The 57,671-nt window shown below is 68.9% G+C and carries 44 protein-coding genes (2 of these 44 only partly in view); 20 read left to right on the top strand and 24 right to left on the bottom strand.

Going from position 1 to position 57,671, the window contains the following annotated elements; all coding sequences use genetic code 11:
* Together ACWPKK_RS28305 and ACWPKK_RS28300 are read left to right on the top strand one after the other, a co-directional pair.
* A protein-coding gene (locus ACWPKK_RS28305; protein ID WP_452011171.1) for an amino acid ABC transporter substrate-binding protein crosses the window boundary here: on the top strand, positions 1-564 show its 3' portion. 516 nt of this gene lie to the left of the window's left edge; the window shows 564 of its 1,080 coding nt (coding positions 517-1,080); the start codon falls outside the window, past its left edge; it ends in the stop codon at positions 562-564.
* A 231-nt stretch (positions 565-795) separates the two neighbouring features.
* Positions 796-2,511 (top strand): MFS transporter, encoded by a 1,716-nt coding sequence (locus tag ACWPKK_RS28300; protein ID WP_452011169.1) that lies wholly within the window; start codon positions 796-798, stop codon positions 2,509-2,511.
* 106 nt (positions 2,512-2,617) lie between these two features.
* On the opposite strand, the gene ACWPKK_RS28295 is transcribed toward ACWPKK_RS28300, so the two are convergent.
* Positions 2,618-3,799: a calcium-binding protein gene (locus ACWPKK_RS28295; RefSeq protein ID WP_452011167.1), complete on the bottom strand. Its 1,182-nt coding sequence runs from the start codon at positions 3,797-3,799 to the stop codon at positions 2,618-2,620.
* Positions 3,800-4,053: 254 nt separating this feature from the next.
* Between ACWPKK_RS28295 and ACWPKK_RS28290 the strand changes: the two genes are divergently transcribed.
* Complete coding sequence (locus tag ACWPKK_RS28290) at positions 4,054-7,548, top strand: hybrid sensor histidine kinase/response regulator (RefSeq protein WP_452011165.1); 3,495 nt, start codon at positions 4,054-4,056, stop codon at positions 7,546-7,548.
* 162 nt (positions 7,549-7,710) lie between these two features.
* Here the strand turns inward: ACWPKK_RS28290 and ACWPKK_RS28285 are convergent, their stop codons facing one another.
* From ACWPKK_RS28285 to gltA, 3 genes are all read right to left on the bottom strand, one after another.
* Complete coding sequence (locus tag ACWPKK_RS28285; protein WP_149222643.1) at positions 7,711-8,361, bottom strand: response regulator; 651 nt, start codon at positions 8,359-8,361, stop codon at positions 7,711-7,713.
* Positions 8,362-8,488: 127 nt separating this feature from the next.
* Positions 8,489-9,502: an NUDIX hydrolase gene (locus ACWPKK_RS28280; protein WP_452011162.1), complete on the bottom strand. Its 1,014-nt coding sequence runs from the start codon at positions 9,500-9,502 to the stop codon at positions 8,489-8,491.
* Between the two features lie 46 nt (positions 9,503-9,548).
* Positions 9,549-10,880 (bottom strand): citrate synthase, encoded by a 1,332-nt coding sequence (gltA, locus tag ACWPKK_RS28275; protein ID WP_452011160.1) that lies wholly within the window; start codon positions 10,878-10,880, stop codon positions 9,549-9,551.
* Positions 10,881-11,083: 203 nt separating this feature from the next.
* Here gltA and ACWPKK_RS28270 point away from each other — a divergent pair, with 203 nt between their 5' ends.
* A complete protein-coding gene (locus tag ACWPKK_RS28270) occupies positions 11,084-11,362 on the top strand; it encodes a hypothetical protein (protein WP_452011157.1) in 279 nt (92 codons plus the stop codon).
* A gap of 34 nt (positions 11,363-11,396) precedes the next feature.
* Here the strand turns inward: ACWPKK_RS28270 and ACWPKK_RS28265 are convergent, their stop codons facing one another.
* The 3 genes from ACWPKK_RS28265 to ACWPKK_RS28255 all read right to left on the bottom strand — a co-directional run bounded on the left by ACWPKK_RS28265 (position 11,397) and on the right by ACWPKK_RS28255 (position 17,589).
* Positions 11,397-15,188, bottom strand: coding sequence for a response regulator (locus ACWPKK_RS28265; RefSeq protein ID WP_452011154.1), 3,792 nt, complete (start codon positions 15,186-15,188; stop codon positions 11,397-11,399).
* Positions 15,185-16,639 carry a sigma-54-dependent transcriptional regulator gene (locus ACWPKK_RS28260; RefSeq protein ID WP_452011151.1) on the bottom strand — a complete coding sequence of 485 codons (1,455 nt, stop codon included), beginning with the start codon at positions 16,637-16,639 and terminating at the stop codon, positions 15,185-15,187. Before ACWPKK_RS28260 ends, ACWPKK_RS28265 begins: the two co-directional genes overlap by 4 nt.
* A 179-nt stretch (positions 16,640-16,818) precedes the next feature.
* On the bottom strand, positions 16,819-17,589 hold the full coding sequence (locus ACWPKK_RS28255) for an FCD domain-containing protein (protein ID WP_324869786.1): 771 nt from the start codon (positions 17,587-17,589) through the stop codon (positions 16,819-16,821).
* Between the two features lie 479 nt (positions 17,590-18,068).
* Here ACWPKK_RS28255 and ACWPKK_RS28250 point away from each other — a divergent pair, with 479 nt between their 5' ends.
* The 6 genes from ACWPKK_RS28250 (at position 18,069) to ACWPKK_RS28225 (ending at position 25,999) form a co-directional block, all read left to right on the top strand.
* Complete coding sequence (locus ACWPKK_RS28250; RefSeq protein WP_452011147.1) at positions 18,069-19,745, top strand: L-lactate permease; 1,677 nt, start codon at positions 18,069-18,071, stop codon at positions 19,743-19,745.
* A 35-nt stretch (positions 19,746-19,780) separates the two neighbouring features.
* Complete coding sequence (locus ACWPKK_RS28245; RefSeq protein WP_452011145.1) at positions 19,781-22,642, top strand: FAD-binding and (Fe-S)-binding domain-containing protein; 2,862 nt, start codon at positions 19,781-19,783, stop codon at positions 22,640-22,642.
* A 173-nt stretch (positions 22,643-22,815) separates the two neighbouring features.
* Positions 22,816-23,565: a (Fe-S)-binding protein gene (locus ACWPKK_RS28240; RefSeq protein WP_452011142.1), complete on the top strand. Its 750-nt coding sequence runs from the start codon at positions 22,816-22,818 to the stop codon at positions 23,563-23,565.
* Complete coding sequence (locus tag ACWPKK_RS28235; protein ID WP_452011139.1) at positions 23,555-24,979, top strand: LutB/LldF family L-lactate oxidation iron-sulfur protein; 1,425 nt, start codon at positions 23,555-23,557, stop codon at positions 24,977-24,979. The genes ACWPKK_RS28240 and ACWPKK_RS28235 overlap by 11 nt, the downstream gene beginning before the upstream one ends.
* Positions 24,972-25,784: a LutC/YkgG family protein gene (locus tag ACWPKK_RS28230; RefSeq protein WP_452011136.1), complete on the top strand. Its 813-nt coding sequence runs from the start codon at positions 24,972-24,974 to the stop codon at positions 25,782-25,784. The genes ACWPKK_RS28235 and ACWPKK_RS28230 overlap by 8 nt, the downstream gene beginning before the upstream one ends.
* Positions 25,781-25,999 (top strand): hypothetical protein, encoded by a 219-nt coding sequence (locus ACWPKK_RS28225; RefSeq protein WP_452011133.1) that lies wholly within the window; start codon positions 25,781-25,783, stop codon positions 25,997-25,999. Before ACWPKK_RS28230 ends, ACWPKK_RS28225 begins: the two co-directional genes overlap by 4 nt.
* Here the strand turns inward: ACWPKK_RS28225 and ACWPKK_RS28220 are convergent.
* Positions 25,996-27,297 (bottom strand): D-amino acid dehydrogenase, encoded by a 1,302-nt coding sequence (locus ACWPKK_RS28220; protein WP_452011130.1) that lies wholly within the window; start codon positions 27,295-27,297, stop codon positions 25,996-25,998. The two genes, ACWPKK_RS28225 and ACWPKK_RS28220, sit on opposite strands and share 4 nt — an antisense overlap.
* Positions 27,298-27,667: 370 nt before the next feature.
* Between ACWPKK_RS28220 and ACWPKK_RS28215 the strand changes: the two genes are divergently transcribed.
* Complete coding sequence (locus ACWPKK_RS28215) at positions 27,668-29,209, top strand: sigma 54-interacting transcriptional regulator (RefSeq protein ID WP_452011127.1); 1,542 nt, start codon at positions 27,668-27,670, stop codon at positions 29,207-29,209.
* Between the two features lie 21 nt (positions 29,210-29,230).
* Here ACWPKK_RS28215 and ACWPKK_RS28210 read toward each other — a convergent pair whose 3' ends face one another.
* Both ACWPKK_RS28210 and ACWPKK_RS28205 read right to left on the bottom strand, forming a co-directional pair.
* Complete coding sequence (locus ACWPKK_RS28210) at positions 29,231-30,025, bottom strand: MJ0042-type zinc finger domain-containing protein (RefSeq protein WP_452011124.1); 795 nt, start codon at positions 30,023-30,025, stop codon at positions 29,231-29,233.
* A gap of 288 nt (positions 30,026-30,313) precedes the next feature.
* Positions 30,314-31,963, bottom strand: a complete 1,650-nt coding sequence (locus ACWPKK_RS28205; RefSeq protein ID WP_452011121.1) for an electron transfer flavoprotein-ubiquinone oxidoreductase — start codon at positions 31,961-31,963, stop codon at positions 30,314-30,316.
* A 151-nt stretch (positions 31,964-32,114) separates the two neighbouring features.
* Here ACWPKK_RS28205 and ACWPKK_RS28200 point away from each other — a divergent pair, with 151 nt between their 5' ends.
* The 5 genes from ACWPKK_RS28200 to ACWPKK_RS28180 all read left to right on the top strand — a co-directional run bounded on the left by ACWPKK_RS28200 (position 32,115) and on the right by ACWPKK_RS28180 (position 39,006).
* A complete protein-coding gene (locus ACWPKK_RS28200) occupies positions 32,115-32,996 on the top strand; it encodes a uracil-DNA glycosylase (RefSeq protein ID WP_452011118.1) in 882 nt (293 codons plus the stop codon).
* Between the two features lie 420 nt (positions 32,997-33,416).
* Positions 33,417-35,489 carry a lytic transglycosylase domain-containing protein gene (locus ACWPKK_RS28195; RefSeq protein WP_452011116.1) on the top strand — a complete coding sequence of 691 codons (2,073 nt, stop codon included), beginning with the start codon at positions 33,417-33,419 and terminating at the stop codon, positions 35,487-35,489.
* Between the two features lie 54 nt (positions 35,490-35,543).
* The gene (gene moaB / locus ACWPKK_RS28190) at positions 35,544-36,080 is read left to right on the top strand and encodes a molybdenum cofactor biosynthesis protein B (RefSeq protein ID WP_149222624.1); all 537 of its coding nucleotides are present in this window, start codon (positions 35,544-35,546) and stop codon (positions 36,078-36,080) included.
* Positions 36,081-36,091: 11 nt separating this feature from the next.
* The gene (locus ACWPKK_RS28185) at positions 36,092-37,132 is read left to right on the top strand and encodes a phosphotransferase (protein ID WP_452011113.1); all 1,041 of its coding nucleotides are present in this window, start codon (positions 36,092-36,094) and stop codon (positions 37,130-37,132) included.
* 158 nt (positions 37,133-37,290) lie between these two features.
* A complete protein-coding gene (locus tag ACWPKK_RS28180; protein WP_452011111.1) occupies positions 37,291-39,006 on the top strand; it encodes a tetratricopeptide repeat protein in 1,716 nt (571 codons plus the stop codon).
* 47 nt (positions 39,007-39,053) lie between these two features.
* Here the strand turns inward: ACWPKK_RS28180 and ACWPKK_RS28175 are convergent, their stop codons facing one another.
* Positions 39,054-39,458 carry a bacteriohemerythrin gene (locus tag ACWPKK_RS28175; protein WP_452011109.1) on the bottom strand — a complete coding sequence of 135 codons (405 nt, stop codon included), beginning with the start codon at positions 39,456-39,458 and terminating at the stop codon, positions 39,054-39,056.
* Between the two features lie 216 nt (positions 39,459-39,674).
* Between ACWPKK_RS28175 and ACWPKK_RS28170 the strand changes: the two genes are divergently transcribed.
* Entirely contained in the window at positions 39,675-40,433 is a 759-nt protein-coding gene (locus tag ACWPKK_RS28170; RefSeq protein ID WP_452011107.1) for a Fic family protein, read from the top strand.
* A gap of 18 nt (positions 40,434-40,451) precedes the next feature.
* Here ACWPKK_RS28170 and ACWPKK_RS28165 read toward each other — a convergent pair whose 3' ends face one another.
* From ACWPKK_RS28165 to ACWPKK_RS28125, 9 genes are all read right to left on the bottom strand, one after another.
* Positions 40,452-42,095 (bottom strand): CocE/NonD family hydrolase, encoded by a 1,644-nt coding sequence (locus tag ACWPKK_RS28165; protein ID WP_452011105.1) that lies wholly within the window; start codon positions 42,093-42,095, stop codon positions 40,452-40,454.
* A gap of 325 nt (positions 42,096-42,420) precedes the next feature.
* Positions 42,421-44,130, bottom strand: coding sequence for an adenine deaminase (gene ade, locus ACWPKK_RS28160; protein ID WP_452011103.1), 1,710 nt, complete (start codon positions 44,128-44,130; stop codon positions 42,421-42,423).
* A gap of 85 nt (positions 44,131-44,215) precedes the next feature.
* On the bottom strand, positions 44,216-45,523 hold the full coding sequence (locus ACWPKK_RS28155; RefSeq protein WP_452011100.1) for a PAS domain-containing sensor histidine kinase: 1,308 nt from the start codon (positions 45,521-45,523) through the stop codon (positions 44,216-44,218).
* 17 nt (positions 45,524-45,540) lie between these two features.
* Positions 45,541-46,677 (bottom strand): DUF2336 domain-containing protein, encoded by a 1,137-nt coding sequence (locus ACWPKK_RS28150; protein ID WP_452011097.1) that lies wholly within the window; start codon positions 46,675-46,677, stop codon positions 45,541-45,543.
* A 156-nt stretch (positions 46,678-46,833) separates the two neighbouring features.
* Positions 46,834-47,598: a DUF6969 family protein gene (locus tag ACWPKK_RS28145; protein WP_452011094.1), complete on the bottom strand. Its 765-nt coding sequence runs from the start codon at positions 47,596-47,598 to the stop codon at positions 46,834-46,836.
* 112 nt (positions 47,599-47,710) lie between these two features.
* Positions 47,711-48,361: an ABC-type transport auxiliary lipoprotein family protein gene (locus ACWPKK_RS28140; RefSeq protein WP_452011091.1), complete on the bottom strand. Its 651-nt coding sequence runs from the start codon at positions 48,359-48,361 to the stop codon at positions 47,711-47,713.
* A gap of 14 nt (positions 48,362-48,375) precedes the next feature.
* The gene (locus ACWPKK_RS28135) at positions 48,376-49,335 is read right to left on the bottom strand and encodes an MlaD family protein (RefSeq protein WP_452011089.1); all 960 of its coding nucleotides are present in this window, start codon (positions 49,333-49,335) and stop codon (positions 48,376-48,378) included.
* A gap of 9 nt (positions 49,336-49,344) precedes the next feature.
* The gene (locus ACWPKK_RS28130; protein ID WP_452011086.1) at positions 49,345-50,142 is read right to left on the bottom strand and encodes an ABC transporter ATP-binding protein; all 798 of its coding nucleotides are present in this window, start codon (positions 50,140-50,142) and stop codon (positions 49,345-49,347) included.
* Complete coding sequence (locus ACWPKK_RS28125) at positions 50,142-51,326, bottom strand: ABC transporter permease (RefSeq protein WP_452011084.1); 1,185 nt, start codon at positions 51,324-51,326, stop codon at positions 50,142-50,144. Before ACWPKK_RS28125 ends, ACWPKK_RS28130 begins: the two co-directional genes overlap by 1 nt.
* A 226-nt stretch (positions 51,327-51,552) precedes the next feature.
* Between ACWPKK_RS28125 and ACWPKK_RS28120 the strand changes: the two genes are divergently transcribed.
* A complete protein-coding gene (locus ACWPKK_RS28120) occupies positions 51,553-52,068 on the top strand; it encodes an adenine phosphoribosyltransferase (protein WP_324869812.1) in 516 nt (171 codons plus the stop codon).
* 15 nt (positions 52,069-52,083) lie between these two features.
* On the opposite strand, the gene ACWPKK_RS28115 is transcribed toward ACWPKK_RS28120, so the two are convergent.
* From ACWPKK_RS28115 to ACWPKK_RS28105, 3 genes are all read right to left on the bottom strand, one after another.
* On the bottom strand, positions 52,084-52,545 hold the full coding sequence (locus tag ACWPKK_RS28115) for a DoxX family protein (protein ID WP_452011081.1): 462 nt from the start codon (positions 52,543-52,545) through the stop codon (positions 52,084-52,086).
* A gap of 86 nt (positions 52,546-52,631) precedes the next feature.
* Positions 52,632-53,594 (bottom strand): DMT family transporter, encoded by a 963-nt coding sequence (locus ACWPKK_RS28110; RefSeq protein ID WP_452011079.1) that lies wholly within the window; start codon positions 53,592-53,594, stop codon positions 52,632-52,634.
* Between the two features lie 144 nt (positions 53,595-53,738).
* Entirely contained in the window at positions 53,739-54,578 is an 840-nt protein-coding gene (locus ACWPKK_RS28105) for a 2-keto-4-pentenoate hydratase (RefSeq protein ID WP_452011076.1), read from the bottom strand.
* Positions 54,579-54,728: 150 nt separating this feature from the next.
* Between ACWPKK_RS28105 and ACWPKK_RS28100 the strand changes: the two genes are divergently transcribed.
* Together ACWPKK_RS28100 and ACWPKK_RS28095 are read left to right on the top strand one after the other, a co-directional pair.
* Complete coding sequence (locus ACWPKK_RS28100; protein ID WP_452011074.1) at positions 54,729-56,033, top strand: acetylornithine deacetylase/succinyl-diaminopimelate desuccinylase family protein; 1,305 nt, start codon at positions 54,729-54,731, stop codon at positions 56,031-56,033.
* A 575-nt stretch (positions 56,034-56,608) separates the two neighbouring features.
* Positions 56,609-57,007 carry a response regulator gene (locus tag ACWPKK_RS28095; RefSeq protein WP_452011072.1) on the top strand — a complete coding sequence of 133 codons (399 nt, stop codon included), beginning with the start codon at positions 56,609-56,611 and terminating at the stop codon, positions 57,005-57,007.
* Between the two features lie 40 nt (positions 57,008-57,047).
* Here ACWPKK_RS28095 and ACWPKK_RS28090 read toward each other — a convergent pair whose 3' ends face one another.
* Positions 57,048-57,671: the 3' end of a bifunctional diguanylate cyclase/phosphodiesterase gene (locus tag ACWPKK_RS28090; protein WP_452011070.1), read on the bottom strand. Its footprint extends 2,181 nt past the window's final position; 624 of the gene's 2,805 nt are visible here — the last part of the coding sequence; its start codon lies beyond the right edge, outside the window; its stop codon occupies positions 57,048-57,050.

Here is a 57,671-nt window from a genome sequence, read left to right as displayed (position 1 = left end):
TTGGAGGCGCTCGTTGCCGGCGGAAAGCGGCCCTGGAAGCTGCGGAGCTTCCCCGGCTGGCCCGATGCGCTGGAGGCCTTCCTCAGCCGCGACTGCGCGGCGCTCAGCGCCGACCGGGCCCTGCTGACCACCGCGCTGCATATGCTGGAGTCGCCCAGGGAAGCGTCGCCCAGGGAAGCGCTGGAGATCGCCGACGCCCCTCTCCCGTCACGCGAGCCGTTGGCGCCGCTGACGCCGAACGCCGATCGCATGTGGATGGCGGCGGTGCGCTGGACCATCTATGCGCTGTTCCTCGCCGAGGATGCCGGCGTGACCGGCGCCAACGCCAATTTCCAGCGGATCACCGGCGGCAGCGAGATGCGGCGCCTGCTGTCCGGTCTGCCGGAGGTCGCGGCGAAGGCGGGCCTGCGTCCAGACTGGGCCTATCAGGCGGTGGTGCAGGTGGGAAATTACGGCGAGATCTTCGAACGCAATCTGGGCGCCCGTTCTCCCTTCAAGCTGGACCGCGGACCGAACCGGCCCTGGACCCAGGGCGGACTGCTCTACGCACCCGTATTCCAGTAGGTGTCACCGTTCGGGCGGAGGCGTCGCACCTGTCCAAAAGTTCACTGTAGCCCAATACCGCAACGTCTGATACCCCCGACCATGGTAGGGGGTGACGCGGATAATTCGGTAAGCACACTATCGGTTAGAAAACCAACGGGCGGGCTTGGTCATCAGTTCATATGACCGTAATGCACCGCTCACTAATAACCAACCGGTATGCATGACTATTCACTTGGGAGGGTGAAGACCATGGCCTATGCGGCTTCGTCGGGCGATGCCGTCCGACCGATGACGGGCGAGGAGAAGAAAGTCATCTTCGCGTCCTCGCTCGGGACCGTTTTCGAGTGGTACGACTTCTATCTCTACGGTTCGCTCAGCGCGGTCATCGCCGCGCAGTTCTTTTCCGGGGTCAACCCGACCGCGGGCTTCATCTTCGCGCTGATGGCCTTTGCCGCCGGCTTCGCCGTCCGTCCCTTCGGCGCCCTGGTCTTCGGCCGTCTCGGCGACATGATCGGCCGCAAATACACCTTCCTGGTCACCATCCTGATCATGGGCGTGTCGACCTTCATCGTCGGCATCCTGCCCAATTATGCCACCATCGGCATCGCCGCCCCGATCATCCTGATCGTCCTGCGCCTGCTGCAGGGCCTGGCGCTGGGTGGTGAATATGGCGGCGCCGCGACCTATGTGGCCGAACATGCGCCGCACGGCCGCCGCGGCAACTACACCTCCTGGATCCAGACCACCGCGACTCTCGGCCTGTTCCTGTCGCTGCTGGTCATCCTGGGCTGCCGCGTGTCGATGACGGCGGAGGATTTCAACGCCTGGGGCTGGCGCATCCCGTTCCTGATCTCCATCGTTCTGCTCGGCATCTCGGTGTGGATCCGCCTGATGCTGAACGAATCGCCCGCCTTCAAGAAGATGAAGGAGGAGGGCAAGCACTCCAAGGCGCCGCTGACCGAATCCTTCGGTGAATGGAAGAACCTGAAGATCGTGCTGCTCGCCCTGTTCGGCCTCGTCGCCGGCCAGGCGGTGGTGTGGTACACGGGCCAATTCTACGCCCTGTTCTTCCTGACCCAGACGCTGAAGGTCGACGCCCAGGCGGCCAACCTGATGATCGCGGCGGCCCTGCTGATCGGCACGCCCTTCTTCGTGATCTTCGGCACGCTGGCCGACAAGATCGGCCGCAAGCCGATCATCATGGCCGGTCTGCTGCTCGCCTGCCTGACCTACTTCCCGCTGTTCAAGGCCATCACCCACTACGCCAACCCGGCGCTGGAGGAAGCCATCGCGACCTCGCCGGTCGTCGTGGTCGCCGATCCGAACGAATGCTCGTTCCAGTTCAACCCGGTCGGCACCAGCCAGTTCACCAGCTCCTGCGACATCGCCAAGAGCGCACTGGTCCGGCGCGGCATCCCCTACACCAACGAAGCGGCCCCGGCCGGCACCGTCGCGTCGATCAAGGTCGGCAGCACGGTCATCCCCAGCTACACCGCAACCCCGCAGGCCAGCACGACCGTGTCGCTCAGCCACGGCCCGACCGCCTCGCATGCGCCGACCGACACCAAGGCTGCCGGCGCCGCCTTCGACAAGGGCCTGGGCGATGCGCTGAAGACCGCCAACTATCCGCCGAAGGCCGATCCGGCCCGCATCGACACGGTGATGGTCGTCGCCCTGCTGACCGTCCTGGTCATCTACGTGACGATGGTCTACGGCCCGATCGCCGCGATGCTGGTGGAGATGTTCCCGACCCGCATCCGCTACACCTCGATGTCGCTGCCCTACCACATCGGCAACGGCTGGTTCGGCGGCTTCCTGCCGACCACCTCCTTCGCCATCGTGGCGGCGACCGGCGACATCTACTCCGGCCTCTGGTACCCGATCATCATCGCCGCCGCGACCCTGGTGATCGGCCTGCTGTTCGTCCGCGAAACCAAGGACGTGGACATCTACCAGCATGATTGAACAGGGTTCCGCCTGAGCAGATCATAATCCGGCAAAAGGAAACGGGCGGAGGGGATGACCCTCCGCCCGTTTGCCGTTCGGACCGTGGCTGAAGCCGGCAGACCCGTCAGGCGATCGACAGCGTCGCCTGCTGCTGCAGGGCATCGGCCGATGCGAAGGCGGTGCCGGTGCTGGTGCCGAGCGGTGCGGCGCTGCGGCCCTCCTCATAGCCCTGGGCGACGTAATGGGCGGTCGCCGCCTGCAGGTCGCCGCCGAAGGCCGCCTGCAGGTCCGGATAGCGCGCCAGATAGGCGGAGGCGTCGAAGTCCAGGCTCCGCCCCTCGTTCCGACCATAGGTCGCGTAATGCAGCGCCGCCGCCGTCGGATCGCTGCCGAAGGCCTGGATCAGGTCCGGGTTGGCCGCCAGATAGCTGGTGGCGTCGAAGTCGGCCTGCCGGTTCTCGTTGCGGCCGACCTCGATGTAGTGGCGGGTCGCCTCCGCCGTGTCGGTGCCGAAGGCCGTGGCAAGGTCGGGGTTGTCGGCCAGATAGCCGGCGGCGTTGAAGGTCAGAGCGCGCCCTTCGCTCCAGCCGAAGGACCGATAGTGGTCGAAGGCGTCGTCGCTTTCGGTGTTGTAGACGGCGGCGAGATCCGGATTGGCCGCGAGGTAGGACAGCGCGTCGAACACCGGGGCGGTGGCGCTGGCGACCGTCTGGTCGGTGTACTGGATGAACTCGACGTTGGTCAGCCGGTCGTAGCCGCCGGCGTCGATCACATAGATCTCGCCGTTGTGCTTGACGGCGCCGCTGTCTGCGAGCGATGCGCTGCGGGCGACCGTGTCGATCCCGTCGCTGCCGTCGATGATGTTCACGCCGCTGCCGCCATCCAGCAGATCGTCGCCCATGCCGCCGTTGATGGTGTCGTCGCCGGCATAGGCGCGGATCGTGTCGTTGACGTCCGACCCGGTAAGGCTGTCGTTGCCGCCCAGCAGCGCGGCGCGGATCTCCGCGGGATCGGTGCCGGCGGCCTCCCAGCCCAGCGCCGTCGCGACCGGCAGGTTCAACTGCGACACCGACAGGCCGGGGACGCCGTTCGTCGAGTTGGTGACGCTGGAGATGGTGCCTCCGGTCAGGGTCTGGCCGGCGGCGTCATAGGTGAAATTGCCGCGGAAATCGGTGGACCGGCCGTCGGCATAGTTGATGACGAGCTGGTTGGCTGTCGCCAAGGCAACCGTGCCGCCCCGAATGCCCGTAACCCCGAGATCGTCGGTGTTGATGCTGGTCTGGGAACCGGCGCTGACCGATACCATTCGGACTCTCCTTAACCTTGCGTGTTCGATCAAAGGCCTCAAAGCCCGGCAGAAAGAACAACGGAGGACCGAATGTGTCCCGGTATCTCCGGACGTGCGGTCGGACGGCCCCCTTTGCCCTCCTCGGTGGCGGGACCATTCTTTTGCGCGGGGTCGAAGGTGGGAGCCGAACGGCGGCGCGGCGCCGGCGCGCGCTCTGTGATAGGCTGACGCCCGCAGGGAGAGAAAATCAAAAGCGGGATGCGAAAAGCCCCATGGAAAGCTGGTTCATCCTGGCCGCATCGATGGCCTATCTGCTGTCGCTGTTCGCCATCGCGTGGTACGGCGACCGGACCGGCGACCAGGGCGCCGAGCGGCGCACGCCCTGGCTCTATGCGCTGAGTTTCGGGGTCTACTGCACCTCCTGGACCTTCTACGGCGCGGTGGGACGGGCGGCCACCGGGGGCTTTTACTTCCTGCCGATCTATATCGGGCCGATCCTGATGATCGGTTTGGGCTGGCCGGTGCTGGCCCGCATCGTGCGGGTGGCGAAGTCGGAGAACGTCGTCTCCATCTCCGACTTCCTGTCGGCCCGCTACGGCAAGAGCCGCAGCCTGGCCGCTCTCGTCACCGTCGCCGCGGTGATCGGGCTGCTGCCCTACATCGCCCTGCAGCTGAAGGCGATCAGCGTCAGTTTCGAGATTCTGGCCGGGGCGTCGCTGGGGACCGACCTGAACCAGATGCCGGGCGGGACCGCGCTGATGGCGGCATTGCTGATGGCGGCCTTCGCCATCCTGTTCGGCGTGCGCAGCGTGTCGGCCAACGAACACCACCGCGGCCTGATGATGGCCATCGCCGCGGAATCGGTGGTGAAGCTGGCGGCGGCGCTGGCCGTGGGCGGCGCCATCGCCTATTCGGTCTTCGGCGATCCGGCCACCTTCTTCGAAGCGGCGGCGAACCATCCCGGCTTCCTCGACCTGATCCGGCTGGACAGCATCGGTGCGGACTGGTGGGTGGCCTGCCTCTTGTCGGCGCTGGCGATCCTGTGCCTGCCGCGCCAGTTCCACGTCGCGGTGGTGGAGAACACCCATAACGGCGACGTGCGGTCGTCGGCCAAGCTGTTTCCCGCCTATCTGGTCGCCATCAACCTGTTCGTGCTGCCGGTGGCGCTGGCCGGGCTGATGCTGTTCCCGGACGGCACGACCAATGCCGACACCTTCATGGTCTCCATCCCCTTGAGCCAGGGCTGGCCGTGGCTGGCGCTGGCCGCCTTCATCGGCGGCCTGTCGGCGGCCACCAGCATGATCCTGGTGGAGATGGTGGCGCTCAGCACCATGATCTGCAACGACGTCGCCGTGCCGCTGCTGATGGCGTTGCGCCCTGACGACCGGCGGCTGCGCGACGACCCGGCGGGGATCCTGCTGTTGATCCGCCGGTCGGCGGTGATCGTGCTGGTGCTGCTCTCCTACGGCTGCTACCGGCTGATCGGCCCAGCCTTTCCGCTGGCGACCATCGGCATGATGAGCTTCACCGCGGTGGCCCAGTTCGCCCCCGCCCTGCTCGGCGGCCTGATCTGGAGCCGCGCCAGCCGCAGCGGCGCCTTCGCCGGCATCTGCGCCGGCTTCCTCGGCTGGGCCTACACCATGCTGCTGCCATCCTTCGCCGATGCTGGATGGCTGGCTTCCAGCGCCTTGCGCGAGGGGCCGTTCGGCCTGACCGGCCTCAGTCCGGTGGCGCTGGCCGGCATCGCCGGCATCGATCCGCTGACCAATGCCGCGCTTTGGAGCCTGGGGCCGAACATCCTGCTGTTCGTGCTGGTTTCGCTGCTGACCCGGCCGTCGACGCTGGAGCGCCAGCAGGCCGCGCGCTTCATCAGCCTGCGCCGCTCTGCCGACGGAGAGGCCACCGGGCCGCGCGGCGCCACGTTGGCCGACCTGCACGACCTTGCGGTGCGCTATGTCGGGCAGGCGCGCGCCGACGCCGCCTTCTGCCGCTTCACCGGGGTGGAGGACGGCGATCTGCGCACCGCGCTGCTGACCCGCACCGATGGTGAGGCGATCCAGCTGACCGAGCGGCTGCTCGCCGGCGCCGTCGGCTCCGCCTCGGCCCGCGTGGTGGTCGCCGGCCTCCTGTCCGACCGCCGGCTGTCGCGCACCGATGCGCGCTCCATCATCGACGAGGCGTCGCGCGCCATCCTGAAGCAGCATGAGTTGCTGCGCGCCACTGTGGAGAACGTGCCGCAGGGCATCGCCGTGTTCGACGAGGATTGGCGCGTCGCCACCTGGAACAACCAGTTCCTGGTGCTGCTGGACCTGCCCGACGGCTTCGTCCAGGTCGGCACCTCGCTGCAGGAGATCGTCGGGCTGATCGCGCGGCGCGGCGAATATGGCCGCAACGGCGAGATCGAAACCCTGCTGGAGCGCCGTTCCGACCCGCGGCGACGCAACAAGCCCGACGTCTACGAGCGGGTGCGGCCCGACGGCACGGTGCTGGAAATCGCCACCAACCCGATGCCGGGTTCGAAGCCCGGAGGGGGCGGGTTCGTCGCCGTCTACACCGACGTCACCGAACGCCACCGCGCCGCCGCCGCCCTGCGCGAAGCCAACGAAACGCTGGAACGCCGCATCGAGGAGCGCACCCACGCCCTGTCGGAAGCGAAGGCGGAGGCCGAGCGCGCCAATCGCGGCAAGACCCGCTTCCTTGCCGCCGCCAGCCACGACCTGCTGCAGCCGCTGCACGCCGCCCGCCTGTTCCTGTCCGCCCTGGCCGAACGCAACGGCGACAGCGCCATCCGCCAGATCGACGCCTCGCTGCGGTCGGTGGAGCAGATTCTGGGCGACCTGCTGGACGTGTCAAAGATCGACAGCGGCGTGGTGAAGCCGAACCTGGTGCCAATGCGGATCGAGGAACTGCTGAAGCCGCTGGGCGAGGAGTTCACCGTTCTCGCCAGCCGCCATGGTCTGGGGCTGCGGGTGGTCGACTGCTCCGCCATCGTGCACAGCGACCCGACGCTGCTGCGGCGCATCCTGCAGAACTACCTCGCCAACGCCGTGCGCTACACCCGCACCGGCCGCATCCTGCTGGGCTGCCGCCGCCGTGGGAATTTCCTGTCGATCGAGGTGTGGGACACCGGCCCCGGCATCCCCGAGCACAAGGTGCCGGAAATCTTCATGGAGTTCCGCCAACTCGACAACGATGCCGACGACCGCGGCAAGGGGCTGGGCCTCGGCCTCGCCATCGTCGAGCGTCTGGCCGGCATCCTCGGCCACACGGTGCAGGTGCGCTCCAGGGTCGGGCGGGGCAGCGCCTTCTCCGTCCTGGTGCCGCTGACCGACGAGCCGGTCGCCGCCCGCGCCGTGGTGGCCCGACCGCGCGGCCGCGACCTGAGCGGCGTGCTGGTGCTCTGCCTGGAAAACGAGCCCGCCATCGCCCGCGCCACCGAGGATCTGCTGTCGAGCTGGTCCTGCCGCGTCGTCACCGCGGCGTCCCCCGATCTCGCCCTGGCGAAGCTGGGCGGGCGCATGCCCGACGTGATCCTGACCGACTACCACCTCGACCGCAGCCTGACCGGGGTGGAGGCCTTGGCAACCCTGCGCGCCGCACTGGGCAGCGACCTCCCCGCCGCCGTCGTCACCGCCGACCGCGACGCCGCCGTCCGCGAGGACATCGAAGCGGCGGGCTGCCGCCTGCTCTACAAGCCGGTGCGTCCGGGCGCGTTGCGGGCACTGCTGGGGCAGTTGCTGGCGGAGGGGCAGCGGATGGCGGGATAACTCTCCCTCTCCCGCCCCGGGAGAGGGAAGGGGCCCGCCGCATTGCGGTGGGAAGGGTGAGGGGTGGTTCAAGGAACCATGCGGTTCGGGATCCTTGGGATTCCCCTCACCCTCCCCACTTCGTGGGTCCCCTCCCTCTCCCGGGACGGGAGAGGGCAAAACTCACTCCACCGGCGGCGGAGGTGCCGAGGACAGCGCCAGCTGGCTCGCCAGCACCGCGGCCTGGGTGCGGGTCAGCACGCCCAGCTTGCGCAGGATCGTCGTGACGTGGGCCTTCACCGTCGTCTCGGCAACGTTCATCTCGTAGGCGATCTGCTTGTTCAGCTTGCCCTCCGCGATGCCGGCCAGGACGCGGAGCTGCTGGGGGGTCAGGGTGGCTGCGCGCTGGGCTGGATCGGGGGCGTCGGTCTCGGGGCCGCCGTTGATCTCCGGCAGCCATAGTTCACCATCGAGAACGGCGTGAATCGCCTCGACGATCTGGGTGTTGGGGGCGGATTTCGGCACGAAGCCGGAGGCGCCATAGTCGATGGCGCGCTGGATCGTCACCGGATCCTCCGACGCCGACACCACGATCACCGGGATCGCCGGATGTTCGGAGCGCAGCATCATCAGCCCGATCAGGCCGCTCATGCCGGGCATGTGCAGGTCGAGCAGGATAATGTCCGGCGGCTCCCCGGTGTCCAGCAGCGGCTTGATCTGCTCGAATCGCGACGCCTCCAGGATCACGGCGCCGGGGATCGCCTGCCCGATGGTCTGGGTCAGCGCGGTTCGCATCAGCGGGTGGTCGTCGGCGATCAGAATGCGGTGCGACATCGGCCTTCTTGGACTTTCCGGGTATGGACATTCCGGGTTTAAAACCGTTCCAGCAGTATCCGCTTGCAGCCGCCCGTTGACAACTGCGCCCAATGCCGCGCGTCGACGTTTCCGAGAGATTTTACCCTTATCCGTCCGCGGACGGAATGGCCCCGGCGCTGGTGCGTTCGTGGATGGCCTGTCGCCGGAAGCGGTACAACTCCGCCGGCCGGCCGCCGGTCTGGCTTTCATAGCGCCCGGTGGGCTCGACGAACCCGCCGGAGATCATCAGGCGCCGGAAATTCTGCTTGTGCACCCGCTCGCCCGACAGCGCCTCCACCACCAGCTGCAGCTGGTGCAGGGTGAAGGTCGGCGGCAGCAGTTCGAAGACGATGGGGCGGTAGCGCAGCTTGCCGCGCAGCCGTTCCAGCGCGGTGGCCAGGATGCGCCGGCCGTCGCGCGCCATCGGCCGGCCGAGCGCCCGCGGCATCGGTCCGCCGGTCTGCACCGACGCATCCACCCGCGCAGCGAGGTCGCGGTCGCGGAAGGCCTCCACCACCAGCCCGGCCTCGTAGAGCAGTTCGAAGCGCTCCAGCACCCGTTCCATGTCCCAGTCGGCGCCGTCCAGCCCGAAGGCCATCTGGGCACGCTCGGCCCGGCGCAGCCGGGTTTCCTCGTCGGGGGCCGAGGCGATCCAGCCGCCGAGCGCCGGGGCGATCACGCCGTCCAGCAGCGCCGGGCGCTGGTCGCGCCAGTCCTCCCACGGGAAATGGTCATAGAGGTCGCGCCACTCGGCCGAGGCGTCGCCGCCCAGCGGTCCGTCGCGGACCAGGGCCAGATAGCCGACCACGACCGAGCGCGGGCCGCCGAACAGCTCATGCGGGTCGCGGTGGCGGTCGCCGAAGGTGTAGAGCTGCTCGACATAGCGCAGCGCAAGGCCCGACAGCCCCTCCGCCACCGCGCGCACGCCCTCCTGCAGGGTGCGGAACCGGTCGGGCTCGAAGGGCGCGCCCGGCAAGGCATCGCGATGCGGCAACGGCTCGTCGCCGCGCCGGTGGTCTTCCGGCACGGCAAAGCCGCTGCGCACCGTCACCACGCGCGGCGTCCCGCCGGTCACCGCCACGATGGCGACCGACAAGCCGAGTTGGAGGGGCTGGGTCACGGCGCGCCCCTCTCCTTGCGGAGAGGGGGCGGCCGATGGTCTGGTTTCAACGCTTGTCCAGCGGCACGAAGGGGCGGGCGGGGTTGCCGGTGAAGAGCTGGCGGGGGCGGCCGATCTTCTGGGCCGGATCCTCGATCATCTCCTTCCACTGGCTGATCCAGCCGACGGTGCGGGCCAGCGCGAACAGCACGGTGAACATGCTGGTCGGGAAGCCCATCGCCTTCAGGATGATGCCCGAATAGAAATCGACGTTCGGATAGAGCTTCTTCTCGATGAAATACTCGTCCGACAGGGCGATCCTCTCCAGTTCCATGGCGATGGCCAGATGCGGCTCGTCATGGATGCCCAGGCGGTCGAGAACCTGATAGCAGGTCTCACGCATGATCTTGGCGCGCGGGTCGTAGTTCTTGTAGACCCGGTGGCCGAAGCCCATCAGGCGGAAGCTATCGTTCTTGTCCTTGGCGCGGCGCACGAATTCCGGGATGCGGTCGACCGAGCCGATCTCCTCCAGCATCTTCAGAACGGCCTCGTTGGCGCCGCCATGGGCCGGGCCCCAGAGTGCCGCGATGCCCGACGCGATGCAGGCGAACGGATTGGCGTGGGACGAGCCGGCCAGACGGACGGTGGAGGTCGAGGCGTTCTGCTCGTGGTCGGCATGCAGGATGAAGATCTTGTCCATCGCCTTGGACAGGACCGGATCGACGGTCCATTCCTCGCACGGCGTGCCGAAGGTCATGTAGAGGAAGTTTTCCGCGTAGGACAAGTCGTTGCGCGGATACATGAACGGTTCGCCGACCGTGTATTTGTGGGCCATGGCGGCCATGGTCGGCATCTTGGCGATCAGGCGGTGCGCGGCGATCTTGCGCTGCACCGGATCGAAGATGTCCGTCGAATCATGGTAGAAGGCCGACAGGGCGCCGACGACGCCGCACATGATCGCCATCGGATGGGCGTCACGGCGGAAGCCGCTGTAGAACTTGGTCAGCTGTTCGTGCACCATCGTGTGGTAGGTGATGGTGCGCTCGAAATCGGCCTTCTGCTGCGGGTTCGGCAGTTCGCCGTTCAGCAGCAGGTGGCAGACCTCCAGGAAATCGCAGTTCTCGGCCAGATCGGCGATGGCATAGCCGCGGTGCAGCAGGACGCCCTCGTCGCCGTCGATGTAGGTGATGGCCGAATCGCAGGCGGCGGTGGAGGTGAAGCCGGGATCGTAGGTGAAATAGCCGGTCTCGGCATAGAGCTTGCGGATGTCGATCACGTGGGGACCGGTGGACCCGCCCAGCAGCGGCAGCTTCAGCGTCTTGCCGGTGGCGTCGTCGGTCAGCGTGACGGTGCCGACCTGGGTCACATCGCCGTGCGGCGTATGCTTGCTCGATTCCATGACCTTATCACACTCCTTGCTGGCCGGCCGGGCGGCGCCTGTCGGTCTCCGCTGCCGGACCTTGGTGGTTGGCCCGTTCTTCGCGCGCTTTGGCACCCTATCGGCACCGCGCCGTCTTCTCCCGGTCTCCGAAGGATCGGTCAGGATCGGAACCCGCACCCGTCCACTGTCGTTGACTCCTCCGGAAGATAGCAGAGGACATCATGACCGACACGCCTCAAACGCGCATCCCCTCCGAAGGAATGCCCCGCCCTGACAAATCCCAATCGGACAAACCCGCACCGGACAAATCCGACTCGGGCAAATCCGGTTCCGATACCCAAGACCAGACGCCGGCGGGCGAACGCTCCCCGCGCGAGGACATGACCAAGACGCCCGGCGACGGCACCCTGCAGGACGCCACCCCGGCCGGCATGTCGTCGAAGGAACTGCGGGAACGGGCCGAGGACACGGACGGCTCGACCCAGCCCGGCACCGGCTGACGCTCTTCCGGCCGGAAGAGTTCCGGGGGAAGGCTCAGGCCGCCGGCCGCTCCACGCCGGTGCGCTCGCGCAAAAGACGCTCCAGACGGGCGGCCTCGCGCAGCAGCACCGGCAGAAGCTGGGCGGCCTGCGCCGTGTCGCCGTTGCGGCAGATCACTTCCATCCGCCAGGCGAGATGCATGACCGCCATCCCGCCGAAACTGCCGGCGAGGCTGGACAGGTCGTGCGCCTCCCCCGCCAGCGCCCGCATGTCCAGGGCGCCGGCCGGGGCTGACTGCGCCATCGCCGACAGCCTTTCCAGCCGTCGGGACACATCGTCGAGGAAGCTGTCGACGATCAGGGCGAGATTGTCGGCACCCACCGTCTCGACCAGATCGGCCAGCACCGCTTCGTCCAGAACCTCGCCATCATCGCCGTCGCCGCCGCCATTTCCGCCGTCGACACCGGTTTCCGCCGCCGCATGCGCGGCCGCCCCGGCCTCCGCCATCCATCGGTCCAGCGCGGCCAGCAGTCCGGCGCGGCTGATCGGCTTGGTCAGGTAATCGCTCATGCCCGCACGCAGGCACAGCTCGCGCGTGCCCGGCATGGCGTCCGCGGTCAGTGCGATGATCGGAAGGTTGGCGAGCCGCCCGCTGCGCGCGCGGATCGCCTGCGCAGCCTCCAGCCCATCCATGCCCGGCATCTGCACGTCCATCAGCACCAGATCGATGCCGCCGCGGCAAGCCGCCGCCACCGCCTGTTCCCCATCCTCCGCCACCTCGACCGTGTAGCCCAGCTTGCGCAGCAGCGTGGTGGCGAACAACTGGTTGGTGCGGTTGTCCTCCGCCAGCAGGATGCTGCCGCTGCGCGCCGGCTCCTCGCTGCGGTCGGCAGGCTGTCCTTCGGCCTGCCTGTCCGCTGAAGAGGGCGGTACAGCCGCCTGGAACAGGCCGGTCAGGCAGCCGGCCAGCGCACTTTGGCGCAGCGGGCGGTTGAGAATGGCGTGGGCCAGCCCCTGGACCGGTCCGCCGTCGGCCCGCGCCGCCGGTCCCAGCCCGGCGATCAGCACGCGTCTGGTGCCGCCCAGCATCGGATTGCCGGCAATGGCCGCCAGCAGGGCGTCGCCGCCCATGCCCGGCATGGTCTGGTCCACCAGCACCACGTCGAAGGGCCGGCCGCCGACTGCCGCGCGGGTCAGCGCCTCCAGCGCATCGGGGCCGTTGTCCACCGTCGTCGGCCGGGCGCCCAGGCTGTCGAGCATCGCCGCCAGCACGCGGCGGTTCACCGCCAGATCGTCCACCACCAAGGCACGGCGCCCGGCCAGCGGCTGTTCGGCCGGCGGCAGCGCCTCGTCGAGAAGGGCGAGCGGCAGATCGACCAAGAAGCGGCTGCCGGCGCCCAGACTGCTTTCCACCGCGATGCTGCCGCCCATCAGTTCCGACAACTGGCGGCAGATCGCCAGCCCCAGTCCGGTTCCGCCGAATTTCCGGGTGATCGACCCGTCCACCTGCTGGAACTTGCTGAACAGGATGGGCAGCGCTTCCGCCGGAATGCCGATGCCGGTGTCGGTCACGGTCATGCGCAAAACCAGATGGGCCTCGGTGGCGTCCAGCGCCTCCAACTCCACCGCGACCGACCCCTGATCGGTGAACTTCACCGCATTGCCCACCAGATTGACCAGGATCTGCCGGATGCGCGTTGGGTCGCCCAACAGGGTGCGGCGCAGGAACGGGTCGATGTAGAAGCCGATCTCGATCCCCTTCTCGTGGGCGCGGGGGGTCAGCAGTTCCACCACCCCCTCCACCAGATCCGCGGGGTCGAAGGGCAGCGTCTCGATGGTGACGCGGCCGGCCTCCAGCTTCGAGATGTCGAGGATGTCGTTGATGATGGTCAGCAGCGCGTTGGAGGAGCTGCGGATGGCCTGGGCGAACTGGTGCTGCTCCGCCGTCAGGGGCGTGTCGAACATCAGCTCCGTCATGCCCATGATGCCGTTCATCGGCGTGCGGATCTCATGGCTCATCGCCGCCAGGAATTCCGACTTCGCCTGGGTCGCCGCCTCCGCCCGGGCGCGCAGGGCGTCGGCCTCCTCGCGGGCGGCGTCCAGACCTTCGGCCAACGCGCACATGTCGGCCGCCTGACGCTGCAGTTCCGCCTCGAAGCGCTTGCGCTCGGTGATGTCGGTGCGGGTGCACACCAGCGCCCCGCTGCTGGTCCGGTTCTCCGCCACCAGGATCCAGCGGCCGTCGGGCAGTTCCCGCTCGAATGGCGGGCCGGGATTGCGGTGCTGGGCCAGTTCCGCCTGGATCCAGGCCTCGTCGCTCGGGCCGTCCGGGTTGGCCGCGAATTCGCCGTTGGCGATCGCCGCGCGCAGGATCTCCTCGAAGGGACGGCCGGGCGTCAGCAGCGGGGCGGTCAGCGGATGCGCCTCACGGTAGCGCTGGTTGCACAGGATCAGCCGGTCGTCGGAATCGAAATAGGCCAGACCTTCCGGCACCGCTTCGATGGCGTCGTCCAAAGTCTGCTTGGCGAGGCGAAGCTCCTCCTCCGTCATCTTGTCGCGCGTGATGTCGGTATGGGCGCCGACCATGCGCACCACCCGCCCCTCGGCATCGCGGATGTGGATGGCGCGGCTCAGGATGTAGACGGTGTGGCCCTGCTTGTGGCGGAAGCGCTGCACCGCCTCGAATTTCGGGATCAGCCCGGCATTGTAGGCCCGCACCATCTCCAGGGCGGCGATGCGGTCCTCCTCGAAGATCAGGCCCGCCCACATGTCCAGGCTGTTCTCCAGCTCGTCGTCGCGGTAGCCCAGCTGCTCCTTCCAGGTGGGGGAGAACCAGATGGCGCCGGTGTCCAGCGCCCAGTCCCAGATGCCGTCCCGCGTCGCCTGGACGGTGAGGTCAAGCAGTTCGCGGTTCGACCGCAGTTCCGCCTCTTCCCGCTTGGCGTCGGTGATGTCCTGGACGACGCCCAGCAGTCCGATCGGCCGGCCGGCCGGCCCCCATTCGGCCATGCCGCGGATGAAGACGTGGCGCAGCGTGCCGTCCGGACGGATGATCCGCGCCTCGACGGAAAATCCCTCGCCGGTCGCCCGCGCACGCTCGACCAGCGGGGCGATCCTCGGCAGATCGTCGGGATGGTAGGCGCCGCGCGACATGTCGACGGTCGGCGGGCCGTCCTGCGGGCTCAGGCCCATGATGCGGTAGACCTCGTCCGACCAGCGGCGGGTGTCGGTGACGAAGTCGATGTACCAATGCCCGAACTGGCCGATCTCCTCGGCCAGGTTCAACAGCCGGGAGCGGTCGCGCAATTCCGCTTCCGCCTGCTGGCGCCGCGTCACCTCGCGGCGAAGTTCCAGCTCGTCCACCACCAGCCGGGCGAGCTGGGTCAGGGTTTCAGCCTCCCGCGCCTCGAACCCGCCGCGGGGGCTGTCGTCGATCACGCAGAGCGTGCCCAGCTTGTGGCCGTCCGCCACCAGCGGCGCGCCGGCATAGAAGCGGATGCCCGGATTCCCGGTGACCAGCGGATTGCCGGCGAAGCGCGGGTCCTTCGTCGCGTCCGGCACCACCAGGACGCCGTCGTTGAGAATGGCATGGGCACAGAAGGCGAGGTCGCGGTGCGTTTCCTCGACGTCCAGCCCGATGCGGCTCTTGAACCATTGGCGGTTCCGGTCGATCAGCGAGACCAGCGCGATGCGCGTGCCGAAGAAATGCTGGGCGAGCCGTGTGATGTTGTCGAAGCCGGACTCCGCCGGGGTGTCGAGGACGCAATAGGACTCCAGAACCGCCAGCCGCCGCTCCTCGTCCGGGGGCAGCACCGCAGGAACCGCACCTACCGCGTCCCCGCTCACGCGGCGCTTCCCTGGGCGGCGTTCCCCTGGGCGGCGTTCCCTTGGGCGGCGGCCCCATCCGCGGCGCGCCACTGCTGCAGCTTGCGGTAGATGGTGGACGGGCTGATCTCCAGCATCAGGGCGGCGCGCGGCACGTCGTCGCCGCTGAGCCGCAAGGCCTTGAGGATCATCTCCTTCTCCACCTGCCACAGCGGAAGGACGGCGCCATCCTCCTCCTGCCCGCCATCCGCCGGGGTTCCGGCGCCGGCCGCGGCGTCGGCACCGATCCCGCCGGCCCCGGTCAGGGGCGGCAGCATCTCCAGCACCACCTGCGGCCCGTCGTTCAGCACGACGACGTTGCGCAGCACGTTCTGGAGTTGCCGCACGTTGCCCGGCCAATCATGGGCGCGCAGCCGCGCCTCCACCTCCGGAGCGAAGACCACCAGGGATTTCCCCTCCTCCCGCGCATAGTCGATCAGGAAGGAGCGGGCGATCTCGATCACGTCGTCGCCGCGGTCGCGCAGCGGCGGCAGGGCGAGCGGGATGACGTGCAATCGGTAATAGAGGTCCTCGCGGAAACGGCCGGCCTGCACCTCGGCCAGCGGATCGCGGTTGGTGGCGGCGACGAAGCGCACGTCCACCCGCTCCTCCCGCCCGCTGCCCACCGGACTGACGGTGCCGGTCTGGACGAAGCGCAGCAGCTTGCTCTGCAGTTCCACCGGCATTTCGCAGATCTCGTCCAGGAACAGCGTACCGCCGTCGGCCAGGAGCGCCGCCCCCGGCCGGTCGCCCGCCGCCCCGGTGAAGGCGCCCTTCACATGGCCGAAAATCTCCGATTCCAGCAGTTCCTTCGGAATGGCGGCGCAGTTCAGCGCGATGAAGGCGCGGTCGCGCCGCGGGCTTGCGCGGTGGATGGCCTGCGCCGCCACCTCCTTGCCGGTCCCGCTCTCTCCCGTGATGAAGACGTTGGCGCGGCTGGCCGCCACGCTTTCGATGGTGCGGTAGACCGCCTGCATCTCGGGCGAACTGCCGATGAAGCCGTGGAAGCGGCCGCGGTCGAGATCCTTGCGGTATCCCTCCACCATGCGCGCCAGCGTCCGCCGCTCCAGCGCGTTGCGCAGGGTCAGGTTCAGCCGGTCGGCGTTGAAGGGTTTCACGATGAAGTCGAAGGCGCCCAGCTTCATCGCCTCCACCGCCAGGTCGATGGAGCCGTGGGCGGTGATGATGACCACCGACACGCTCGCGTCGCGGGCCTGCAGGGCCTGCAGCACCTCCAACCCGTCCATGTCCGGCAGCTTCAGGTCCAGGATCACCGCGTCGGGCGGCGATGCAGCCGCGGCGTCCAGCGCCTCGCGCCCGCGGGTGCAATGCACAACCTCATGGGCATCCGCGCGCAGGAACTCGATATAAAGCTTGGCGAGCGGGACCGTATCCTCGATCAGCAGGATGCGGTGCTTCTTGGCGGAGGACACGGGCGCGACACTCGGGCAGTCGATGGGGCAGTCGATGGGGCAGTCGGTGGGGCAGTCGGTGGCGGACGGAAATTCCTCCACAGTGTAACCCGGCCAAAGCCCCGCCGCCAGTCGGGGCGAGCCCTCCGGCATATGACCTTCGACGGATGCCTCCGCCTCGGCGGCTCCCGGCTCTCCCCCTACGCCCCGCTGTCGATCAGGTCGGTCCGCCCGATCCGCCGCAACGAGACCTGGACGCGGGCATTGTGTTCCCGGATTTCGCGCAAGGTCTGCAGCGTGAATTCCACATGGGCGTCGGCCGCCGCGCTCGCAGCATCCGCATCGCCGGCCAGCACCGCGTCGGCAATGGCCAGATGCTGCCGCAGCAGCAACTCGCGCACCCCCGGCCGGGAATAGAGGTCGGCGCGGTTGTAGAACACGTCGTTGCGCAGCAGGTCGGACAGGGTCCGCATGATGTGCAGCATCACGACGTTGTGCGCCGCCTCGTAGATCGCCAGATGCAGGTCGGCGTCGGAATCCGCCTCTTCCGAACTGTCGTCCTTGCCGTGGGCGGCCTTCATGCGGGCGACGATGGCACGGATGCCGTCGCGGTCGACGTCGGTCGCCCGCTGCGCCGCCAGTCCGGCCGCCGCCGCCTCGATGGAGCGGCGGAACTCCAGATAGTCGAAGGACGCGTCCGGCTTGTTGCGCATCAGCGTCATCAGCGGGTCGGCGATCTGCGACAGGAAGGTGGCGACATGGGTGCCGCCGCGCCCGGTGACCAGCAGGCCGCGCTCCTCCAGCTTGGCGATGGCATCGCGCAACGACGGGCGGGACACGTCCAGCTTCACCGCCAGCTCGCGTTCGGCCAGCAGCTTTTCCCCCGGACGGAGCGCGCCTTCCAGGATCAGCCGTTCCAGATGCTCGGCAATGGCGTCGGCCAGCTTGGCCGGTTTGATCGTCCCCTGCATTGGATCGGCGACCCCTCCCTGCACCTCTTGGCCCTCTTCAATACCGGTGGACGGAACATGCGTCCAGAGGGGCGGCTGTCCGACAGCGTCGCACCCCCCTACCAAAGTTGGTCGAGTGGCAAACGATTCAGCCGTTGCACAGTATGGTAAAATCTTTTATCCAACTTGCGCCGTATGGATAAGAGATGTCCACCGCGGTCCGTCTGACAAGGGAGACTTCCCGAAGCGGCCGGGCTGGAAAGGGCATCCACACGTACCGGGACAGGACGGACCAACCCCGCCAAGGGGCGCATCCGCACCGCTGCCGCGCGCCGAAAGGCCATGGCGGCGGTGAACGCCGCTGCATTGCCGATCGCCGGCCCTCCTCCGCGCCGCCATCCCGGCGCGGGAAGGCGGAGCCATGCCGACAGGCCGTGGAAAGCCGTCCCGGGACACCGTTCGGACCGACATCACGTCCCCCGAGAAGGAGGTCCCCGAGGATGAGCTGGTCGCAAGTCTACGACCCGATGAACAACATGTGGCTGTCGACGTTCTTCGCGTCGCTGCCGGTCCTGGTGATGCTGGGCGGTCTTGGCATCTTCCACATGAAGGCGCACCGCGCCGCCCTGCTGGGTCTGGCGGCGGCGCTGCTGGTGGCCGTCGCCGTGTTCGGCATGCCGATGGCGATGGCGGGAAAGACCGCGTTGCTGGGTGCGGCTTACGGCCTGCTGCCGATCGGCTGGATCGTCGTCAACATCATCTTCCTCTACCACCTGACCGAACAGCGCGGTCAGTTCAAGATCCTGCAGGAAAGCATCACCGGCATCACGAACGACCGCCGGCTCCAGCTTCTGCTGATCGCCTTCTGCTTCGGCGCCTTCTTCGAGGGCGCGGCGGGCTTCGGCACGCCGGTCGCCGTGACCGGCGCCATGCTGATCGGCCTGGGCTTCACCCCGCTGGCGGCCTCGGGCCTGTCGCTGATCGCCAACACCGCCCCGGTCGCCTACGGCGCACTGGGCACGCCGGTGCTGGCGCTGGCCGCCGTCACCGGCCTGCCGCTGCTGGACCTGTCGGCGATGATCGGCCGGCAGCTTCCCTTCTTCTCGGTGCTGGTGCCCTTCTGGCTGATCGTGGCCTTCGCCGGCTGGCGCGGCATGGTCCAGATCTGGCCGGCCATCCTGGTCGCCGGCGTGTCCTTCGCCGTTCCGCAGTTCCTGGTGTCCAACTACCACGGCCCCTGGCTGGTGGACGTCGCCGCCGCCATCGTGTCGCTGGTCTGCGTCACGCTGTTCCTGAAGGTGTGGCACCCGAAGGCCATCTGGCACACCGCCGGCGGGGCATCCGCCCTGACGCAGGGCGTCGGCGCCGCGGTGGTGCAGGGCGAGGCGCGCCGCAGCCACGGCTACAGCGCCGCGGAGGTCCGCCGCGCCTGGACGCCGTGGGCGATCCTCAGCGTCGTCGTCTTCCTGTGGGGCATCCCGGAGGTCAAGGCCTTCCTCGACGGCATCTCGATCTTCAAATTCCCGATCGAGGGCCTGCACAACATGATCCTGCGCGTTCCCCCGGTGGTGCCCAAGGCCCATCCGGAGGCCGCCGTCTACACGCTGAACTGGCTGTCGGCCACCGGCACCGGCATCTTCATCGCCGCCGTCATCTCCGGCTTCGTGATGGGCTACTCGCCGGCCGCGATGCTGAAGACCTACGGCCACACGCTGTACGCCATCCGCAACTCGCTGCTGACCATCTCCGCCATGCTGGCGCTGGGCTACACCACCCGCTACTCGGGGCTGGACACCACGCTGGGCCTCGCCTTCGCCAATTCCGGCTTCCTCTACCCGTTCTTCGGCACCTTCCTGGGCTGGCTGGGCGTGGCGCTGACCGGGTCGGACACGGCGTCCAACGTTCTGTTCGGCAGCCTGCAGAAGGTGTCGTCGGAACAGCTCGGCCTGCCGCCGACGCTGATGGCCGCCGCCAACAGCTCGGGCGGCGTGATGGGCAAGATGATCGACGCCCAGAGCATCGTCGTGGCCGCCGTCGCCACCAAGTGGCATGGTCATGAGGGCAAGATCCTGCGCTACGTCATCTGGCACTCGCTGGCGCTGACCGCGCTGGTCGGCCTGCTGGTGATGGCCCAGGCCTATCTGTGGCCCTTCACCGAAATGGTCATCGGCCGCTAAGGCGGCCTTTCCCCCACCGGCAGGAGCCGCCGCCGATGCTGCCTTCTCCTTACGACCATGTCCTGGCCGAGCTTCAGTCCGTCGTCCCGCAGGCCCGGCTGGTCACCGACCCGCTGCGCACGCTGGCCTACGGCACCGACGCAAGCTTCTACCGGCTGATCCCGAAGATCGTCGCGCTGGTGGAGACGGAGGAGGAGGTGGTGCGGCTGTTGCGCATCACCCGCGGCCACAAGGTGCCGGTGACCTTCCGCGCCGCCGGCACCAGCCTGTCGGGGCAGGCGGTCAGCGACAGCGTGCTGGTGGTGCTGGGCGACGGCTGGCGCGGCTGCACCATCGGTCCGGCTGCGGCCACGGTCACCCTGCAGCCCGGCGTGATCGGGGCGGAGGCGAACCGGCGCCTCGCCCCGCTGGGGCGGAAGATCGGTCCCGACCCGGCGTCCATCGCCACCGCCAAGATCGGCGGGATCGCCGCCAACAACGCCAGCGGCATGTGCTGCGGCACCGCGCAGAACAGCTACCGCACGCTGGAGTCCATGCGGCTGGTGCTGGCCGACGGCACGGTTCTGGACACCGCCGACCCGGCCAGCCGCGGCAGTTTCCGCGACAGCCACGGCGCGCTGCTGGACCGGCTGGCGGATCTGGGATCCCGCACCCGCGCCGACGCGGCGCTGGCGGGCCGCATCCGCGACAAGTTCCGCATCAAGAACACCACCGGCTACAGCCTGAACGCGCTGGTCGACTATGAGGACCCCGTCGACATCCTCCAGCACCTGATGATCGGGTCGGAGGGGACGCTGGGCTTCATCTCCGCCATCACGCTGCGCACGGTGCCGGAGCATCCGTACAAGGCCAGCGCCCTGCTGTTCTTCCCCGACATCGGCGAGGCCTGCCACGCCGTGTCCCTGCTGAAGGCGGCTCCAGTCGATGCGGCGGAGCTGATGGACCGCGCCTCGCTCCGCTCCATCCAGGACAAGCCGGGCATGCCGCCGCAGATCAGCGGCTTCGGACCCGAGGTGGCTGCGGTGCTGGTGGAGACCCGCGCCGAGAGTGCCGCCGCCCTGGAGGCGAACGTGGCGGAAATCGCCGCGGTGCTGGCCGACTGCATCACCATCGGCGATACCCACTTCACCACCGACGCCAAGGCCTGCGAAGGCTTCTGGAAGATCCGCAAGGGCCTGTTCCCGGCGGTCGGCGCCATCCGCCAGACCGGCACCACCGTCATCATCGAGGACGTCGCCTTCCCCCTGCCCCGGCTGGCCGAGGCGACGCGCGAACTGCAGGACTTGTTCGTCCGCCACGGCTATCACGAGGCGATCATCTTCGGCCACGCGCTGGAAGGGAACCTGCACTTCGTCTTCACCCAGGCCTTCGACACCCAGGCCGAAATCGACCGCTACCGCCGCTTCATGGACGATGTCGCCGTGCTGGTGGTGAACCGTTATGACGGCTCGCTGAAGGCGGAGCACGGCACCGGCCGCAACATGGCCCCCTTCGTCGAGATGGAATGGGGTCCGCAGGCCTATGGGCTGATGAAGGAGATCAAGGACCTCTTCGATCCCGAAGGGCTGCTGAACCCCGGCGTCATCCTGAACGGCGATCCCGAGGCCCATCTGAAGAACCTGAAGCCGATGCCCGCGGCCGATCCGCTGGTCGACACCTGCATCGAATGCGGCTTCTGCGAGCCGACCTGCCCGTCCCACCGCCTCACCCTGTCGCCGCGCCAGCGCATCGTCGGCAGGCGCGAGATGGCGCGGCTGGTAGCTGCCGGCGACGACGCCCCCCGCCTGGCCGAGATCAGCGCCACCTACGACTATCAGGGCATCGACACCTGCGCGGCCTGCGGCCTGTGCGCCACCGCCTGTCCGGTGGGGATCGAGACCGGGCTGCTGGTGAAGTCCCTCCGCGGCGAGCGGCGCGGTGCCATGGCCCGCAAGGCGGGGGCGCTGGTCGCCGACCACATGGAAGGCACGCTGGGCCTCGCCCGCGCCGGGCTGCGGCTGGCCGACCTCGCCCGCCGCACGGTGGGGCATGGCGCCACCCAGGCGGCGGCCCGCGTCCTGACCGGCGGCGGCCTGCCCTCGCTGCCCCGCAACCTGCCGACCGCCGCCACCTTCTCGCCGAAGGCGGACACCCTTGGCGCCGACGATGTGCCGACGGTGGTCTACGCCCCCAGCTGCGTCAGCCGGACTATGGGTCCTGCCGCCAGCGATCCGCAGAAGCGCCCGCTGCCGGAGGTCGTGGAATCGGTGATGCGCAAGGCCGGCTTCCGCATCCTCTATCCGGAGGCGGCGGACGGCCAGTGCTGCGGCATGCCGCTGGAAAGCAAGGGGCTGATCGAGGCCGCCGACGCCAAGGCCGACGCCATGCTGGCCGCGCTGTCGAAGGCGAGCCGGGGTGGCCGTTACCCGGTGGTGATGGACACCAGCCCCTGCGCCCTGCGCCTGAAGAAACGGTTGACCGACGCCGGCCTGCGCATCCTCGACGTGGCGGAGTTCCTCAGCGAGTTCGCCCTGCCCCGCCTGGACATCGCCAAGTCGGCGGAGCCGGTGATGCTGCACCTGACCTGCTCCACCCGCCGCATGGGTCTGGACGGCGCGCTGACCGCGGTGGCGAAGGCCTGTGCCGAGACGGTGGTGGTCCCGCCCGACGTCGGCTGCTGCGGCTTCGCCGGCGACAAGGGCTTCACCACGCCGGAACTGAACGCCCACGCCCTGCGCCACCTGCCGGCCGCGGTGCCGGAGGGCTGCGCGTCCGGCTACTCCACCAGCCGCACCTGCGAGATCGGGCTTTCCGACAAGGCGGGCGTGCCCTACCGGTCGATCGTCTATCTGGTCGACGCCTGCGCGACGGCGAAGGTGGGTGCGACGGCGGCGCGGGTGGCGGAGGTGGCTTTTTGAGCGATGATTCGTAAAAGCGCCGGTTGCCCCCTCCCCAACCCTCCCCCGCCCTCGGCGGGAGAGGGTGCCTTCTGCGAAGCGGCGGCAGTCCCCTCCACCGCTGCAAGCGGGGGAGGGTTAGGGAGGGGGCACCGACGCCCAGCCATAAAAAGACGCCTCTGAGGAAACGCTCAATGCCCTCCACTCCCAAACCAACCCGCGTCTATTATTTCGGCACCTGCCTCGTCGACCTGTTCTTCCCCGACGCCGGCATGGCGGGGATCGAGCTACTGCAGTCCCAGGGTCTGACCGTCGTCTTCCCCCAGGGCCAAAGCTGCTGCGGCCAGCCCGCCTACAACTCCGGCTACCGGGCCGATGCCCTGAAGGTCGCCCGCGCCCAGCTGGACCTGTTCCCCGGCGACGATCCCATCGTCGTGCCGTCCGGCTCCTGCGCCGGCATGATGAAGAAGCACTGGCCCGACCTGTTCCGCGGCGAACCGGACGAGGCCAAGGCGGTGCAGGTCGCCTCCCGCGTCTGGGAACTGACGCAGTTCCTCGTCCATGTGCTGGACGTCCGTCTCACCGACCAGGGCGAGCCGCTGCGCGTCACCTGGCACGCCTCCTGCCATGCCCAGCGCGAGATGGGCGTGGTGGAGGAGCCGAAGACGCTGCTGCGCCAACTCGCCAATGTCGAGCTGGTGGAGTTGAAGCGGGAGAAGGAATGCTGCGGCTTCGGCGGCACCTTCGCCGTGCGTCATCCGGAGATCTCCGCCGCGATGGTCGGCGACAAGGTGGCGGACATCGAGGACACCGGTGCCGCCCGCGTGGTGTCGGGCGACTGCGGCTGCCTGCTGAACATCGGCGGCGCGCTTGAGGCCGGCAACAAAGCCGCGCGCGGCCAGCACATCGCCCAGTTCCTGAAGGAGCGCATCCATGGACGGTAACGCACCGGATTTCGCCGCCGCCTCGCGCGCGGCGCTGGCCGACCCGCAGCTGCGCGGCAATTTCCGCCGCGCCATGGACGGCCTGATGACAAAGCGCGCCGCCCAGTTCGCGGACGCGGGCGAATGGCATGGCGTGCGGGCGCTGGCGGCCTCGGTCCGGCTGCGCGCCCTGTCGAAGCTGCCGGAACTGCTGGAAAAGCTGGAAGAGAACTGCACCCGCAACGGCATCACCGTCCACTGGGCCGCCACGACGGACGAGGCCAACGCCATCGCGCTCGACATCCTGCACAAGGCCAACGCCAGGCTGGTGGTCAAGGGCAAGTCGATGGTGACGGAGGAGATGCACCTGAACGCTATCCTGGAAAAGGACGGCATCGAGGTTTTGGAGAGCGATCTCGGCGAATACATCGTGCAGCTGGACGGCACCATGCCGTCGCACATCATCATGCCGGCGATCCACCTGAACACCAAACAGATCGCCCATCTGTTCAAGCGCAAGATCAAGGACGCCGAAAGCCGGGAGGATGCGGCCTATCTGACCGACCTCGCCCGCCGGGTGCTGCGCGCCAAGTTCCAGGCCGCCGATGTCGGCATGTCCGGCGTCAACGCCGCGGTGGCGGAGACCGGCACCCTCTGCCTGATCGAGAATGAGGGCAACGGCCGCATGTGCACCACGGTGCCGCCGGTCCACATCGCCTTCATGGGTCTGGAGAAGGTGGTGGAAAAGCTGGAGGACGTGCCGCCGGTCATCAGCCTGCTGCCGCGCTCCGCCACCGGCCAGCCGATCACCACCTACGTCAACATGATCTCCGGTCCCCGCAAGCCGGGTGAAAAGGATGGCCCGCGCGAGGTGCATCTGATCATCCTCGACAATGGCCGATCCAGCATCTACGCCGACCCGGAACTGCGCGACACCCTGCGCTGCATCCGCTGCGGCGCCTGCATGAACCATTGCCCGGTCTACACCAAGGTCGGCGGCCATGCCTATGAGGCGCCCTATCCCGGCCCCATCGGCAAGATCCTGGTGCCGCAGATCGAGGGGTTGGACAAGCGCGGCGCCATGCCCCACGCCTGCACCATGTGCAATGCCTGCGTCGAGATCTGCCCGGTGAAGATCCCCATCGTCGAGATCATGGGGCGGCTGCGGGTAGAGGCGGTGAAACCCGGTGGCGCGGTGAAGGACGGCGGCGCCAAGGCCAGCCGGGCGGAAGCGATGGTGTGGAGCGGCTGGGCGGCGATGAACGCCTCCCCCACCGCCTACCGCGTCGCGACCGCGGCGATGAGCAGGCTGGGCAACGCCGCACCCTCGTCGCTGCCGCTGCTGAAGGAGTGGACGAATGTCCGCACCAAGCCGCGCTTCGCCGGCCGCACCCTGCATGACCTCGCCCGCGCCAAGGGGGTTCCCGATGTCTGACGCCCGCAACTCGATCCTGACGAAGCTGCGCGCCACCCGCGACGCCCACCCGCTAACCCCGCCCGCGTCGGACTTCGCACCGATCGAGGCGAAGCACTGGGCGGCGGAGGAACGCCTGCCCCGCATCCGCCGCCTGATGGAGGCAGTGCATACGGAGTTCCTCGACGCGACGGAGGCCGACTGGCCGGCGGTGCTGCGCGAGTTCCTGGCGCGGGAGGGCGTGGGGTCGCTGCTTTATGCACCGGGGACGGAGGCGGGGAAGCGGCTGGTCGAGGGGTGGGGCGTTGCCTATTCCGCACCGAAATCCCCCTCTCCCCCCTGGGGAGAGGGTTGGGGTGAGGGGGAAGCACCGCATGATTCCCCCGAAGGTCCCGCCACGCACCCCCCTCACCCTAACCCTCTCCCCGGGGGGGAGAGGGGATTTGAAGGGATGGGAGAGGGACCGGCCCTCATCCCCTACGACCGCCCCGTCGAAGACCTCAAGCCCCAGCTCTTCGAAACCATCGACGCCGGCCTGACCACCACCCGCGGCGCCATCGCCGAGACCGGCAGCCTCATCCTGTGGCCAACGGCGGACGAACCGCGCACGCTCTCGCTGGTCCCCCACATCCACGTCGCAATCCTGCGCACCGACGCCCTCTACGACACCTTCCTGCAGGCGATGCGCGATCAAGGATGGGCGCAGGCGATGCCGACCAACGCGCTGCTGGTGTCCGGCCCCAGCAAGACCGCCGACATCGAGCAGACGCTGGCCTACGGCGTCCACGGCCCGAAGCGGCTGGTCGTCCTGGTGGTCCACCCATGACGGCCCGCCAGCCTGCCGCCCGACCCGCGAACGAGCCGGCGACCCGGCTCTACGAGGCGATCCTGCATCTCAGGCGCCTCGGCCACCGGGTGGAGAAATGCGAAGGGCGGCGCGGGCGACATCGGCTGGATGGGGCCGAGATCACCGACGCCGCCCTTCTTGAGCTGGCGATGACCCGCGTCCGTCGTGCGGCGCGGGTCCCTTTATCCCATTAGGCCGGACGGACGGCGGCCGGGCGCGACACCGCCACCGACGGCTTGCGGCCGTAGCGCTCGACGCTCAACCCTTCCATGTCGATCTCGGTCTGGCGGCCGCTGACCACGTCGGCCAGCACGCGGGCCGAGCCGGCGGACATCGTCCAGCCCAGCGTGCCGTGGCCCGTGTTGAGATACAGGTTGCGGATGTGGGTCGGTCCCAGGATCGGCGTGCCGTCCGGCGTGTTCGGGCGCAGGCCGGTCCAGAACTCCGCCCTCGACAGGTCGCTGCCCCGGGGGAACAGGTCGCTGACCACATGGTCCAGCGGACCGCGGCGGCTTTCGCGCAGGCTCAGGTCGAAGCCGGTCAACTCCGCCGTGCCGCCGACGCGGATGCGGTCGCCAAGCCGGGTGACGGCGATCTTGTGCGTTTCGTCCATCACCGTCGATTCCGGCGCGTGGGCGGCGTCGGTGATCGGCAGGGTCAGCGAATAGCCCTTCACCGGATAGACCGGCAGGTCGATGCCCAGCGGCTTCACCAGCTTGGGCGAATAGCTGCCCATGGCGACGATGTAGCTGTCGGCGGTCAGCGTGCCTTCGTCGGTCTGCACGCCGATGATCTTGCGCCCGTCGCTCTCCAGCCCGCGGATGGAGACGCCATATCGGAACTCCACCCCGCGCTTGGCGGCATAGGCGGCCAGCTTGTTGGTGAACTGGAAGCAGTCGCCGGTCTCATCGCCTGGCAGGTGCAGCGCGCCGACCAGCTTGTCCTTCACATGGGCCAAGGCCGGCTCGACCGAGGTCAGGCCGTCGCGGTCGAACAGGCTGAAGGGAACGCCGTAGCGCTCCAGCACCGCCATGTCGTAGCCGGCGGCGTCCATCTGCTTCTGGGTGCGGAAGACCTGCAGCGTGCCCTGGGTGCGCTCGTCATAGGTGATGCCGGTCTCGGCGCGGAGCGCCTTCAGGCAGTCGCGGCTGTATTCGGCGACACGGACCATGCGGCTCTTGTTCAGCTGATAGCTCGCCTCGTTGGCATTGGCCAGCAGCTTCAGGCACCAGGACCACATGGCCGGGTCCAGCTTCGGCCGGATCACCAGCGGCGAGTGCTTCATCAGCATCCACTTGGCGGCCTTCAGCATCAGCCCCGGCGCCGCCCAGGGAGCGGAATAGCCCGGCGACACCTCGCCCGCATTGGCGTAGCTGGTCTCCAGCGCCGGGCCGGCCTGACGGTCCAGCACGGTCACCTCATGCCCGGCACGCGCCAGATAATAGGCGGTGGTGACACCGATGACGCCGCTGCCCAGAACGATCACGCGCATGAGACTGGCTCCCAAGGGGATGAATGACTTCGCTTGGGAGGATTGGTTCGCAAACGGTGTGCCAAGGGCGGGAATGGCGGATTTGCTGCGGTGCGGAGGGAGTGGTCGGGCGCGGGGTGTATGCGGTTGTTTACAGGGGGATGGGTTTGAGGGTGATGAGTGCTGAAGAGCAAAGGGTTGGAGTGGTGTAAAGATTTTGATACGGCGTAACGTATTGTGTACATTGATTGCTGGATGCCCCCTCCCCAACCCTCCCCCGCTTCGCGGGAGAGGGAGTTGGCGCCGAAGCGGCGGAGTTCCCTCTCCCACCGAAGGTGGGGGAGGGTTAGGGAGGGGGCAAAGGCACTTCCCACCCCAGCCCCCCACCCCCATGCGCATCGAAGTCACCTTCACCGACCGTGTCGGCATCGCCCATGAGATCCTCGCCGTGCTGGCGCTCCGCCGGCTCAACGTCGTCGGCGTCGAGGTCGACCCGCCGCTGATCCACATCGACGCCCCCGGCCTCGACCCGGCGGCACTCCCCGCCCTGTCGGACGCGCTGCAACGCATCGCCGGCGTGCAGGCGGTGGCCGCAATCGACATGCTGCCGGGCACGCGGCGGCGGCTGCATCTCGATGCGCTGCTCGCCGCCCTGCCCGACCCGGTGCTGGCGGTCGACCGCGCGGCCCGCGTCGTGGTGGCGAGCGCCGCCGCCGCGCAGGTCGCCGGATTGCCGGAATCGCGCCTCGCCGGCCTCGACCTGGGCGAGCTGTTCGGCGACCCCGGCCTGACGCGTGAACTGGCCGATGGCGGCTTCCGCATGTCCGGCCGCGAGGTGACGCTGAACGGCCAGCCCTTCCTGCTGGAGGTGACGCCCATCGTCGATGTCGAGGCGGCGGGCGCCGTCATCACCCTGTTCACCCCGTCGCGCCTGGGCGAGCGTCTCAACGCGATCCAGAATTTCGACGATTTGGGCTTGGGCGGCGGCTTCGACCGCATCCTCGGCGAATCGCCGCCGGTGCGGGCGTTGAAGGCGCGGGCCGTGCGCGTCGCCGCGATGGAGGCGCCGCTGCTGATCCTGGGCGAGACCGGCACCGGCAAGGAACTGATCGCCCACGCCTGCCACCGCGCCAGCCCGCGCCGCGACAAGCCCTTCCTGGCGCTGAACTGCGCCGCCGTGCCGGAGAACCTGGCGGAGAGCGAGCTGTTCGGCTACGCCCCCGGCTCCTTCACCGGGGCGCAGCGCGGCGGCAAGCCCGGCCTGCTGGAACTGGCCCATGGCGGCACCGTCTTCCTCGACGAAATCGGCGAGATGTCGGCCTACCTCCAGGCGAAGCTGCTGCGCTTCCTCAACGACGGCAGCTTCCGCCGGGTGGGCGGCGAGCGCGAGCAGAAGGTGGATGTGCGCGTCATCAGCGCCACCCACCGCTCGCTGGAGGCGATGGTCGCCGATCACAGCTTCCGCGAGGATCTGTTCTACCGCCTGAACGTGCTGACGCTGAGCGTCCCGCCGTTGCGGGAGCGCGGGCATGACATCCTGCTGCTGGCCCGCCATTTCATCGCCCGCGCCGCGGCCCAGGCCCGCCGTCCGCCCGGACGGCTGACCCCGGCGGCGGCGGCGGCGCTGCTCGCCAACCGCTGGCCCGGCAATGTCCGCCAGTTGGAAAACGTCATCTTCCGCGCCGTGACCATGAGCGACGGCGGCGCGCTGGACGCCGCCGACCTGGAACTGGCCGGGGCCGGCATGCAGTCCGCAGAGGTGCCGGCGGAGGATGCCGAAAGCTGGGAGGATGCGGTGGACGGTTTCGAACGCACGCTTCTGCGCCGGCTCTACCCCCGCTTCCCCTCCAGCCGAAAGCTGGCGGTGCGGCTGAACACCTCGCACACCATGATCGCCAACAAGCTGCGGAAGTACGGCATTCCGGAACGGTGACGCGGCCGATCGGCGACCGGATCAGTGACCAGCGGGCTTGGCCGGAGCAGCGGGCTTTGCTGCGGCCGGCTTCTCCGGAGCTTTCTCGGCCGACTTTTCGCCCGGCTTTTCAGTGGCCGGCGCATCCAGCCCCGGCGGCGGGCCGCCGAAGGTGATGGTCACCTCGGTCACCGGCCCGGGATCCGGCTGGCTGTGGTGGAAGCTCACCACCGCACCCGGCAGCAGCACGGGCGCAGACGGTTCGATGGTCCAGCTCTGCAGCGGCTTGTGCTCGGCGCCGAAGGTGATGGCGCGCAGCGGCGGCAGCGCGCGCTCGACATCGGTGGTGTTGGCGATCTCGCCATCCAGCAGCAGGACGGTCTTCCCGCCCTCCAGCTTCTGTTCGGAACGGATGCTGCGCAGCTCCAGCCCGAAGCCCGGCGGCTCGGCCTGAATACCGATGGTCTCGTAGAAGAGGGCCGTGGCCGGCCAGCTGCGGACGATGGCATCGCGGCCGAAATAGCCGCCGGCCGCGGTCCCTGCGACGAGCACCGCCAGCAGCGCGAAGCCGACCACCGTGCTGCGCGCCGGCTTGGCGCGTGGAACCTTCGGCGGCTTGGGCTTGCTCTTTCCCGCCGCCTTCGCTGCGACCTTTGCCGGGTTCGCCGGCCGTATTTCCGTCGGCGCATCGGCGACCACCGGCTCGGGGCCCGCCCATTCCGGCATCTGCCACCATGTGTGGCCGCAGCGGGCACAACGCACCTTCCGGCCGTCAGTGCCGAGCGACTCGTCGGACAGGGTGTAGCGCGTTGAACAGGTCGGACAGGAAACGATCATCGCGCCGTCGCAGAGAGGTTACCGCTTGCGTTATAGATAGGAGTGGCCGGCGGCGCAACCGACACCCGCGTGTCGGCACCGTTCATCCTTTTGCATGTGGCTTTTCCGGTAACAGAAGGATAGCCCCTCTCCCCTTGCGGGAGAGGGGTTGGGGTGAGGGGTAGCAAATTATGATTTCCCCGTCCTGCGGCCGCCGCCCCCTCATCCCAACCCTTCTCCCGCGGAGGGGAGAAGGGCTTTTCGGTTCAAGCCGCGTTGCCGTAGCAGGCGGCGGGAACCGAAAAAACCTTACATCCCGCCCGGATAGTTCGGACCCCCGCCGCCTTCCGGCACGACCCAGTTGATGTTCTGGGTGGGGTCCTTGATGTCGCAGGTCTTGCAGTGGACGCAGTTCTGCGCGTTGATCTGCAGGCGCGGATCGCCGCCGTCGTCGTTGCGGACGATCTCATACACGCCGGCCGGGCAATAGCGCTGCTCCGGCGCATCGTAGAGCGCCAGATTGACGCTGATCGGGACCGACTTGTCCTTCAGCGTCAGGTGCGGCGGCTGGTCTTCCTCGTGGTTGGTGTTGGAGAGGTAGACCGAGGACAGGCGGTCGAAGGTGACCTTGCCGTCCGGCTTGGGGTAGGCGATCTTCGGCGCCTCGCTGGCCTTCACGAGGGTGGTGTGGTCGGCGTGGTGCTTCAGCGTCCAGGGCGACTTGCCCTTCAGCGCCGTCTCGTAGGCGGCGTTCGCCAGACCGGCCCACAGGCCCTTCTGGAAGCCCGGACGAATGTTGCGCACGGCGTACAGCTCCGGCCAGACCCAGGACTGTTTCAGCCGCTCCGGATAGGCGATGACCTCGGGACCGTTGTCGCTGCCGCCGGTCAGGTGGTCGAACACCGCCTCGGCCGCGACCATGCCCGACTTCATGGCGGTGTGGTTGCCCTTGATCTTCGGCACGTTCAGGAAACCGGCGCCGTCGCCGATGATCAGGCCACCGGGGAAAGTCAGCTTCGGGATCGACTGGAAGCCGCCTTCCGACAGGGCGCGGGCGCCATAGGACAGACGGCGGCCGCCTTCGAAGGTCGGGCGGATCGCCGGGTGGGTCTTGTAGCGCTGGAACTCCTCGAACGGGCTCATGTGCGGGTTCCAGTAGTCGAGGCCGACGACGAAGCCGACCGACACCAGATTCCCTTCCATGTGATACAGCCACGACCCGCCATAGGTCTTGGGGTCCATCGGCCAGCCGATGGTGTGGACGATCAGGCCCGGCTTCGACTGCGACGGATCGACCTCCCACAGCTCCTTGATGCCGATGCCGTAGGTCTGCGGCTGGCAGTCGCGGCGCAGGTCGAAGCGCTCGAACAGGGTCTTGGTCAGCGAGCCGCGGCAGCCCTCGGCGAAGATGGTCTGCTTGGCGTGCAGCTCCATGCCGGGCGTGTAGTTGCCGGTCTTCTCGCCGTCCTTGCCGATGCCCATGTCGCCGGTGGCGACGCCCTTCACCGCACCGTTGTCGTCGTACAGCACCTCGGCCGCGGCGAAGCCGGGGTAGATCTCCACCCCCAGCTCCTCGGCCTGGGTCGCCATCCAGCGGGCCAGATTGCCCAGGCTGATGATGTAGTTGCCGTGGTTGTTCATCTGCGGCGGAGCGTAGGGCGACTTGTAGGCCTTCGTCTCCGTCAGGAAGAGGAAATGGTCCTCGCGCGCCGGGGTGGTCAGCGGCGCGCCCTTTTCCTTCCAGTCGGGGATCAGCTCCTCCAGCGCATGCGGTTCGAAAACGGCGCCGGACAGCAGGTGGGCGCCGACCTCCGACCCCTTCTCGATCACGCAGACGCTGAGCTCCTGCCCGGTCTCGACCGCGCGCTGCCGCAGGCGGATCGCAGCACTCAGGCCCGACGGGCCGGCGCCGACGATCAGAACATCGTATTCCATGACCTCGCGCGGTTCGCGTTCCATCACCACACTCCCCCACCGTCTTGTTTTGGTACTGTTTCCCTCGGGACGCCCTATGGTGTTTTGCGGGCGCGTGCTTGTAGCACGGTTTGCACCGCACCCAAATTGGGTATCTGGACATGTAAGACCACACGATCTGTGGTAAGGTCAAACGATGATTGACGTATGCGACATCCTCGACGCGCTGCGCTGGCATGCCGATATCGGCTGCGACGAGGCCATCGGCGACGAGCCGATCGACTGGGCCGCCTTCTCCGCCCGGCCGGCGGCGCGCACCATGCCCGCGGGTGCCGGTGCGGCGCCAAATGCCGGTTTGGGCACCGGCATGGCCCGTGGCCCGGCACCGACTCGGGCACCCGCCCCCGCGGCGCCGCGCCCGTCCGCACTCTTCCCGTCGCCCGACCAGCCGCTGGGCGCCAGCGAGGCCGGCATCCAGGCCCGGGCCCGCGCGCACGAGGCGCAGACCCTGGACGCGCTCGAGGCGGCGTTGCGCTCCTTCGACGGCTGTCCGTTGAAGGCCACCGCGATGAACACCGTCTTCGCCGACGGCAATCCGCAGGCTCCGGTCATGCTGATCGGCGAAGCGCCGGGCGAGGACGAGGACCGGCAGGGCAAGCCCTTCGTCGGGGTCAGCGGCAAGCTGCTGGACCGCATGCTGGCGCAGATCGGGCTGGACCGCGGCAAGGTCTACATCACCAACATCCTGCCCTGGCGCCCGCCCGGCAACCGCAGCCCCACCCAGGCGGAGATCGCCGCATGCCTGCCCTTCCTGGAACGGCATGTGGAGTTGGTGCGGCCGAAGCTGCTGGTGGCGCTGGGCGGCGTGTCGGCCAAGACCCTGCTGAACCGGGCGGAGGGAATCACCCGCCTGCGCGGGCAATGGCGGTCCTATGAGGGAACCGGCGCACCGGTGCCGCTGATGCCGATGCTCCATCCGGCGTACCTCTTGCGCAACCCTATCGCAAAGCGGGAAGCGTGGCGGGACATGCTTGCGCTGCGTCAAAAGATCGACGAAGAAGGAATCAAGTATTCCTAAGATAAAAATCGATGTCACAGCCCGGCCGAAATCGTTTGTATGACCGGGCAGGTTGCATGACACAAATGTAATCCGCCCATATCCAAAGGCACCTTCCCAATGGGCTAAGGCCTTTTTGTCGCCTCCCTTAACCCGTTGTAGAGACTGGCGAATACCGGTGCCGACACATTCCGCGCGAATCCGTTGCTTGCGGTTCGCGAGCGCCTGCGCTATTTCGGAACAATGCTCCGGATATTTTGCAGTGCAGCATACCGGGCCGCGAATGCGGTCCCGCTGCGGCGGAACCTTCTGGGGGTGCTGGGTCTCGCGGTGGCTTACACCCTGGGACCCGACGGTGCGGTCGGGCTCCGTCCCGCTTGCGCCGCCCTCATTATTCACGCGCCGGACGGTCACGCCGTCGTCCCGCCCGGCCCGGATTCCGTGCCTGACCCCCATACCCCCGATTTCGGCGAACCGACTGGCAATCCGGTCATCGGCGACCCGGTCATGGGGCTCCCCGACCCGGTCATTCCCGGCGCCCCGTCTTTCGGCGCGCCGGCGGCCGATGCCTCCACCGGCCCGGCCGGTTCCCCGCTGCTGCTCGCCAGCGACGACGAGGCCCGTGCCGTCCAACTGGACGAGGAGGATGCCGGCCGCTACCGCCGCATCTTCGCGCTGCAGGACCGCGCAGACTGGGACGCCGCCGACGCCGAGATGGCGAAGCTGAAGGACCGCCGGCTGATCGGCTATGTCCTGCGCCAGCGCTATCTCCACCCCGACCGCCGCGCCGGCTACGAGGAACTCGCCCGCTGGATGCAGGATTACGGCGACCTTGCCGGGGCCGAGCGGGTGCACAGCCTGGCGCAGAAGCGCCAGCCCGCCGGCCAGCGGGCGCCGAAGCCCCCGCGGGGGGAGGAACGCGTGCGTCTCGTCGGCTCGCTGGAACGGTTGGGCGGCTTGCGCACCGTCGCCGCGAACGAGGAGGACGAGGAGGACGGCGTCACCGTCGCCCCGCGCAGCCGCACCGTGTCGCGCGCCCGCAGCGACCGCGCCGCCGTGGCGCGGGTGGAGGAGCTGCTGCGTTCCGGCCGCGCCAGCAACGCCCTGACCTTGCTGAACCAGGACGAGTTCGGCGGCAGGCTCGACACCGTGCAGTATGACGCCGCCCGCGCCCGCATCGCCGAATCCCTCTACTTCTCGGGCGAGACGGCGCAGGCACTGACGCTCGCCTCCGCCAGCGCCGCCCGGTCGGGCGACATGCTGCCGGACGCGCATTGGATCGCCGGGCTTTCCGCATGGCGGCTGAAGCAGCCCGACCGCGCCGCCCGCCATTTCCAGGGCATGGCCGCCGCCGGTCCGCGCTCCCCCTGGAAGGCGGCTGCCGCCGACTACTGGGCGGCCCGCGCCCTGGCCCGCAAGCCCGGCAAGGAGAAGGAGGCGGCGGAGCATCTGGCCGCCGCGGCCCGCTATCCCCACACATTCTATGGCCTGATCGCGCTCCGCACCCTGGGCACGCTGCACGATGTGCGCTGGCAGGCGCCGGAACTGAGCGGGCGGACGCTGGCGGCGATCGCGGCCAAGCCGGCAGGATCCCGCGCCATCGCCCTGCTGCAGGTGGGCCAGCGCGAACTGGCCGGCATGGAGTTGCAGCGCATCCACCCGCAGGGCGACCCGATGGTCGAACAGGGGATGGTGGCACTGGCCGACCGCGCCGGGGTGGCGACCCTGTCGCTGCGGCTGGGCAACGCGGTGGCCGGACCGGACGGTGCGCCCTATGCCGCCGCCCTCTACCCCCTGCCCCACTGGACGCCGCGCGACGGCTTCGCGGTGGACCGGGCCCTGGTCTTCGCGGTGATGCGCCAGGAGTCGCGCTTCGACCCGCGGCTGGTCAGCTCCGCCGGGGCGACCGGGCTGATGCAGATCCTGCCCAGCACCGCCCAGCATGTGCGCGAACGCCACGCCGACATCGGCAGCGAGGACGCCAACCGCGACGCCCTTTTCGATCCCTCCCGCAACATGGAGCTGGGCCAGCGCTATCTGACCGAGTTGCTGGGCATGCCGGAGATCGACGGCAACCTGTTCCTTGCCGCCGCCGCCTACAATGCCGGACCGGGCACGCTGGCGCGCTGGCGGCGGGAGTTGAGCGACATCACCGATCCGCTGCTGTTCATCGAAAGCCTTTCCTTCGGCGAGACGCGCGACTATGTGGAGAAGGTGATGGCCAACTTCTGGATCTACCAGCTTCGGCTGGGCCAGGAGACCGCCTCGCTCGACGCCGTCGCCGACGGGAAATGGCCGTCCTACATCCCGGTGGAGGCCCCCGCGACCCAGGTCGCGGCCCAGCCGGACCCGCTGCCGGCGGCAAAGCCGGCGGTCCCGGCCGCGGTGACCGCAGCCGCCGAGAAGCCGACGGCGGAAGCCCCGGCGGCCGAGCCTTCCGTCGCGGACGCTCCGGCCGTTCCGGCCCGGATGGAGACGGTGGCGGAGCGGGGGGAGGCCAGCCCGATACCCTGATCGCCGGTGCGCCCTTGCCGGGCTCCGGCCCGACACGAGGACACGCCTGCCGCCATGCCGAAGATCGACGAGAGCCGCCCCTTCCTTCCCGTGAACATCGCGGTGATCACGGTGTCCGACACCCGCAGCGCCGCCGACGACCGCTCCGGCGACGCGCTGGCGGAACGGATCGCCGGTGCCGGCCACAGGCTCGCCGCCCGGACCATCGTTCGCGACGACATCGCGGCGATCCGCGCCCAGGTGCAGGCATACATCGCCGATCCGCAGATCGACGTGGTCCTGACCACCGGCGGCACCGGGGTCACCGGCCGCGACGTGACGCCGGAAGCGGTCGAGGCGCTCTATGAAAAGGCGATCCCCGGCTTCGGCGAGTTGTTCCGCTACCTGAGCTACGCCAAGGTCGGCACCTCCACCATCCAGAGCCGGGCGACCGGCGGCGTCGCCAACGGCACCTACATCTTCGCCCTGCCGGGCTCGCCCAGCGCCTGCCGCGACGCCTGGGACGACATCCTGGTCTGGCAGCTCGACAACCGCCACCGCCCCTGCAATCTGGTGGAGCTGATGCCCCGCCTGCGCGAGCACATGGCGTGAGCGGAGTTGGCGTGAGTGCACCGGCTGGCTTCTCGATGGAGGCCCTGCACGCCGCCCTGATCCGGCTGCCGCGCCTTGCCGACCTCCCACCCGACGCGCTGGAGCCGATGCCGCTGAAGGGCGTCGCCCACGACCATGTCCGCCTGCGCGGCCGCCGGCTGGTCGCCCGCATCCCGCGCTGGAGCCAGCTTGGCCTCGACGCCTGGACGGCGCTGGACCGGCAAGCCGCCGCCTTCCGGCGGGCGGAACCGTCGGGCCACACCCCGCCCTTTGCCGGCCTGCTGCCGCCGGGCGAGGGGCTGCCGCTGGGCGCCCTGGTGGTCGGCGAGGTGGAGGGTCGCACCCCCGTCCTGCCCGCCGACATGCCGGCCATCGCCCGCGCGCTGGCGGCGATCCACCGCATGGCTCCGCCGGACTTCTACGAGCCGCTGCCCGCCCCGCCCGATCCGGTCGCGGCATTGCTGGCCCAGGTGGAGCGGCAGGCGGAGTGGTTCGACCGCGCCGCACTGGACGCCGACGCCCGCGCCCTGGTCGCGGAGGAGCTTGCCGCCGCCCGCAGCGGCGACCTCGCCCCGCCGCCGGAGACCCCGATGCCGCTGACCGCGGTGGGCGTGGACGTGCATCCCGGCAATTTCCTGATCGACGGCCATGGCAAGGCCTGGTTCACCGACCTGGAGAAGCTGCAATACGGCCACCCTGCCAGCGATCTCGCCCATGCCAGCCTCTACACCTCCACCAAATGGGACCCGGCGGTGGATGCGGAACTGGCGCCGGCCGATATCGACGCCTTCGTCGATGCCTGGTCTATGGCGGTTCCCGGCGACCTCGCCGACGAGGTGCGGCCCTGGCTGAAGCCGCTGCGCCGGCTGACCTGGCTGCGCACCCTGTCCTGGATGGCGCGCTGGTCGGTTGAAGGCGCCACGCTGTCTCCGGGCATGCCGGAGCCTTTGCGCGCCCATATGGACGCCCATGCCACCGACATCCTGCGCGCCGGACGGATCGAACAGGTGCGCCGGGATTGGGCCCCAGTCCCCTCCCGGGGAGAGGGTTAGGGTGAGGGGGAACCGCATGTGGGGATGGTTCGGCTTCGCCGCCCCCCTCATCCCGACCTTCTCCCCAGGGGGGAGAAGGAGAGGGAGCACGAAAGTCTCTTGCCCGTGCCCTGGGGAAAATGATGGGATACCGACTCGGAAAACGAGGTGACGAGAGCATGACGAGTTTCCGACGCCGGTTGCTGCCGACCTCCCTGGCCACCCTGCTGGCCGGTGGCGTATTTGCAGGCGCCATTCTGGCCCCGGCCTTCGCCGCCGGCCCGCCCGGCGAGACCGCCGGCTCTGCCACCGGCAGCTATCTGGCCGGCCGCTACGCCCAGCACCAGGACGACTGGACGGCGGCGGCGCGCTTCACCGCCCAGGCTCTGGCCGCCGATCCCGACGATCAGGCGCTGCTGCGCCGCACCTTCCTGCTGCGGTTGGGCGAGGGGCAGGTCGACACCGCCATCGGCTATGCCACCCGCCTGCTGGGCGAGCAGGGCGAACCGCAGATGGCGCTGACCCTGCTGGCCGCCGATGCGCTCGCCAGGGGCAAGCTGGACGAGGCCGACGGCTATGCCGCGCGCCTGCCGGCCGATGGGCTGGGCCGCTTCATCACCCCGCTGACCCGCGCCTGGCTGGCGACCGCCCGCGGCAAGACCGACGAGGCGCTGGCCGCGCTGGAACCGCTGGCGGCCGTCCAGGGCTTCGGCGCGCTCTACAACCTGCATGCCGCGCTGATCCTCGACCTCGCCGGCCGCAGCGAGGATGCCGCCGCCCGCTACGTCAAGGTGACGGACACCGAGGCGCCGCTGCGGGTGGTGCAGATCGTCGGCAACTTCATGATGCGCACCGGCAAGAAGGACGAGGCGCGCAAGCTCTACGAGACCTTCCAGATCAACAACCCCGACGGGCTGCTGGTGGAGCCGGCGCTGGACGCCATGGCGAAGGCGCCGGCCGACGCCCGCCCGGTGCCCGATGCACGTTCCGGACTTGCCGAGGCGCTGTTCGACCTTGGCAGCGCCTTGCATCACGAGAATGCCGACGAGCCGGCGCTTCTGTTCGGCCGCATCGCGCTGCACCTGCGCGGGGATCTGGCGCTGGCCCATCTGCTGATCGGCGACATCGTGGCCTCCCGCGACCATCATGAGGAGGCGCTGACCGCCTACCGGCTGCTGGCGAAGGACCCGCTGCTTGGCTGGACCGCCCGCATGCGCGAAGCCGACAGCCTCGCCCGCATGAACCGCAACGACGACGCCATTGCCGTTCTCAAGGCCCTGTCCGCCGAACGGCCGGAGCGGACCGACGCGGTGACCCGGCTGGGCGACATCTACCGCTATGCCAAGCGGTACGACGAGGCGATCCCCGCCTACACCACCGCGCTGGAGCGGATCGGTGCGCCGCAGGAGCGGCATTGGCCGCTGCTGTACGCCCGCGCCATGAGCTACGAGAAGACCAAGCAATGGCCGCAGGCGGAGGCCGACCTGCAGACCGCGCTGAAGCTGCGGCCGGACGAAGCGTCGCTGCTGAACTTCCTCGGCTACAGCTGGATCGACCGGGGCGAGCATCTGGACAAGGCCAGGGCGATGGTGGAGCGCGCGGTTGAGTTGCGCCCGCGCGACGGCTACATCGTCGACAGCCTGGGCTGGGCGCTCTACAAGCTGGGCGATTTCGAGGGCGCGGTTGCGAAGCTGGAGCGCGCCGTGGAGTTGAAGCCGGGCGATCCCACCATCAACGACCATCTCGGCGATGCCTACTGGCGCGCCGGCCGCCGCAACGAGGCCCGGTTCCAGTGGATGCGCGCGCTGCGCAACGCCGACGAGGACACCGACAAGGCCGGCATCCAGGCCAAGCTGGACGAGGGAATGGCCGACCGGAAGGCCGCGGCGAAGTAGTGGGTTGAATGCCCTCTCCCGGGACGGGAGAGGGAACTTCCGTCCCCCTAAACCTTCGTCCCCACATAGGGCTTGTACTGGCTGTCCGTCTGCTGGATGTGCTCCACGAACCAGTCCTTCAGCAGAAGGATCAGGTCGACACGCAGCATGGTGGGGTTGCCGCCGTCGAAGTCGCGGGCCAGCTTGTCCACCTCTTCGGCGAAATAGCGGTGGGCGGCGAGGTGGCCGTCCAGTTCGGGATAGCCGCAACGCTCCATCATCGCCTCCTCCCGCGCGAAATGGACGGCGACGTAGTCCTTGAGGCTGCCGAGCAGGCTGGACAGCTCCTCCCGGTTGGCGGGGGTGATGCCGCTTTCCAGCAGGCCGTTGAACAGGTCGAGGAGCCGCCGATGCTCTTCGTCGAGCACGGGCACGCCGACGCTCATGGATTCGTCCCAGGCGACATAGGTCATCGCAGCGACCTCCCCCCTCGCATCCCGCGAATTCAAGCGCCTTCCGCCCTTTTCAAGCGGTTGCGGCCGGTCATGGCTGGGTTGTGGACATCTTGACAGGGATCCTAAAACCGGCAACCGTGCCCGTCCAAGCGGCAAATCCCCGCAGGGGGCGCGGCATGATGCGCCGGGCACCTTCTGACCGACCTTCCCCCGCCACCAGCCCCAGAGTGACCGATGGCCCTGCTCGACGAGATCGCGGAGAAGAAACGGGCGCTGGACGCGGCCCGCCCCCTGCCGCAGGAGGTCGTGCATGGCATCGCCGACCGCTTCGAACTGGACCTCACCGTCGCCGCTGCCGCGCTGGAGGAGGTGCCGGTCAAGCCCGCCGACGTCAAGGCGATCCTGGAGCGCGGCAGCATCCTGCGCCACCGCGCAGTGGAGGAGCAGCGTTTCGTGCTGAACCATCGCGCGGCGCTTGAACTGATGGCGCGGCTGTCCTTCGATCCGACGGGCGCCGTGACCGAACGCACGGTCACCGCCTTCCACAGCGTGTTGTATCGCGGGATCGAGGACGAGGCGGGGAAATACCGCAACGGCGCGCCGAAGGACGATCCGGCGGAAACCGCGCCCGACCCGGCCAAGCTGCGCGTGTCGATGTCGGCGCTGTCGACCTGGATGCGCAAGTCGGACGCCGGCCCCGACACCGCCTTCGAGGCGCATCACAAGCTGAGCGCCATCCGACCCTTCCATACCGGCAACCGGGCCACGGCGCTTCTGCTGTGCAACCTGATCCTGAACCGGGCCGGCTACCCGCCGGTGGTGGTCCTGGCGGAGGACCGCGGTCTCTATCTCGACCTCGTCGAGCGGGCCTGGGCGGTCGGCGACAAGACGCCGTTCCGCGACCTGATGATGCGCTTCCTGTCGCAGAGCCTGGATTTCTGCCTGGAGGCGGCGGGAAAGGCCGACGCCGACGACGACGCCGCCCCTTCCTGAGAACCGGGCGCCGATCAGTCAGGCCGGCAGGCGCAGGCGCGACGGCCGATCCGGTCCGCTGTGGATCAGCAGGGTGATCGGCAGCGCATCGACCCGGCGGGTCTCGCCCGGCTCGGCCCCGGTGCCGGGATTGACCGGATAGGCGGGGAAACAGGAGCCGGCGAGGCTGAGGCGCAGCGCCGATCCCGGTGCCAGCGTGGCGCAGGCCGCCCGCATGGCGATGGTCAGCGGCCGGGTCGGATCGCCCGGCTCCACCCGCGCATGGCCCTGGGTCAGCGGCAACACCTGCCCGTCCGGGCGCACCACCGACAGCACGGCGCTGACGTCGAAGGACGGGGCGTCGGCCTCCACCCACAGATCCAGCGCGACCCGCCCGGCCAGCATCAGCGGCTCGTCCAGCGGCAGGCTGGTGTAGGTCGCCACGTCCGGCCGGCGGTCGACGGCGGCGCGGTCGAAGCGGCCGGCGGCGGCCGGCACCGCATGCCCCCCGACCGTCGGCACCGGACTGCGCGGATCATGCACCACCACGTCGAGTGCCTCGAAATCGGGCATCTCCGGCGCCAGCCGGCCACCCTGCCGGTTGGCAAGGCCGTCACTGGCCAGGTGCAGCACCGCCTCGGCCGCGGGCAGGGTGGGCAGGTCGTGCCAGCGCCCGGTTTCCACGTCATGCAGGCGCACTTGGCCGCCGCGGTCCGCCCCCTGCCCTTTCAGCACCCGCTCCCACCAGGCGAGTTGCAGCGTGTCGAGTGTCGGCGCCTCCCCCGGCGCCGCGGCCGGACCATCGGCGCCCCAGGGACCGACCACCAGCCGCACCGGCGCCCGCCCCCGCGCAGCAAGCAGGTCGTGGGCATCCAGCGTGCCGGCCAGCCGCGGGTCGTACCAGCCGCCGAGCTGCAGCACCGCGACGTCGGCCGGCATCTCCGCCAGCATCGCCCTGGGCGACAGCGCGGTCCAGGCCGGGCCGGGCACCGGGTTGGTCAGCCAGTCGTCGTAATGGGAATAGCGGGCGTAATCGCGCAGGGCCTGCGGCCGCGACGGAATCTCGTCGTCGATGGGCAGGCTGCGCGCCGCATCGGACAGGATGCGGTGGCCGGTGCCGTCCTCCACCCGCCGCGCCGCCTCGGCGGCGGTGCGCAGAGCCCAGCCCATGGCGTCGGCCAGCCGGAAGGCCCCGCCCTCATAGGCCCAGTCGGAGAAGACGTCCCAGCCGGCGAAGGCCGGCGCCACCGCACGCAGGGCTGCCGGCCGCTCCGTCAGCGCCAGCCACTGCGCCATCCCGGCATAGCCGCAGCCATACATCGCCACCACGCCCGACGACCCCGGCAGCGAGGCCGCCCAGGCCACGGCGTCGGCCCCGTCCTCCCGCTCCGCCTCGAACGGGCGGAAACGGCCGTCCGACGTGCCGCAGCCGCGCACATCCTGCACCACCACGACATAGCCCCGCGCCGCGTACCAGCGCGGATGGGCATAATGGCTGGTCAGCGCGGTGCGCCGCCCGCAGGCGACGCGGAGCAGCAGCACCGGCCATGTGCCGGCGGCGTCCGGCCGGTAGAGGTCGGCATCCAGCCGCACACCGTCGCGCGTCCGCATCGACACGGTTTCCGGCGGCCGGACCGGCAGCAGATCATGCGACTGATGGATCACCGGGGCCAGATGGGTCATGGCTGATCAGGCTCGCTCGATGACGAACAACGAATAATGTGTCGTCGAGGCAAAGCCTGTGCCAGAGGGTCCGGAGTGATTTACTCAAATTTTCATCCCGCTCCGCCCGCTGTTTAAAGCCCCTCTCCCCTTGTGGGAGAGGGGTTGGGGGGAGGGGTGCGGCGGCCGACAGGCCGATGGAAATCCTGAAGTTTGCGACCCCTCACCCCAGCCCTCTCCCGCAAGGGGAGAGGGGATCTGTCCGGGCCCCAGGTGACTGGTTTCCGAACGACCAGGCCCCGCCCATTCCCTGCGCCTCTGCCTCATTCCCAGGCAACCCGCCCGTTCAGGCGGCAATCAGCTCGAACCGGTCGACATCGACCATGCCGCGGTCGGTGATCTTCAGGTGCGGAATGACCGGCAGCGGCAGGAAGGCCAGTTGCAGGAAGGGTTCGGCCAGCGGGCAGCCCATGGCGCGGACGGAGGCGCGCAGGGTGCGCAGCTTCCCCTCCACCGCCTCGAACGGCTCCAGGCTCATCAGCCCGGCCAGCGGCAGGGCCAGTTCGCCCACCACCTTGCCGTCACGCACGGCGACGAAGCCGCCCTGCAGCTCGATCAGGCGGTTGACGGCGATGCGCATGTCGGCGTCGCTGGCCCCCACCACGCAGATGTTGTGGCTGTCATGCCCGACCGACGACGCCAGCGCGCCCTCCGCGAAGCCGAAGCCCTGGACGAAGCCGCGGCCGATGTTGCGGTTGCTGTCATGGCGGGCAAACACGCAGATCTTCAGCAGGTCGCGCGACGGATCGGCCACCATCCGGCCGCCCACCACCGGCACCTCGATCCGCCGGTGCTCGGTCAGGATCCTGCCCGGCTCCAGCCCGATCACCGATTGGATCGACCCGCCGGCCGGGACGGCGAAATCCTCCTCCGCCACCGGCTCCAGCTTCACCGAATCCAGCCCCACCGGCGTCACCGCCGGCCGGCCGTCGAAGCTGTGCGGGCCGACGATCCTGCCGTTGCGGATGACGCGGTTGACCGCGCAATCCTCCAGGTCGTCGAGCAGGACCAAGTCGGCGCGATGCCCCGGCGCCACCAGCCCGCGGTCGTACAGGCGGAAGCCGCGGGCGGCCGACCAGGTGGCGGCACGATAGACATGGGCGACCGGCGCGCCGAGGCGGATGGCACTGCGGATCAGGTGATCCATGTGCCCCTCCTCGGCGATGTCCAGCGGGTTGCGGTCGTCGGTGCAGAAGCCCAGGAAGGGCGAGGTCTCGGGACCGATGACCTCGGCCAGGGCATGGACGTCCTTCGACACCGACCCGTCGCGGATCAGCACCTGCATGCCCTTGCGCAGCTTCTCCATCGCTTCCGCGGCGCTGGTGGTCTCATGGCAGTTGCGGATGCCGCAGGACAGGTAGGCGTTCAGCTCCTTCCCCGACACCAGCGGGGCGTGGCCGTCGATGTGGCGCCCGTCGAAGGCGGCCAGCTTGTCCAGCACCCCATCCACCTTGTGGAAGACGCCGGGGAAGTTCATGAACTCCGCCAGCCCCAGGACGCGGGGATGGTCCATGTGACGGATCAGGTCCGGCGCCTCCAGCCGCGCGCCGGACGTCTCCAACTCCGTCGCCGGCACGCAGGAGGACAGCTGCACGAACAGGTCGAGCGTCGTCCCGCCGGCGCTGTCCAGGAAATAGCTGAGCCCCCGCTCGCCCAGCACGTTGCAGATCTCGTGCGGGTCGCAGATGGCGGTGGTGGTGCCGCGCGGCAGGACGCAGCGGTCGAACTCCTGCGGGGTGACGCAGGTGGATTCGCAATGGACGTGGGTGTCGATGAATCCCGGAACCACGGTCAGCCCGCGCCCGTCGATCTCCTCCACCCCGTCATAGGATTCGTAGGTGCCGACGATGACCTCGCCGCAGACGGCGATGTCGCCCTCGGCGATCTCGCCGGTCACGACATTGAGGAAGCGCGTGTTCTTGATGACCAGATCGGCCTTCGCCTCGCCCAGCGCCTGCCCGATGCGCGTCTTCAGATCATCCCGGCTGACCGCCATAACCCACCCCGCCTGTCGTCTATTCAAGCAGGCAAAGTGGCTCGCCGCGTGGCGGCGTGCAAGCGGCTATCGTCCCTGATTGCGATCACTCGCCGTCATAGGGCGGCGCCACCGGCAGGCGCACGCTGACCGTCGTGCCCTCTCCTTCGCGGCTGCGGATGTCCAGCGTGCCGTTCAGCAGATCGACGAAGGAACGGACCAGCGGCAGGCCCAGCCCGGTGCCGCCGGAGCGGCGGGACAGCTGGCTGTCGACCTGACCGAAGGGCTGCAGGGCCACGGCGATGCCTTCGGCGTTCATGCCGATGCCGGTGTCGGCGATCTCGATCAGGATGCGGCCGCATTCCGGTCGGACGCGCAGCGCGATGCCGCCGCCGGCGGGGGTGAACTTGACGGCGTTGGACAGCAGGTTCAGCAGGATCTGCTTCACCCGCACCGGGTCGCCCAGCAGGTGCGGCGTATCGGGGGCGATGTCCTGGGTCAGGGTCAGGCCGCTTTCCTCCGCCCGTTCGGCGATCAGCAGCAGCGAGCTTTCCACCGCATCGCGGACGTCCATCGGCTGCGGATGCATCTCCAGCTTCCCCGCCTCGATCTTGGCGACGTCCAGGATGTCGCTGATGACGGCCAGCAGATGCTGCCCCGACTTGCCGATCACCTTGGCATAGTCGAGGTATTTGGGATGGCCCAGCGGCCCGACGATCTCGCTTTCCATCATCGAGGAGAAACCGATGATGGCGTTCAGCGGCGTGCGCAGCTCGTGGCTCATGTTGGCCAGGAACTCGCTCTTGGCCCGGTTGGCCAGTTCGGCCTGCTCCTTGGCCTGGATCAGCGCCTGTTCGGCGCGGCGGCGTTCCTGGATTTCCTGCATCAGCGCGCGGGTGCGCTCGGCGACGCGCATCTCCAGCTCGTCGCGGGCCTGCCGCAGGGCCAGTTCCGCCCGCTTGCGCCGGGTGATGTCCTGGCCGACGCACAGGATGCCCGGTGCCACGCCGTCCGCCTCCGGCAGGCGGTTCAGGTTCCACAGGAACACCCGCTCGCTCATGCAGTCCTGCTCGCGCAGCGCCTGTTCGAAGTTGCGGATCTCCGTGCCCTGGACGGCGATGGCGAGTTGAGCGGCGAAGGCCCCGGTCGGGCGCTCCCCCATCACCTCCGTCCAATGGCGGCCGATGGCGCCGCCCCCGTCTATGCCGAAGGCGCGTTCGGCTTCGCGGTTGGCCTCCTGCACGCGGCCGTCCTCGCCCAGGACCAGGATGATGCTGGCCGCGGTCTGCACCAGGGAGCGGAAACGCGCTTCGCCCGCCCGCGCCTCGCTCTGCCGCAGGGCGGCCTCCAGCTCGGCCACGCGGGCTTCGAGACGGCGGACGGTCTCCGCCGGCCCGGCGGAGCTTGCGTCCATGAAAACCGTCCGGTCGGTCACGCCGCGGCGTTTTCCGGCTGCATGATGTCGCCCAGCTTCGCCAGCAGGAATTCCAGATCCTCGGGCGCGAGATCCTCGTACTGGGTCAGGATGCGCTCGATCACGCGGCGGCGGTGACGCTCGCGGTCGCCGGGCTCGCCGTCATAGGGCGTCTCCTTCAGCACGTCGATGGCGATCCGGCAGGCCGGCAGCAGGGCCGGCGGCAGCTTCGCCTTGTCGTACAGCGATTTCAGCCCCAGCCGGCCAGCATCGTGGATCAGCAGGCGGGCGTTGGTCAGCGGCACGTTCGCCATGCGCGACATGGCCATCTCGAAAAAGGCGATGTCGCCGGTGCACAGCGAGCGCAGCAGCAGCGAGGGTGTCAGGCGGCCGGTACGGGCGAGCTGGCCCACCAGCCGGTCCAGGGCGCCTTCGTCGCTCTCCCCGGTGAACAGCGCCACGGTTGCCCGCTCGCGGCTCTGCAGGATCAGCTCCGACGCCACCTTCGCCGGCAGCTCATGGTGGGCGACGAGATGCTGGCGCAGCCGTTCCGACACCACGGCGACCAGCCGTTCGGCGATGGTGATCGGCAGCCTGGAGCGGTGGACCAGCGGGTCCTGCACCGCCTCGCTCGCACCGAACCGGTCGATGACGCGGCCCAGGCTCTGCTCGCCCAGTTCCGCCCCCTCGTTGGCAACCAGCGCGGCGACGGCGCGTTCGGACCCGCTTTCGATCAGCGCGTCGGCGACCACCGCCGGCACGGTCGGGCGCTGGGCGATGGCGGTGCTCTTGGCCTCGGCCCCCGACCGTACGATCTCGACCAGATCGGACGGGGTCAGCACGGTGGAGACGCTGAGGAGCGGAATAGCCACCGCCTCCACGTCGCGGGCAAGGCTCAACGCCACGTCGCGCGGCAGGGACGGGCTGGATTTCAGGTTCTCGGCCAGGGTCTGGCGGACGCGCAGGACCGTGTCGTTGACCATCAGGCGGATGATGTCCTCCGCCAGCTTGTGCTCGGCCTGCGACAGCTCGGGGCTGTCGAACTGCTGGGCCAGCTTGGCGGCCAGATCGGTCCGGCTGTTCGGCGACGGGTCGGCCAGCAGCCGCACCACGTCCTCCTGGGTCAGATGACCCGACTTCATACCGTCACTCATGGGTCCGGGACCCTTCCTGCCCTGGTCCGTCTCCAAATCGGTCGCGAAGAGGCGATACCCGCGCGGATGTGGGCGGAGACTTGTCCACACCGTCAAGGATCTTCCGAAACGGTTGAACCTTCATTAACGCCGGCGGGTCATAGATTGTCGGAAGGATCAGGGCAGCTCGACGAAGCTGGGCGGTTCCGGCAGGATCGGGCGGCGCCGCCGGGCACCGCGCAGGTGGATTGCGACCTCGGCGATCTGCTCCTCCACCGAGATGTGGCGCTGGGAGGCGACCTCCAGCCCGCGGTCCTCGTAGACGTAGGCGTCTGGATGCGCGTCGGCCCAGCGCCGGATGGAGGTGTCCCGCTCGCGCAGCAGGCCGACGATGGTCGGGCGGAACAGCCGCATCATCGCGGTGATCCAGCGGTTGGCCGGCCAGGACGGTCGGGCATGGTCGACCTCGAAGGCGTCGAGCATGGCGATCACGTCGTCGGCCCCGTACCAGGTCTCCCCCGTCACCCAGCGGTTGGTGGTGAACAGGCGCACCGGCTGGCCGGCGACGTCCATGGCGATGCCGATCAGGTGCGACAGCGCGTCGTTGTCGTTCTCCGGCGGCTGGAAATCGGGCAACGGCGCCGGCCTCAGGCCGGATGGCATGCCGTGGGGCCGCAGGAAGGTGTGGAAATGCCCATGCTCCCCGTTGGGCCGCTCGCCTTCGGGGTGGCAGTGGTAATAATACTGGGCGTGGAATTCGGCGTCGTAGACGTCGCCCGGCGGATAGTGCTTCCACTCGTACAGCGTGCCGTGGCCGCGCAGAAGCTCGCCCACCACCGTGTCGCCGGTCTTGGCCAGGACGCGCTGGCACAGGCGCACCTCGCGCCCCGCCTCGGCCATCGCCTCCAACTCTTCCCGGGACACGTCCGACAAATCCGTCATCGCCCGATCCTGCGCTGCGCGAACACCCCCATTACGTACGCGGCTATGCGGACGTGGCAAGGTCTTTTCCGCTGCGGCACTTGGCGTTGCAGCCGGGCCTGCGCTTGGCCGGTCAGCTGCCGGAGGGGCGGAAGCGCTGCGACAGCGACCAAGTGACCAAGTCGCCGGTGACGCGGCCCAGCGCCTCGTCGAAGGCGGCGACGATGTCGGTGAAGGACCGGCCGCGCACCGGGGCCGACGCCTCGAAGGTCTCGCCCGCCTCAATGGTCCGGCGCGGCATGGCGACCAGCTTCGCGGACAGGCGCACATGCACCCGGTCCGGCAGGGCGGCCCCCGGCGTGGCATATTCCGCCTGGAAGTCGCGCAGCTCCGACTTCAGCACATAGTCGGAGCGCAAGCCCACCGTGTCGCGCCCGACCGAGACGATCCGCCCGCTGTCCTCGAAGGTCTGGACGATCAGCCCCTGCACCATGTTGGGCGCCCGGTCGGCCCAGGACACGTCGGCGAAGTAATCCAGCGAGGTCGGCGTGCGGGCGAGCGCGATGCGCGGCGTGTCGATCCCGGCGGCGGCGGCCGGCGTCTCCACCAGCAGCTGCCAGTCGGCCTTGGGACCGGGGCCGATGCTGGCGGGCGGGGTCAGGGTGTAGAGCTGCGGCGCCGTCGGGTTCAGCGTGGAGCAGGCGGCAAGCCCCAGCAGCAGGACGGCCCCCGCCACCGCGCACAGCGCCGGCCGCGCTGCCCCTTTGCCCGTCCCCTTCCGCAAGATCGCCGCTCCCGTCATTTTCCACGCACCTCCACACCCTGCCGCGTCCCGCCGAAGAGGAAGTTCGACGGGTCGTTCTCGATCCGCGTGATCACCCGCGACAGCTGCCCGGACAGGTCGCGCAGCTGGGAGATCAGCAGCGTCAAATCATACAGCCCGGTGGCGGTAAAGTCGCGCACCGGCTCGCGATTTTCGGCCATCAGGCCATTCAGCGTGTCGGAGGTGCGCTTCAGCGAGCGCATCAGCTCGCGCGTTTCCCCCGTCAGTTGCTTGGCGCTGCCGTCCACCGTCGCCAGCGTTTCCCGCGCCTGGGCCAGCGTGCGGTCCAGCTGCGGACCGACCGTCTCGAAGCCGTTCAGCGTCTGCCGCGCCTGGGCCATCGTCTCCTCCAGGCCGGAGCCGGCCCGGGCAAGCTCGCCGCTGAGGATGCGCGCGTTGTCCAGGATTTCGCCGATGGCCTTCTGGTTCTCGCCGTTCAGCAGCTCGCCCAGCCTGGTGATGACCTCCAGAGCGCGGTTGACCAGCTGCGGCGCGCTGTCCACCACCGCGGTCAGCGAGCTTGGCCGCGACGGGATGGTCAGCACCCCGTCGGAATCGGTGGCGGTCAGATGCTTGCCCCCCACCGTCCCGCCGGAAATCTGGACATAGGCGCCGCCGGTGATGCCCTGCACCTCCAGCGAAGCGATGGAATCGGACATGATCGGCGTGCCGTTCTGCACCTGGACCGTCACCCGCACCCGCGTCACGTTGTCGGGGTCGAGCTGGATGTCCGACACCGTGCCCACCGGCACACCGCGGTAGCGCACCGGGCTTCCCTGCTGCAGGCCGGTGACCGAGCCGGTGAAGTAGATGCGGTAGGTCTCTCGCGATTCGTCCAGCTGGACCTTGGCGATCCAGGCGGTGAAGACCAGCAGGCCGGCGACCAGCGCCAGCACGAAGCTGCCGACGAGGATGTAGCTGGCGCGGGTTTCCATGAGGTGTCCCTACCCTTTCGCAAGCTGTCGAGCTTGATTGCGTTCCTTGGCGTCGAGCGCCGCGCGTCCGCGCGGTCCGTGGAAGTAGTCGCGGATCCAGGGATGCGGATCGGCCAGATGCTGGGCCAATGTCCCGACCCTGATTTTCTTGTCGACCAGAACCGCGATGCGGTCGCAGATGGAGGTCAGGCTGTCCAGATCGTGGGTGACCATGAAAACCGTCAGCCCCAGGCTGCGCTGCAGACCCTGGATCAGCGTGTCGAAGGCGGCGGCGCCGATGGGGTCGAGGCCGGCGGTCGGCTCGTCCAGGAACAGGATGTCGGGGTCGAGCGCCAGCGCGCGGGCCAGACCGGCGCGCTTGATCATGCCGCCCGACAGCTGGGCCGGATGCTTGGTCCCGGCATCGGGCGGCAGGCCGGCCATCGCAATCTTCACTCGCGCCACCTCGGCGATCAGTGCCGGCGGCAGATCGGTGTGCTCCTTCAGCGGCAGCATCACATTCTCCGCCACCGTCATGGAGCTGAACAGCGCGCCGTTCTGGAACAGCACGCCGGTGCGGGCCTGCAGTGCCGTGCGCTCCGTCCGGTCGAGGTCGGCGGTGTCGTGGCCCAGCAGTTCGATCCGGCCGGCCGACGGCGCGATCAGGCCGAGGATTTCCTTCAGCAGCACCGACTTGCCGGTACCGGACCCGCCGACGACGCCCAGCACCTCCCCCCGCTCCACGTCGAGGTCGAGCCCGTCATGGACGGTCTGCGGGCCGAAGCGGGTGACCAGCCCCCGCACCCGGATGACGGGGGGCGCGCCCATCACACCCCCAGCATCGAGAAGACGACGGAGAACACCGCGTCGATGACGATCACCAGGAAGATCCCCTCCACCACCGCCTTGGTGGTCATGATGCCGACGCTTTCGGCGCTGCCGGAGACCTTCAGCCCCTCGTAACAGCCGACCATGGCGATCACCAGGGCGAAGACCGGCGCCTTGATCAGCCCGGCGATCACGGTGTTGATGCCGACGGCGCTGTGAAGCTGGCGGATGAACTGCCCGAAGGTGATGTCCAGCGTGGCGTAGGCCATCACCGCCCCGCCGAACAGCCCCATCACGTCGGCGTAGAAGGCCAGCAGCGGCAGCGAGATCATCAGCGCCAGCGCCCGCGGCACCACCAGCAGTTCGATCGGGTCGAGGCCCATGGTGCCGATGGCGTCGACCTCCTGGTTCACCTTCATGGTGCCGATCTGTGCGGTGAAGGCGGAGCCGGAGCGGCCGGCGACGATGATCGCCGTCATCAGGATGCCGATCTCGCGCAGGACGGAGATGCCCAGCAGGTTGACCACATACAACTCCGCCCCGAAGCGCTTCAGCTGGTCCGCCCCCTGGAAGGCCAGCACCACGCCGATCAGGAAGGACAGCAGCCCCAGGATCGGCAGCGCGTTCAGCCCGGTCTGCTCGATATGGAACAGGACGGAGGTCAGGCGCAGGCGCGACGGGCGCAGGATCAGCCGGCCGAAGGTGACGGTAACCAGGCCGAGGAAGCCGACGAGGTCCAGCATCTCCTTGCCGGCGTTCACCGTCGTCTGCCCGGTGCGGACGACCATGTCCAGGATGGGGTGGTGGTCGCGCTCGATCGCATGGGGCGGCGCCTTGCCGGCATCGCGCACCGCGCCGAACAGGGCGGCATGCTCCGGCCGCAGCCCGACAACCTCCACCGCATGCCCGTCCGCCCCCAACCGGTCGGCCAGCCGGTTCAGCAGATAGGCGCCGACGGTGTCGAGAGCTTCCACCCGCGACAGGTCGAGCCGCACTGCGGCACCGCCCTGCGGCTTCTGCGCCCGGTCCAGCGCGTCCGACGCGGACCCGGCCGCGTGCAGGGTCCAGCGCCCGGCGGCACTGATCCGCCAGCCGCCGTCCTCCGGCCCGGCATCGATCCGGGCCGTCTCCGCCGCCGCTCCGTCCTTCGCCAATGTTACAGCCACAGGCTCCGCCGCACGCATCCGCACTCCGCCCGGTGCATTTGGCCGACCGGTGTTTGTGGAACGTGGCGGAGCACCGCCGAATGGTCAACCCCATGCGGCATAGCCGCGCAGCACGGCGGCTATGCCCCGTGCCGGCCACCGCGGCCAATCGCGTCTTTCCGCGCAGGCAGGCAGCCGCTAGAGTGCCGGGCGGCGGACCCGGCTTTTCATGCCGGCACCAGACCCTTTACGGACAAGATTTCCGATGAACCTGAAAGACCACATCCGCGGCATTCCGGACTTCCCGAAGCCCGGCATCCTGTTCTACGACGTCTCGCCGCTGCTGGCGAACGGCGCCGCCTGGAAGGCCGCCATCGACGAGCTGGCCGAGGCCGTGCGCCCGCACAAGCCGGACCTTCTGGTCGGAATCGAGTCGCGCGGCTTCCTGGTCGCCGCCCCGCTGGCTTTGGCGCTGGGCATCGGGTTCATCATGGTGCGCAAGCACGGCAAGCTGCCGGGCGACAAGATCGCCCATTCCTACAACCTGGAATACGGCACCGACACCATCGAGGTGCAGGCGGACGCGGTGAAGCCCGGCCAGCGCGTGGTGGTGCTGGACGACCTGCTGGCGACCGGCGGCACCATGGTCGCCGCCATCAACCTGCTCCGTCAGGTCGGCGCCGACGTCCGTGCCGCCGCCTTCCTGGTGGAACTCACCTTCCTCAATGGCCGGGACCGCATCGACGTGCCCAGCGTCTCGCTGATGGCATACGATGAGTGAGACCCGCTCCTGAGGTCAGCGGCGGGCGCGCCAGCCGTCGATGCTGAAACGCCCGGCCCCCGCCGCGGCCAGTGCCAGGAAGCCGCCGATGATGGCGAGGTTCTTCATGAACTGCGTCTGCTGCATCTTCATCGCCTCCGGCGGGACGTCCCAATAGCGGTGGGCGATCAGGGTCGCGGCGACGGTGAAGGCCGCGACCAGCAGCGCCGCCAGCCGGGTCCAGGCCCCAAGAACGATGGCCAGCCCGCCGAACGCCTCCACCAGCGCACCGATGGGTGCGAGAATCATGGCCATCGGCACGCCCTGGCTCTCCATCCCGGCGATGAAGCCGCCGAGCGCCATCAGCTTGCCGAAGCCGCTCTGCACGAAAATGGCGCCCAGCAGGACGCGGGCGCCCAGAAGCAGCGCGTCCTGTCCGGCGGTGGCGGTTCCCGCGCCGGTGGCGAAGCCGCCCGGCGTCGTCGCATGGTTGGTCATCGCACTGGTCCCTTATCCCGGTTTCACTTGGAACAGGTGACGATGGCGGAAAGCCCGTTATTCCGCCGACGGCTGAAAGAATGGCCTCAGGCGGTCTTCCACAGCGTGATGATCATGACGCCGGCCACGGTCAGGGCGGCGCCGGCCAGTTGCAGCCAGCCCATCGGCTCCGCCAGCACCAGATAGCCGAAGACGGCGGCGGCCACCGGACCGATGGCGCCGCTCAACGCCACCAGATTGGGGCCGACCCGCCGCAGCGCCTCCGCCGTCATCAGCACCGGCAGCACGGTGCAGACCACCGCCATCACCGCCGACAGCCAGTAGACCTGCAGCGGCAGGTCGAGCGCCGACAGGGGCCGCAGCACAGCGAATTGCAGGATGCAGCACAGGCAGGCCGCGGTCATCGCATAGGCGGTGAAGCGCATGGAGCCGATCCGCTGCACCACCCGGCTGCTGCCCACGAGATAGACCGAATAGAGGAAGGCCCCCATGAATACCAGCCCGGCCCCGGCCATGAAGTTGGGATGGCCGGTCCCGACCTCCGACCAAACCACCAGCGCGACGCCGGCATAGGAGACGACCAGCGCCACCACCTCGCGCAGTCCGATCCGCTTGCCGAGGAACATGGCGGACAGCAGGACGACGATGGTGGGGTAGAGGAACAGCAGCAGCCGCCCCATCCCGGCCGAAACGTAGCGCAACCCCAGGAAATCGCAGAAGCTGGCGGCGTAATAGCCGGTGACGCCGAGCCCGATGGTCAGGGCGAGGTCGCGCCCGGAAACCGGTGCGCGCTCTCCCTTCTTGGCCCCCGACCACAGCGCCATGCCGAGGAAGAAGGGCAGCGCGAAGACCATGCGCAGCATGATCAGCGTCACCGGATCGACATTGTAGCGGTAGGCCAGCTTGATGATGACCGGCCGCAGGGAGAAGGCCACCACCCCTGCCACGGCAAGCCCGAGCCCGGCCAGCAGTTGGACCGGCGGCAGGACGGACGCCGCGGCGGCGCCATCGGACGGCAGGCTGGCCTGGGATGCGCTGGTTTGGGACAAGGTGTGGATCCGGCGACGGGAGAGGGAACGCCATTCAAGCATCCCCGCGCCCGTTTGGCTCGCCCCAAGGCGGCGGACGGCCATGCCCTCCGCCCCACCCTGGATTGCACAATCCGCGACGCTGATGGTAAAGCGTCTGGACCTTCAGGCGGCAGGCGTCGCGGTGACGGCGGTGCCGCTCATCGGGGCGAGGCCGGTGAAGGCGATCCGCGCCTGCTGGCCGATGGCGATTGAATGGACGCCGGTCAAGGCGCCGGTGGACACCCACTGCCCCGCCTTCAGCGGCCGCCCGAGCCGGACCGCCATGCTCAGCGCCACCGCGACCGCGGCCGCGATGCCGCCCGGCAGCTTGGCGGCGCTGCCGACGCCGACGCTCTGCCCGTCGATCAACACCTCGGCCCGCAGGGCATCGGCGCCTTCGAGCCCGCCGACGATCTCCTCGCCGACGATCAGGCCGTTGTTGTTGCCGAAGACGGCGGTCGAGGCAGTCGGCCCCAGTTCGTTGACCGGGGACAGCGGGCCACCCGCCACCTCGACGGCGGCATGGACGGCGGCGATGAAGGCCGCGGCCTCCGCCGGGCTGTAGTCCAGCTTGTCGGCGGGTGCGTCGGCGGCGATGCGCACCGCGAACTCCGCCTCCACCGCGCCGAAGCCGCCGGGAATCACCGGAAAGCTCAGCGCTCCGCCATCGGCGGTCGCCACCGTTCCGGCGAAGATCGGGCCGATATAGCGCATGGCGCCCAGCGCCTCCTCCAACGCCGGGGGCACCCGCGCCACCTTCCAGCCGGCGACCTCGTCGGGCCAGGCCGCGGTCGCCGTCGCCTGGATGGCGTAGGCGGTGGCGAGATCGGCCGGCAACGGGCCGGGAAACTCGTCGAGCCCGGTCGCGCTGCGGCGGGCGGCGACGAAGCGGGCGGCGGCCTCGGCGATCACCGGGTCGGCCAGGGTCGGGGCGCTCAGCCCGATGGGGTGCGTGACGGTCATGACGGGAACTCTCCGCTGGGGGGCGTCGCGACTGTAGCGGCCCCGGCCGGTCCGGGAAAGTGCGCCGCACAAACACCGTTCCCGAAAGGCGGGGTGGACGGACCATCCGCTTGGGGCGACACTGATTGCGTCCTTGCCGCGGGAGAGGCCATGCGCTCCGACACCGACGCCGCAACCAGCCAGCTGTTCCGCCGTATCGAGGCGCGGCGCGACGATCTGGTCGCCCTGACCCAGGCCTTGATCCGCGTGCCCACCGTCAACCCGCCCGGCGACGTCTACACCGACTGTGCCGAGCTGATCGGCCGGCGGCTGGCGGCGCGCGGCTTCACGGTGGAGTATGTGCGGGCGGAGGGCGCGGCCGGCGACAGCGACCGCTATCCCCGCACCAACGTCGTCGCCCGCATCGAAGCGCCGCGGCCGGGCCCTTGCGTCCACTTCAACGGCCATATCGACGTGGTGCCGGCCGGCCAGGGCTGGACCGTCGATCCCTTCGGCGGGGTGGTGAAGGACGGGCGGGTCTATGGCCGCGGCGCCTGCGACATGAAGGGCGGCATCGCCGCCTCGATCATCGCGGTCGAATCGCTGCTGGAGGAAGGGCTGCTGACCGCCGGCGCGCTGGAGATCTCCGGCACGGTGGACGAGGAATCGGGCGGCTACGGCGGCGTCGGCCATCTGGCGAAGCTCGGCTATTTCTCGCGGCCCAGGGTCGACCACGTCATCATTCCGGAGCCGCTGAACGTCGACCGCGTCTGCATCGGCCATCGCGGCGTCTGGTGGGCGGAGATCGAGACCAAGGGCCGCGTCGCCCACGGCTCCATGCCTTTCCTCGGCAACTGCGCGGTGCGCCACATGGGCGCCGTGCTGCACCGGATCGAGACGGAGTTGATCCCCCGCCTCGCCGCCAAGCGTACCGACATGCCGGTGGTGCCGGAAGGTGCGCGCCAGTCCACCATCAACATCAACGCCATCCACGGCGGCCAGCGCGAGGACCATGACGGCCTGCCCAGCCCGATGGTGCCCGACCGCTGCCGCATGGTGATCGACCGCCGTTACCTGATCGAGGAGGATCCCGAGGCGGTCCGCGGCGAGATCGTCGCCATCCTGGAGGATCTGCGCCGCAGCCGCCCCGGATTCGAGTACGAGCTGCGCGAGGTGCTGGCCTTCCTGCCGACGATGACCGACGCCGATGCCCCCGTGGTGCGGGCGGTCGCCGCCGCCATCGAAACCGTTCTCGGCCGCCCGGCGCAGCATGTCGTCTCCCCCGGCACCTACGACCAGAAGCACGTCGTGCGCGTCGGCCAGTTGAAGGACTGCATCGCCTATGGCCCCGGCATCCTCGACCTCGCCCACCAGCCCGACGAATGGGTCAGCATCGACGACATGGTGCACTCGGCCCAGGTGATGGCGCTGGCGACACTGGGGCTGATGAAGAGCGACGACGGGTTGCGCTTCTGAACGCGTGCCCGCCTGCGGTCAGGGACGTGACATCGGGCATCGATCCGCCTGCCGAGCGGCGAATGGAACGGAATGGAACATCCTGCGACCGATGTTCCACACATCGGCGATGGGATTGAACAACCTCGCCAGGTTCTCGATCATATTTGCGACCAAGGCCTGCATCGCAATATTTATATCGTATCCGTCTTTTGCTTTACCAATATCCTGAAACCGTTCCGGGTCGGTCGAATCAGAAGCGCACTGCTGACGCCCTCTTCTCCGCCCGCCTCCGATTCAATGCAGGTCATTTAATCGCCTGCCTCACAGATCCAGCGTCGCTCCACGAACGTATTCAAAACGTCTGCCATGGAAGCACCGCGCGACCGGGTTGCTCCATCTGTATTAGTACGTTTTTCCTATCAGTCGGTTGGATCATGCGGATACTGTGGAGAGAACTCGAATATTAATTCCCAGAGATTGAAAATCTAACAAAACCGGAAATTCCGAAATTGATATCTTAGGCTTTCCCAACAGTCCGTTCGATTTTATTTGAAATCCACCAACATCAGCTCGGGAAATCAGGCGAGGAAACCTTGACCAGCAACACTCTGATCGACCTGACCATTCTGATCGTCGAAGACGAGCCTTTGATCGCGATGAGCTTGGAAGATGTGCTGAGCGACCAGGGTGCCATCTGCCTTGGCCCCGTTGGGTCGATCGACAGCGCTCTGGACCTCATCGCAGCAAATCGCTTCGACATAGCGTTGCTCGACATCAACCTGCGAGGCCAGAAGATCGATCCAGTTGCGGACCGTCTGGCTGCCGCGGGCATTCCATTCATTTTCACCACCGGACACGGCGAGGATGGGCTGCCGAAGTCGCACCGCCACCGCCCGGTGATCGCGAAACCCTATAGCGATACGGCCGTGATCGAGACGCTGTTGCAGTGCCGACCCCAAGGCGACCCGACTTCGGCGGACTTCCCAGGATGACGGGTGTTTGCTCAGCGCTCCCGTCGCATCGTGGCCGCCGTCACTCCACCGCCACCGCATGGGCAGCGCCCTGCCTGCCCAGCAGCCGCTCAACCTCGTCGGCCGGGACGGGGCGGCTGAACAGGAAGCCCTGGTAGCTTTCGCAGGCAAGGTCGCGCAGAAGCTGCAGCTGTTCCTGCGTCTCCACCCCCTCGGCGATGACGGACAGGCCCAGGCTGCGGCCCAGCCCGACGATGGCGCGCGGGACGGAGGCGTCGCTGGCGCCGGTCGACAGGTCGTGGATGAAGGAACGGTCGATCTTCAGCTTGTCGATCGGCAGCCGGTGCAGGTAGCTGAGGCTGGAATAGCCGGTGCCGAAATCGTCCAGCGCGATCAGAACGCCGCGCTGCTTCAATGCCCCCAGCGTCGCCGCCGCCGACTCCACGTCGTCGATCAGGGTGCTTTCCGTCACCTCGATCTCCAGTTCCGGCCCGCTCAGGCCGTTGGCGTCCAGCGCGCGGGCCACCTTGGCCGGCAGCTGTCCATCGCGGAACTGGGCGCCGGAAACGTTGACCGCCACCGGGATCGACAGGTCGAGCCGCGAGCGCCAGCGCCGGATCTGGGCACAGGCCTCGAACAGCACCCAGTCGCCCATCGCCAGCACCAGCCCGGTCTCCTCCGCCAC

It is taken from the genome of Azospirillum largimobile (assembly GCF_977007025.2).
Note: the sequence above shows the minus strand (reverse complement) of the source record. Positions and strands in the feature narration are given on the sequence as shown.

Excerpts from the sequence above, each read along its gene's own strand:
- ACWPKK_RS28300 (WP_452011169.1), top strand. The coding sequence starts at position 796 with ATGGCCTATGCGGCTTCGTCGGGCGATGCCGTCCGACCGATGACGGGC.
- ACWPKK_RS28295 (WP_452011167.1), bottom strand. The coding sequence starts at position 3,799 with ATGGTATCGGTCAGCGCCGGTTCCCAGACCAGCATCAACACCGACGAT.
- ACWPKK_RS28290 (WP_452011165.1), top strand. The coding sequence starts at position 4,054 with ATGGAAAGCTGGTTCATCCTGGCCGCATCGATGGCCTATCTGCTGTCG.
- ACWPKK_RS28285 (WP_149222643.1), bottom strand. The coding sequence starts at position 8,361 with ATGTCGCACCGCATTCTGATCGCCGACGACCACCCGCTGATGCGAACC.
- gltA (WP_452011160.1), bottom strand. The coding sequence starts at position 10,880 with ATGGAATCGAGCAAGCATACGCCGCACGGCGATGTGACCCAGGTCGGC.
- ACWPKK_RS28270 (WP_452011157.1), top strand. The coding sequence starts at position 11,084 with ATGACCGACACGCCTCAAACGCGCATCCCCTCCGAAGGAATGCCCCGC.
- ACWPKK_RS28255 (WP_324869786.1), bottom strand. The coding sequence starts at position 17,589 with ATGCAGGGGACGATCAAACCGGCCAAGCTGGCCGACGCCATTGCCGAG.
- ACWPKK_RS28250 (WP_452011147.1), top strand. The coding sequence starts at position 18,069 with ATGAGCTGGTCGCAAGTCTACGACCCGATGAACAACATGTGGCTGTCG.
- ACWPKK_RS28245 (WP_452011145.1), top strand. The coding sequence starts at position 19,781 with ATGCTGCCTTCTCCTTACGACCATGTCCTGGCCGAGCTTCAGTCCGTC.
- ACWPKK_RS28240 (WP_452011142.1), top strand. The coding sequence starts at position 22,816 with ATGCCCTCCACTCCCAAACCAACCCGCGTCTATTATTTCGGCACCTGC.
- ACWPKK_RS28235 (WP_452011139.1), top strand. The coding sequence starts at position 23,555 with ATGGACGGTAACGCACCGGATTTCGCCGCCGCCTCGCGCGCGGCGCTG.
- ACWPKK_RS28230 (WP_452011136.1), top strand. The coding sequence starts at position 24,972 with ATGTCTGACGCCCGCAACTCGATCCTGACGAAGCTGCGCGCCACCCGC.
- ACWPKK_RS28225 (WP_452011133.1), top strand. The coding sequence starts at position 25,781 with ATGACGGCCCGCCAGCCTGCCGCCCGACCCGCGAACGAGCCGGCGACC.
- ACWPKK_RS28220 (WP_452011130.1), bottom strand. The coding sequence starts at position 27,297 with ATGCGCGTGATCGTTCTGGGCAGCGGCGTCATCGGTGTCACCACCGCC.
- ACWPKK_RS28215 (WP_452011127.1), top strand. The coding sequence starts at position 27,668 with ATGCGCATCGAAGTCACCTTCACCGACCGTGTCGGCATCGCCCATGAG.
- ACWPKK_RS28210 (WP_452011124.1), bottom strand. The coding sequence starts at position 30,025 with ATGATCGTTTCCTGTCCGACCTGTTCAACGCGCTACACCCTGTCCGAC.
- ACWPKK_RS28205 (WP_452011121.1), bottom strand. The coding sequence starts at position 31,963 with ATGGAACGCGAACCGCGCGAGGTCATGGAATACGATGTTCTGATCGTC.
- ACWPKK_RS28200 (WP_452011118.1), top strand. The coding sequence starts at position 32,115 with ATGATTGACGTATGCGACATCCTCGACGCGCTGCGCTGGCATGCCGAT.
- moaB (WP_149222624.1), top strand. The coding sequence starts at position 35,544 with ATGCCGAAGATCGACGAGAGCCGCCCCTTCCTTCCCGTGAACATCGCG.
- ACWPKK_RS28180 (WP_452011111.1), top strand. The coding sequence starts at position 37,291 with ATGACGAGTTTCCGACGCCGGTTGCTGCCGACCTCCCTGGCCACCCTG.
- ACWPKK_RS28175 (WP_452011109.1), bottom strand. The coding sequence starts at position 39,458 with ATGACCTATGTCGCCTGGGACGAATCCATGAGCGTCGGCGTGCCCGTG.
- ACWPKK_RS28170 (WP_452011107.1), top strand. The coding sequence starts at position 39,675 with ATGGCCCTGCTCGACGAGATCGCGGAGAAGAAACGGGCGCTGGACGCG.
- ACWPKK_RS28165 (WP_452011105.1), bottom strand. The coding sequence starts at position 42,095 with ATGACCCATCTGGCCCCGGTGATCCATCAGTCGCATGATCTGCTGCCG.
- ade (WP_452011103.1), bottom strand. The coding sequence starts at position 44,130 with ATGGCGGTCAGCCGGGATGATCTGAAGACGCGCATCGGGCAGGCGCTG.
- ACWPKK_RS28155 (WP_452011100.1), bottom strand. The coding sequence starts at position 45,523 with ATGGACGCAAGCTCCGCCGGGCCGGCGGAGACCGTCCGCCGTCTCGAA.
- ACWPKK_RS28150 (WP_452011097.1), bottom strand. The coding sequence starts at position 46,677 with ATGAGTGACGGTATGAAGTCGGGTCATCTGACCCAGGAGGACGTGGTG.
- ACWPKK_RS28145 (WP_452011094.1), bottom strand. The coding sequence starts at position 47,598 with ATGACGGATTTGTCGGACGTGTCCCGGGAAGAGTTGGAGGCGATGGCC.
- ACWPKK_RS28135 (WP_452011089.1), bottom strand. The coding sequence starts at position 49,335 with ATGGAAACCCGCGCCAGCTACATCCTCGTCGGCAGCTTCGTGCTGGCG.
- ACWPKK_RS28130 (WP_452011086.1), bottom strand. The coding sequence starts at position 50,142 with ATGGGCGCGCCCCCCGTCATCCGGGTGCGGGGGCTGGTCACCCGCTTC.
- ACWPKK_RS28125 (WP_452011084.1), bottom strand. The coding sequence starts at position 51,326 with ATGCGTGCGGCGGAGCCTGTGGCTGTAACATTGGCGAAGGACGGAGCG.
- ACWPKK_RS28120 (WP_324869812.1), top strand. The coding sequence starts at position 51,553 with ATGAACCTGAAAGACCACATCCGCGGCATTCCGGACTTCCCGAAGCCC.
- ACWPKK_RS28115 (WP_452011081.1), bottom strand. The coding sequence starts at position 52,545 with ATGACCAACCATGCGACGACGCCGGGCGGCTTCGCCACCGGCGCGGGA.
- ACWPKK_RS28105 (WP_452011076.1), bottom strand. The coding sequence starts at position 54,578 with ATGACCGTCACGCACCCCATCGGGCTGAGCGCCCCGACCCTGGCCGAC.
- ACWPKK_RS28100 (WP_452011074.1), top strand. The coding sequence starts at position 54,729 with ATGCGCTCCGACACCGACGCCGCAACCAGCCAGCTGTTCCGCCGTATC.